This window comes from Specibacter sp. AOP5-B1-6 (assembly GCF_052376555.1).
In the GTDB taxonomy this organism is placed as follows: Bacteria; Actinomycetota; Actinomycetes; order Actinomycetales; family Micrococcaceae; genus Specibacter.
The window spans coordinates 1-54,231 of record NZ_JBQSVT010000029.1; the positions used below are offsets into that span (position 1 = coordinate 1).

General features: G+C 62.4%; 44 protein-coding genes and 1 pseudogene. 16 read left to right on the forward strand and 29 right to left on the reverse strand.

The features are described 5' to 3' along the window. The 10 genes and pseudogenes from ACT3TS_RS14020 to ACT3TS_RS14065 all read right to left on the reverse strand — a co-directional run. A pseudogene (locus ACT3TS_RS14020) lies at positions 1 to 884 on the reverse strand (ISL3 family transposase); the annotation flags it as partial. A gap of 211 nt (positions 885 to 1,095) precedes the next feature. Then, a complete protein-coding gene (locus ACT3TS_RS14025; RefSeq protein ID WP_444532128.1) occupies positions 1,096 to 4,119 on the reverse strand; it encodes a bifunctional glycosyltransferase/CDP-glycerol:glycerophosphate glycerophosphotransferase in 3,024 nt (1,007 codons plus the stop codon). A gap of 134 nt (positions 4,120 to 4,253) precedes the next feature. After that, a complete protein-coding gene (gene wecC, locus ACT3TS_RS14030; RefSeq protein WP_444532129.1) occupies positions 4,254 to 5,555 on the reverse strand; it encodes a UDP-N-acetyl-D-mannosamine dehydrogenase in 1,302 nt (433 codons plus the stop codon). Further along, positions 5,536 to 7,437 (reverse strand): glycosyltransferase family protein, encoded by a 1,902-nt coding sequence (locus ACT3TS_RS14035; protein WP_444532130.1) that lies wholly within the window; start codon positions 7,435 to 7,437, stop codon positions 5,536 to 5,538. Before ACT3TS_RS14035 ends, wecC (ACT3TS_RS14030) begins: the two co-directional genes overlap by 20 nt. Then, positions 7,437 to 8,333, reverse strand: a complete 897-nt coding sequence (locus tag ACT3TS_RS14040; RefSeq protein ID WP_444532131.1) for an ABC transporter ATP-binding protein — start codon at positions 8,331 to 8,333, stop codon at positions 7,437 to 7,439. The genes ACT3TS_RS14035 and ACT3TS_RS14040 overlap by 1 nt, the downstream gene beginning before the upstream one ends. Continuing rightward, the gene (locus tag ACT3TS_RS14045; protein WP_444532132.1) at positions 8,320 to 9,207 is read right to left on the reverse strand and encodes an ABC transporter permease; all 888 of its coding nucleotides are present in this window, start codon (positions 9,205 to 9,207) and stop codon (positions 8,320 to 8,322) included. The genes ACT3TS_RS14040 and ACT3TS_RS14045 overlap by 14 nt, the downstream gene beginning before the upstream one ends. Then, the gene (locus ACT3TS_RS14050) at positions 9,200 to 10,960 is read right to left on the reverse strand and encodes a glycosyltransferase family 4 protein (protein ID WP_444532133.1); all 1,761 of its coding nucleotides are present in this window, start codon (positions 10,958 to 10,960) and stop codon (positions 9,200 to 9,202) included. The genes ACT3TS_RS14045 and ACT3TS_RS14050 overlap by 8 nt, the downstream gene beginning before the upstream one ends. Then, positions 10,960 to 12,255 (reverse strand): glycosyltransferase family 4 protein, encoded by a 1,296-nt coding sequence (locus ACT3TS_RS14055; protein WP_444532134.1) that lies wholly within the window; start codon positions 12,253 to 12,255, stop codon positions 10,960 to 10,962. The genes ACT3TS_RS14050 and ACT3TS_RS14055 overlap by 1 nt, the downstream gene beginning before the upstream one ends. Then, on the reverse strand, positions 12,248 to 12,670 hold the full coding sequence (locus tag ACT3TS_RS14060; RefSeq protein WP_444532135.1) for a hypothetical protein: 423 nt from the start codon (positions 12,668 to 12,670) through the stop codon (positions 12,248 to 12,250). The genes ACT3TS_RS14055 and ACT3TS_RS14060 overlap by 8 nt, the downstream gene beginning before the upstream one ends. Before the next feature lie 147 nt (positions 12,671 to 12,817). Next, positions 12,818 to 13,858, reverse strand: coding sequence for an LCP family protein (locus tag ACT3TS_RS14065; RefSeq protein WP_444532136.1), 1,041 nt, complete (start codon positions 13,856 to 13,858; stop codon positions 12,818 to 12,820). Between the two features lie 197 nt (positions 13,859 to 14,055). Between ACT3TS_RS14065 and ACT3TS_RS14070 the strand changes: the two genes are divergently transcribed. Beyond that, on the forward strand, positions 14,056 to 14,511 hold the full coding sequence (locus ACT3TS_RS14070; RefSeq protein ID WP_444532137.1) for a DUF3515 domain-containing protein: 456 nt from the start codon (positions 14,056 to 14,058) through the stop codon (positions 14,509 to 14,511). Between the two features lie 28 nt (positions 14,512 to 14,539). On the opposite strand, the gene ACT3TS_RS14075 is transcribed toward ACT3TS_RS14070, so the two are convergent. Next, a complete protein-coding gene (locus ACT3TS_RS14075; protein ID WP_444532138.1) occupies positions 14,540 to 15,625 on the reverse strand; it encodes an SDR family oxidoreductase in 1,086 nt (361 codons plus the stop codon). A 276-nt stretch (positions 15,626 to 15,901) separates the two neighbouring features. Here ACT3TS_RS14075 and ACT3TS_RS14080 point away from each other — a divergent pair, with 276 nt between their 5' ends. After that, positions 15,902 to 16,126, forward strand: a complete 225-nt coding sequence (locus ACT3TS_RS14080; RefSeq protein ID WP_444532139.1) for a hypothetical protein — start codon at positions 15,902 to 15,904, stop codon at positions 16,124 to 16,126. A 13-nt stretch (positions 16,127 to 16,139) separates the two neighbouring features. Here ACT3TS_RS14080 and ACT3TS_RS14085 read toward each other — a convergent pair whose 3' ends face one another. The 6 genes from ACT3TS_RS14085 to ACT3TS_RS14110 form a co-directional block, all read right to left on the reverse strand. Beyond that, positions 16,140 to 17,318 (reverse strand): M23 family metallopeptidase, encoded by a 1,179-nt coding sequence (locus ACT3TS_RS14085; protein WP_444532140.1) that lies wholly within the window; start codon positions 17,316 to 17,318, stop codon positions 16,140 to 16,142. A 259-nt stretch (positions 17,319 to 17,577) separates the two neighbouring features. After that, the gene (locus ACT3TS_RS14090) at positions 17,578 to 18,726 is read right to left on the reverse strand and encodes a hypothetical protein (RefSeq protein ID WP_444532141.1); all 1,149 of its coding nucleotides are present in this window, start codon (positions 18,724 to 18,726) and stop codon (positions 17,578 to 17,580) included. Continuing rightward, positions 18,727 to 20,961 carry a glycosyltransferase gene (locus ACT3TS_RS14095; protein ID WP_444532142.1) on the reverse strand — a complete coding sequence of 745 codons (2,235 nt, stop codon included), beginning with the start codon at positions 20,959 to 20,961 and terminating at the stop codon, positions 18,727 to 18,729. It lies immediately after the preceding gene. A gap of 33 nt (positions 20,962 to 20,994) precedes the next feature. Continuing rightward, a complete protein-coding gene (locus tag ACT3TS_RS14100; protein ID WP_444532143.1) occupies positions 20,995 to 21,822 on the reverse strand; it encodes a hypothetical protein in 828 nt (275 codons plus the stop codon). Further along, the gene (gene wecC, locus ACT3TS_RS14105; protein ID WP_444532144.1) at positions 21,819 to 23,072 is read right to left on the reverse strand and encodes a UDP-N-acetyl-D-mannosamine dehydrogenase; all 1,254 of its coding nucleotides are present in this window, start codon (positions 23,070 to 23,072) and stop codon (positions 21,819 to 21,821) included. The genes ACT3TS_RS14100 and wecC (ACT3TS_RS14105) overlap by 4 nt, the downstream gene beginning before the upstream one ends. A gap of 12 nt (positions 23,073 to 23,084) precedes the next feature. After that, a complete protein-coding gene (locus tag ACT3TS_RS14110) occupies positions 23,085 to 25,034 on the reverse strand; it encodes a glycosyltransferase family protein (protein ID WP_444532145.1) in 1,950 nt (649 codons plus the stop codon). 317 nt (positions 25,035 to 25,351) lie between these two features. Between ACT3TS_RS14110 and wecB the strand changes: the two genes are divergently transcribed. Beyond that, on the forward strand, positions 25,352 to 26,494 hold the full coding sequence (wecB, locus tag ACT3TS_RS14115) for a non-hydrolyzing UDP-N-acetylglucosamine 2-epimerase (protein ID WP_444532146.1): 1,143 nt from the start codon (positions 25,352 to 25,354) through the stop codon (positions 26,492 to 26,494). 105 nt (positions 26,495 to 26,599) lie between these two features. Continuing rightward, complete coding sequence (locus tag ACT3TS_RS14120) at positions 26,600 to 28,168, forward strand: heparinase II/III domain-containing protein (protein ID WP_444532147.1); 1,569 nt, start codon at positions 26,600 to 26,602, stop codon at positions 28,166 to 28,168. A gap of 501 nt (positions 28,169 to 28,669) precedes the next feature. Here the strand turns inward: ACT3TS_RS14120 and ACT3TS_RS14125 are convergent. Both ACT3TS_RS14125 and ACT3TS_RS14130 read right to left on the reverse strand, forming a co-directional pair. Then, positions 28,670 to 29,086, reverse strand: a complete 417-nt coding sequence (locus ACT3TS_RS14125) for a hypothetical protein (RefSeq protein ID WP_444532148.1) — start codon at positions 29,084 to 29,086, stop codon at positions 28,670 to 28,672. A 376-nt stretch (positions 29,087 to 29,462) separates the two neighbouring features. Beyond that, on the reverse strand, positions 29,463 to 30,602 hold the full coding sequence (locus ACT3TS_RS14130; protein WP_444532149.1) for a methyltransferase: 1,140 nt from the start codon (positions 30,600 to 30,602) through the stop codon (positions 29,463 to 29,465). Between the two features lie 179 nt (positions 30,603 to 30,781). Here ACT3TS_RS14130 and ACT3TS_RS14135 point away from each other — a divergent pair, with 179 nt between their 5' ends. The 3 genes from ACT3TS_RS14135 (at position 30,782) to ACT3TS_RS14145 (ending at position 32,202) form a co-directional block, all read left to right on the forward strand. Then, on the forward strand, positions 30,782 to 31,222 hold the full coding sequence (locus ACT3TS_RS14135) for a MarR family winged helix-turn-helix transcriptional regulator (RefSeq protein ID WP_444532150.1): 441 nt from the start codon (positions 30,782 to 30,784) through the stop codon (positions 31,220 to 31,222). Positions 31,223 to 31,304: 82 nt separating this feature from the next. Beyond that, positions 31,305 to 31,727, forward strand: a complete 423-nt coding sequence (locus tag ACT3TS_RS14140; protein ID WP_444532151.1) for an organic hydroperoxide resistance protein — start codon at positions 31,305 to 31,307, stop codon at positions 31,725 to 31,727. Between the two features lie 28 nt (positions 31,728 to 31,755). Beyond that, positions 31,756 to 32,202, forward strand: coding sequence for a DoxX family protein (locus ACT3TS_RS14145; RefSeq protein WP_444532168.1), 447 nt, complete (start codon positions 31,756 to 31,758; stop codon positions 32,200 to 32,202). 290 nt (positions 32,203 to 32,492) lie between these two features. Here the strand turns inward: ACT3TS_RS14145 and ACT3TS_RS14150 are convergent, their stop codons facing one another. After that, entirely contained in the window at positions 32,493 to 33,062 is a 570-nt protein-coding gene (locus ACT3TS_RS14150; protein WP_444532152.1) for a DUF11 domain-containing protein, read from the reverse strand. Between the two features lie 224 nt (positions 33,063 to 33,286). Here ACT3TS_RS14150 and zapE point away from each other — a divergent pair, with 224 nt between their 5' ends. Further along, entirely contained in the window at positions 33,287 to 34,354 is a 1,068-nt protein-coding gene (gene zapE, locus ACT3TS_RS14155) for a cell division protein ZapE (protein WP_444532153.1), read from the forward strand. Positions 34,355 to 34,424: 70 nt separating this feature from the next. On the opposite strand, the gene ACT3TS_RS14160 is transcribed toward zapE, so the two are convergent. The 4 genes from ACT3TS_RS14160 to murA all read right to left on the reverse strand — a co-directional run bounded on the left by ACT3TS_RS14160 (position 34,425) and on the right by murA (position 38,821). Continuing rightward, on the reverse strand, positions 34,425 to 35,561 hold the full coding sequence (locus tag ACT3TS_RS14160) for a D-alanine--D-alanine ligase family protein (RefSeq protein WP_444532154.1): 1,137 nt from the start codon (positions 35,559 to 35,561) through the stop codon (positions 34,425 to 34,427). Between the two features lie 3 nt (positions 35,562 to 35,564). Then, positions 35,565 to 36,602: an NAD(P)H-dependent glycerol-3-phosphate dehydrogenase gene (locus tag ACT3TS_RS14165; protein WP_444532155.1), complete on the reverse strand. Its 1,038-nt coding sequence runs from the start codon at positions 36,600 to 36,602 to the stop codon at positions 35,565 to 35,567. Beyond that, positions 36,599 to 37,405, reverse strand: a complete 807-nt coding sequence (locus ACT3TS_RS14170) for a lysophospholipid acyltransferase family protein (protein WP_444532169.1) — start codon at positions 37,403 to 37,405, stop codon at positions 36,599 to 36,601. The genes ACT3TS_RS14165 and ACT3TS_RS14170 overlap by 4 nt, the downstream gene beginning before the upstream one ends. A gap of 69 nt (positions 37,406 to 37,474) precedes the next feature. Then, positions 37,475 to 38,821 carry a UDP-N-acetylglucosamine 1-carboxyvinyltransferase gene (gene murA, locus ACT3TS_RS14175; protein WP_444532156.1) on the reverse strand — a complete coding sequence of 449 codons (1,347 nt, stop codon included), beginning with the start codon at positions 38,819 to 38,821 and terminating at the stop codon, positions 37,475 to 37,477. Positions 38,822 to 39,213: 392 nt separating this feature from the next. Between murA and ACT3TS_RS14180 the strand changes: the two genes are divergently transcribed. Further along, positions 39,214 to 39,903, forward strand: a complete 690-nt coding sequence (locus ACT3TS_RS14180) for a helix-turn-helix domain-containing protein (RefSeq protein WP_444532157.1) — start codon at positions 39,214 to 39,216, stop codon at positions 39,901 to 39,903. A 35-nt stretch (positions 39,904 to 39,938) separates the two neighbouring features. Here the strand turns inward: ACT3TS_RS14180 and ACT3TS_RS14185 are convergent, their stop codons facing one another. Continuing rightward, entirely contained in the window at positions 39,939 to 41,138 is a 1,200-nt protein-coding gene (locus tag ACT3TS_RS14185) for an ROK family protein (protein WP_444532158.1), read from the reverse strand. Between the two features lie 123 nt (positions 41,139 to 41,261). Here ACT3TS_RS14185 and ACT3TS_RS14190 point away from each other — a divergent pair, with 123 nt between their 5' ends. From ACT3TS_RS14190 to ACT3TS_RS14205, 4 genes are read left to right on the forward strand one after another with little or no spacing between them, the layout of a single operon-like run. After that, on the forward strand, positions 41,262 to 42,575 hold the full coding sequence (locus tag ACT3TS_RS14190; protein WP_444532159.1) for an ABC transporter substrate-binding protein: 1,314 nt from the start codon (positions 41,262 to 41,264) through the stop codon (positions 42,573 to 42,575). A gap of 4 nt (positions 42,576 to 42,579) precedes the next feature. Then, on the forward strand, positions 42,580 to 43,470 hold the full coding sequence (locus ACT3TS_RS14195; RefSeq protein ID WP_444532160.1) for a carbohydrate ABC transporter permease: 891 nt from the start codon (positions 42,580 to 42,582) through the stop codon (positions 43,468 to 43,470). Then, positions 43,471 to 44,367, forward strand: a complete 897-nt coding sequence (locus ACT3TS_RS14200) for a carbohydrate ABC transporter permease (RefSeq protein ID WP_444532161.1) — start codon at positions 43,471 to 43,473, stop codon at positions 44,365 to 44,367. It begins immediately after the preceding gene. 34 nt (positions 44,368 to 44,401) lie between these two features. Next, the gene (locus ACT3TS_RS14205; RefSeq protein WP_444532162.1) at positions 44,402 to 46,066 is read left to right on the forward strand and encodes a glycoside hydrolase family 13 protein; all 1,665 of its coding nucleotides are present in this window, start codon (positions 44,402 to 44,404) and stop codon (positions 46,064 to 46,066) included. Positions 46,067 to 46,195: 129 nt separating this feature from the next. Here the strand turns inward: ACT3TS_RS14205 and leuD are convergent, their stop codons facing one another. After that, on the reverse strand, positions 46,196 to 46,795 hold the full coding sequence (gene leuD, locus ACT3TS_RS14210) for a 3-isopropylmalate dehydratase small subunit (RefSeq protein WP_444532163.1): 600 nt from the start codon (positions 46,793 to 46,795) through the stop codon (positions 46,196 to 46,198). A gap of 12 nt (positions 46,796 to 46,807) precedes the next feature. Then, positions 46,808 to 48,277, reverse strand: coding sequence for a 3-isopropylmalate dehydratase large subunit (leuC, locus tag ACT3TS_RS14215; RefSeq protein WP_444532170.1), 1,470 nt, complete (start codon positions 48,275 to 48,277; stop codon positions 46,808 to 46,810). A gap of 281 nt (positions 48,278 to 48,558) precedes the next feature. On the opposite strand from leuC, the gene ACT3TS_RS14220 reads away from it, so the two are divergent. The 3 genes from ACT3TS_RS14220 (at position 48,559) to ACT3TS_RS14230 (ending at position 50,554) form a co-directional block, all read left to right on the forward strand. Continuing rightward, on the forward strand, positions 48,559 to 49,278 hold the full coding sequence (locus ACT3TS_RS14220; protein WP_444532164.1) for an IclR family transcriptional regulator: 720 nt from the start codon (positions 48,559 to 48,561) through the stop codon (positions 49,276 to 49,278). 78 nt (positions 49,279 to 49,356) lie between these two features. Beyond that, complete coding sequence (locus tag ACT3TS_RS14225) at positions 49,357 to 49,986, forward strand: hypothetical protein (protein ID WP_444532165.1); 630 nt, start codon at positions 49,357 to 49,359, stop codon at positions 49,984 to 49,986. A gap of 34 nt (positions 49,987 to 50,020) precedes the next feature. Continuing rightward, a complete protein-coding gene (locus ACT3TS_RS14230; protein ID WP_444532166.1) occupies positions 50,021 to 50,554 on the forward strand; it encodes a DUF1697 domain-containing protein in 534 nt (177 codons plus the stop codon). An 18-nt stretch (positions 50,555 to 50,572) separates the two neighbouring features. Here the strand turns inward: ACT3TS_RS14230 and ACT3TS_RS14235 are convergent, their stop codons facing one another. Both ACT3TS_RS14235 and ACT3TS_RS14240 read right to left on the reverse strand, forming a co-directional pair. Then, positions 50,573 to 52,183, reverse strand: coding sequence for a GTPase (locus tag ACT3TS_RS14235; protein WP_444532167.1), 1,611 nt, complete (start codon positions 52,181 to 52,183; stop codon positions 50,573 to 50,575). After that, positions 52,180 to 54,114, reverse strand: a complete 1,935-nt coding sequence (locus tag ACT3TS_RS14240; protein WP_444532171.1) for a dynamin family protein — start codon at positions 54,112 to 54,114, stop codon at positions 52,180 to 52,182. The genes ACT3TS_RS14235 and ACT3TS_RS14240 overlap by 4 nt, the downstream gene beginning before the upstream one ends. Between the last annotated feature and the right edge of the window lie 117 nt (positions 54,115 to 54,231).

The window sequence follows — 54,231 nt, forward strand, 5'->3', positions numbered from 1 at the left end:
AGCAGTCCCTCACCGCCCTGCAAAGTACGCCAGGCCCTGTTGAGAGGGTCGCCGGGACGGCCACGGTGCCTGACATGGTTTGTTGAACCCGGCGCCGGCAGTTGTCCAGCGCGTCCCCAGCCATGACGAACAACGTGGAAAGGCTCCATGACCGGGACAGCTGCAGGCAGTTCCTCGGCGGCAGCGCCTTTGAAGCCGGAGAAGCCATCCATGGCGACAATCTCTGTCCCGTCCCGTCCCGCCACGCTTGCGGGCGTGCCTTCAACCAGGTAGCGAAGACCCGCTTGGAACGGCCCTCGACCATGTCCAGAAGGCGGGACCGGCCCGTCCTGTCGCGGGCCGGAGTCAGGTCGATGATCACAGTGACGTACTTGTCCCCGCGGCGGGTATGCCGCCAGACATGTTCATCAGCACCGATGATTTTCACCCCGTTGAAACGGACCCGGTCAACGATGAGCACACGCCACCCCTCGGCCAAAACTGCTTGGTTCGCCGTGTTCCATGAAGCGCCCAGTCCCTCGGCAACCCGGGCCACGGTGAGGTGTTGGCCGACGATGCCTTCCAGCGCCCAACGAAGTCCGCGGCGGGAGAATTTCGTTCTTGGGCAGGCAGCCTTCGACGTGTTTTGCCGCCACACATGCCCGCACACTGATCAGCAATGTGGTGGGCCGCCAACCGAAGGGTTCATGGACAAGCTGCCAGGTCACCGTGTCCCGCGGAATGCCCTCGCTGCCGCACTCCGAACCCCAAGGATCCGGTTCCGCAACACGGCAGGCAACCTCAGCACGATCACGAGTCAGGAACTGCCCCGTCGTTTCAAGACCAAGATCATTAAGGCGGCAGAAAGTAGTCAGGTCAGGGAGATGGAAGGTAGCGTTGTTCACGAGGGCCCTGCGGTAGAAAGATCAAGATCTAGACAGTCTGATTCTCGCGCAGGGCCCTCATCTCGAGCCAAACAGCGTGCCCGCTCCGGAATCAGAACGCCACCGCACCAACTACACCCTGGATTCTGAAGAGCCGGATACCGAGCAGTGACTCATATTAACCGAATCGAAGCCTGGCGCCGTAATAACTTTTTGTGACTGGATATCCTAATCATTCCATGACGAATAAATCTATTACTCTTTTCGAGGCGCCCCCATCATCTCTCGACCACAGCTCTTGCCGCGAGCTCATTGACCTAGTGGAGGACCGTGTCAGATGACTGAGTGACTCAACAACGCATTGACTATCGAGAAATGTCTCACCTAATCCGACCTGAGAGTGCGTTACATATAGACCACGTACATCCGACTGATAATCTTCCAAATCTGTCACAAGAAAAAATATCGGCTTATCAATTACCCCGTAATCAAACATTATTGATGAGTAGTCGGTAATGAGTGCATCCGACGCCAATATTAAATCATTTATTTCGGGATATTCACTTACGTCAATTGCATTTCCCCTTGGGAGAAATGCATTACTCCCAGAAACATTATGGTGCCCCCGTATCAGAAACACCGTACTGTCGTCTAGCACTTTCTTTGCGTCTTCAAAATCGACATAGCCAACCCATTGATGTGTGCCAGTCATATCCTTGGCGCTATCCCTCCACGTGGGAGCATATAGAACAGCCACCTGGTCATCTCTAATGCCCAGAAGTTTGCGGGTGGAGAGGGAAATTTGTTCCGCCCTATGGCTTGACAAGACATCGTTGCGAGGATAACCTTCAGTCAGTACGGGACCCTGGTACCCAAAAGCCTTAGGCAATATTTTACGCGAGTATTCATTCTGCGCCAAGAGCAAGTCCCAATAGTTTGCTTCTCGTTGCATGAGACGTCGATATGACGGTGATAGGTAACGCGTGGGGGCATCAAGGCCAATCTTCTTCATCGGCGTGCCGTGCCACGTCTGGAGGTAAAACTGACCCTCCGCTTTCCGGAAATAATAGGGAAAGTTGTTATTGTTAATCAAATAATGGGCACCGGAAACCATCTCGAACCAGTCTCTTGTGCCACGGATCAGCGGTTTCGCGTAGGATGGATAACTGACGGAAAAATCCTGAATTGACCAGTAAATCTCTTTGTCAGCATTCTGAGCATGCATTGCATCGGAAAGTGCCCTTGGGCTGTCCGTGCAAGATTTTCCTCCAAATGACTCGAACACAAGGTGATTCTGTATCTCTCGCTCACCGCGTGAAAATATCTCCTGTTGATGCCTTTGCCAGTATCGTCCGCGTTCCTTTTCATCAAGAGGTGCGGAAAAAACGATTGCAAAGCTTCCACTATTTAACCGGACTCGCACATGAGCATGTTGAAGCTGGTAGTCGAGAGGCATCGTCCACAGCAAGGCCTGAGACGCTCCCATGGGCTTCCCGATCGGAGTTGGGGAGACATTGTCATCCATTCGATGCCGCAGGGTATAGGCACCAGAGTGTGGTGCGTACACTTCTCGCCCCCAGAACGGCTGTGCGAGAGTGAATTCGTATCTAACTACGGTTCCACCAAGATCCCTAGTACTGATGGGATTTAGACGGTGGGTCTGGGTAGCAAGGTATAGCTGCGTCGCTGGCTGTCCATTGCCCCAATCTATACTCACGTAGAACTTCTCGGCCTCAAGATTGACGCTAAAGTCACAGACCCGTGGCACGTCAAGATCGCCGCAGGTGCCGTTTTTTGGGACAACAATCGTATGCTGCTCTTCAAATTCGTGTCCTGAAACAGACAGGCCAATGCTCACTTGGAGGATGTCACTTGATGCGGAATTGAGAAACGAGACTGGTACCGCAGAAGTGAACGCGGAGTTCGTGTGCGTTGCAAATGGGTCATTGGTATTCGCATCAATATTTTCATTGACCACGGGATCGACGGCCAACATTGTCCAGGGCCCTCCCGTCGTCTTGACGGAAACCCTCGTTGTACCAATCAGTTCTTGATCTCGGAGTCCCCGTATGAAACCGTAGCCCGACAGTTTTAGTTCGCCACTGGACGTCCAGCCCCGGACTGAAACATGTGTGTCAGTCTGCAGCAGGGCTGGATCACACTCCAGCACAGTGGCCTTGGAACATTCCGGCAGCAGGTTCCAGTAGTTCGGAATCGCATAGAATCGACCGTCATCCACCTCAAGCTGGTAGCCAGTCCCAACTTCCATGCGGTCAACAATGACTCTTTCCAACTCGTCCTTCATCCCGGATGCAGCCAAGCGCAGCATCACGCGCGCGTGGGGATCCAGTCTCTTGGAAAGTTTGGCCATACTGCTAACGTTCTCAACCATGAGCTCGCACAGTGAATTCACACCAACGCTCAGAACAGACCAATACGCATCATCGGCGTACGGGACCTCGCCGTAGTAAGGGACGAGGTCACTTCCAAAGAGCCGCACAAACCATTTCTCAATGACTTGTGGTGTTGACTCAGAAACCAGCAAAGTAGTCATGCGATTGGCCACCGACATGCGGTCGTCAATGTCCTTTTGCGCACGTTTGCCTTGGGTAATGGAACTTCCGTCGCTGCGCTGCCGCCAAAAATAGACGATCTCTTCGAGAACGTCAAAACTGCGCGCGCGAACGAATGCGCGCGCAGTAGTTTCCTGGTCCTCATACAATACGCCCTCGGGAATGGGGGCAACTTGGGCATCCCAGAAGCTCTTCTTGAATACCTTGTTCCACAGAAAAACATCATCCAGGATGTCCGGGAAGTCGTTGATGGATATGCCAGTACGCTCCTTGGCATGCATGTGTGACGAAATCTTGGTGCTCTGTAGCTTCTTTCCAATGAGTCGCATGGAAGAGCCTACGACGAAGTCCGAACCGGACGTTTTGATAGCCGTCATCATTAGCGCATACGCCCCAGGAGCAACAACATCGTCAGAGTCAGCGAAGGTCAGATACTCCCCCTTGGCCACATTTATACCAATGTTCCGGGCCCTACCGTTGCCACCATTTTCAAGCTGGATGACGGAGATTCGTTTATCGTACTTGGCAAAGCCGGCGACGATTTGCATCGACGCGTCTGTGGAACCATCATCAACGACGATGATTTCCAGATTCGTGTAGCTCTGCGAAATAACGCTAGTAAGGCATTCAGCAATGTATTCAGCCACGTTGTAGGCAGGAATGACGACGCTGAGTAAGCCCACATCGGACTCACCTCTGGACAGCATCCGAGCTAGGGCTAGGCGCTGGGCAGGGTGAACCGCGTTGCGTAGCTTGTTCTTGTATTTCCGAGGCAGGGCCCTGGCTGCCGCCTTGCGTAGCTTCGACATGGCCCGGGCTAGCTTGCCTGGCCGGCCACGTCCGTACGCCAAAAACCACGGGTGTCGACAACGTGCTTGCCAGCCAGTGACGCGGTATCAATTTTGCGGAATTTGTCGTGGTCCACCAGCAGGGCAACCACGTCAGCTGCAGCGATGGCGTCATTCGCCGTCACTGACGTGACGTTAGGGAATCCTTCAAGCTTCTTGGGCAGCACATTTGAATGCGGAGTCACAACCAAGATCTTGGCGTCCGGACGCTGAGTTGCGAGTTTGTGAACAATATCCACGGCTGGAGACTCACGCATGTCGTCGATGTTTGGCTTGAACGCAAGTCCGAGTGCGGCAATGGTTGGTGAATCCTGATCCGCTACGGGAGCAAGAATATCGTCCACAACATACTGCGGCTTCGAGTCATTGACTTCACGCGCTGCGCGAATCAAGCGGGCGTTCTCAGGATCGGCGGCAACGATAAACCATGGATCCACGGCGATGCAGTGGCCTCCGACGCCCGGGCCGGGCTGAAGGATGTTGACCCTGGGGTGGTGGTTGGCCAGTTCGATCAGTTCCCAGACGTCCACTCCAACATTCTTGCTGACAATGGAGAGCTCGTTGGCAAAGGCGATGTTGACGTCCCGGTAGGCGTTTTCCACCAGTTTGGACAGCTCGGCCGTGGTGGCGTCTGTTTCCAGGATTTCGCCCAGGCAAAAGACCTTGTACAGTGCAGTGGCCGCGGTGGCCGCACCTGGGTTCAGCCCACCAACGATGCGATCATTTGTCACTAGTTCGATCATGACCCGGCCGGGCAGCACACGCTCGGGGCAGTGGGCGAACAGGACGGCGGGGCGCCCTTCTGAACCATCCAGGCTCAGATCAGGACGTGCGTCCAGGATGACTTGGGCCATGCGGGCCGTGGTTTGCGGCGGGGAGGTGGATTCAAGGATGACGAGCTCGCCGCCGCGCAGCTGCGGCGCGATGGCGCGGGCGGCATCTTCGATGTAGCTCAGATCGGCAGTCTTGTCCGCGAGGAAAGGTGTGGGGACGGCAACGATGTACGCGTCAGCCTGGGGTGTTTCCTTCTGCGCGTGCAGGAAGCCCTGCGCCACTGCGCCGGCGACGTTGATGCCAAGATCGGGCTCAACGAATGGTACTTCGCCGCGGTTGACCGCATCAACGGTGGTTGCTGAAACATCAACGCCAATGACCTTGACGCCGTTGCCTGCCAAGATGGCGGCAGTGGGCAGGCCGATGTAGCCCAAGCCAATGACGGCCACAGTTTCAATGCCAACTGCGGCTGCTGCTTTAAATGTCGGTGTGTTCATTGGGATCCCCATAGAATTTTAGGTCGCCGGATGCCAGCAACTCGGCGTCTTCCACTTGCCAGGTGTGGCCGTCACCGGCACGCACCTGGTAAAAATTGAACCGGTCGGCAGAATAGATCTGCATGCCGGATGTTCCTGCATTGCGCAAAAATCCCGTGTCCTCCCCCAGTCCGAGAGCCGGGAAGGGATTGGCAACAAATACTTCCTTGCGGGCCATGATGGTGGGCCCCATGACAAAGTCCGTGTATCTGTGTTCCTTGTGACCGAAACGCAGGATCGTGGCCTTGGACGCCGCAAGGTGCATGTAATGCGCCTGCTTGCCCACAACCTCAGCACGCGAATACTCCATGGCAAACAGCTGGTCCGAGAGGTACTCGCTCCCGTAATGGTCGTCGTCGTCCATCTTTGCCAGGACGTCACCGTCAGCGGCGGCCACGCAGCGGTTCAGGCACTCCCCCAGGGAAATGTCCCTGCCGGCAGTCAACAAAGCCACGTCAGCGACTCCGTAGCGCTCTTGCAAGCGGTGCAGTTCCTCCAAAGCCAGTTCAAAGCCGTGCGTCAGCAGCACGAGCTGGGTGGAAATTCCCTTTTGTGCTGCGACGGTGCGAAACACGTTTTCCACCTGCTGCGGCCGGATGGTGGGGACGAGCGCAGATGCCGTGGGCCGTCGCATGCCTGAGGTCCTGCCGGGGAGTGCCCGTGCCAGCACGGAGTCCACACGGTGGGCGTAGGTGTGTTCCGCCCAGATCCGGCGCTGGGCCAGGTGGGCCGTCCTGTCGTTGAGTTCGGCATTCTTCACCAGCGCCCGGCTCAGGTTGGCCGCGGCAGTGCGGGTGTCGGCAACCGGGACTTCGTTCTCGGTGAAGAAGTTCCTGATGGCCGCGCTGGGCGCACTGATGACGGGCGTCCCGGCTGCTGAGATCTCAAAGATGCGCCGGGCACACATGCTGGCGGAGTCCACGACCGAGTTCACGTTCAGGAAGACTTTGTAGGCCTTGTACGCGGAGAGCATCTGCGGATACGTCAGTGACCCGACTACGCGGGTGTCCAGCGGCGCCGGGAATTGGTAGTCCGGGTTGCCGCCAAGCTGCCGGGAGAAAATCTCCAGCCCAGTGTCCATCTTGCTGGAGGCGTCCATGACAGCGTTGAGCAGGAGGTCCATTTGTTCGCGGCGTTCGGGGTACTTGTGTGCGAAGTACATGCCGCCAAAGGCCACGTCGCGCTTGTGCCAGCCTTTCGCTGGGCGGACGGGATTGTGGACAGCCGGCTGGGCCGCGAAGGGCAGCACGCCGATGCGGTCGTGGCCAAGATCGGCGCGGTAGCTTTCGATGCGTCCCTCGTCGGAGGTGAAGACAACATCGAAAAGCCGCGCGGCGGGCAGGAAATCGTCGTAGTGCGGTGGGTCTTCCTTGTTCCAGAAAACGGAGGGGATGGCTTTGGCTTTGCAGGCGGCGAGCATGTCGGTGAACTGTTGCGCCGGACCGCCGTCGCCGCCAATCTTGCCGCGCCACAGCCTATCATTGCCCGCCCAGGCGGATTCAATGAATACCAGGTCCAGGCCGTCCAATTGCTGGGACCAGGACTCCGGGTCCAGTGCCACTGCGTTCCATTCGAAGCGGAAGGCCATGGCTGAAAAATCGTCCAGAATGACGCCGACCTTGAGGTCGCTTCGGCGTGCTTCACCGGCAGGCAGGTTTGCCGGCGTGAAGGAGAGGTGGCGTTTCCGGCCTCTGCCGACCCAGCCGGCTTCGACTCCCTGGACACTGGTGGGTGCGGCAAAACCTAGGTCCACGCGGCGGCGGTTCTGCCACTCTTTCAGCTGGTCCGGTCCTCCGGATCGCAAATGCCACAGGGCGGTCTTGGCCTCGTCGACTGAATACATCAGGACATCACCGTATTTTGGCGCCCGAGATCTCCGGACTTGATGATGTTGGACATCTCAAGGGACGTCCGCACCTCTGACAGGAGTTTGTGTGCCGAAATATTGTTGCCCTTGGCGAGCAACTTGGTGAACTCCATGTACTTCTTCGTGACTTCCTTGGGGTCGCCATCCATGATGAGGTCCCCCTTGTCCAGCCACACCACGCGCCCGGTCATGTCCTTGATGGTGGTCAGGCTGTGGCTGACCAGCAGCACGCAACCGGCCTTGTCACGCAGCTCGTCCATGCGACGCTTGCTGCGGGCGGCGAATTGCGCGTCACCGGTGTTCAAGGCCTCATCAACGAGCAGGATCTCCGGGTTGCCGCAGGCGGCAATGGCGAATCGGAGCCGGGATCCCATGCCTGATGAATAGGACTTCATGGGCAGGTGGATGGACTTTTCAAGGCCCGAGACTTCAACGATTTCATCGAAGCGTTCGTCGATCTCATCCCGGTCCAATCCCATGGCCAGGCAGCCCAGGACAATGTTTTGGTCGCCTGAGAGTTCAGGCACCAGCGCAGCATTGACGCCGAGCATGATGGGCGTGCTTGAGGCGTGGATGGCCCCGCTGGTGGGCCGAACCTGGCCACTGACCAGCTTCATCAGGGTGCTCTTGCCCGATCCATTGCGGCCAATGACGCCGACCGACTCGCCGCGTCGGACCACCAGTGACAGCTCGTTGAGGGCGTTGACCGTGACGGTGTTGGGATTGGGTTTGAGGCGCCGCAGGAACTTCCAGCCAAGGCTGGGCGTCTTGGCCTTCTCTTCGGTGGAGATGACGCGGTACTTCATGGCCACACTGTTTGCAACCACACAGGGGTCAGCCAACAGTGCTTCGAGAAACTTATCCCCGGACATATGATTCCTCTGCTCGCCAGAAAAAGAGCATGCCCACGACAAGCGCAATGGACGCCCAGGCCGTGAGCGTGGCCCACGACTCCCACGTGGGAGTGACCCCGTACAGAACCGAATCACGAGTGATATCAATGATGATGAACATGGGGTTGAGTTCCATGACCTTCAGAATGACCGGGTGGTCCTTGAACCGGTCAAGTGAATAAAAAACAGCTGATAAGTACATGACAAACCGCAGCATAAACGGCAGCAGGTGCGTGACATCGTTAACTTTGGATATCATTCTTGCCAGTATCAGCCCCACACCCAGGTTGAATGAAAACTGCAGAGCAAGAACCGGAAACAGCAACAACCACCGCCAGCTAATGGGCTCGACTGGCGGGACCAACAAAATAATCAACAGCATGGCGATGAACATGGGAATCTTGGCGAGCAATTCGCGCAGATTGACGCCGATGGGAAGGGCCGCACGAGGGAAACTGAACCCTTGTACCAGTGACTTGTTTTGCTGCAGCGAACGGGCACCGCTCATGATGGCGCCCGACGTTATTTGGAACATGAAGACACCGATGACCAGGTATCCGATGAAGTTGGGGATCCCCTTGCTGGTGTTGAGCAGCAGGCCGAACACCAAGAAGTAGGTCAGTCCATTGAAGACGGGGTTCAGGATGAGCCATGCGCTGCCAAGTTTGTCGCGGTGTGTGCTGCTCTGCACCCTGGCACGGGCGTCATAGTAGATGAACTGGCGAAAATCCCACAGCTGGACAAGGTAATCCAGGAACGGCGGGCGTGCCCCCACCCTCTTGAGCTTGCTGAGATCAACAGGCACGTCATGAACGGCGGCAGGCTTGGGCAGCTCCGCAACAGCTTCAGTCATGCGTGCCACTCCGGCTATCCAACGACAATTCAACAACTTTCTTGTATGCCGCGCTGTAGGCGGCAGCATTGGCCGCCCAGGTGCGCGTTTCCAAAACACGGTTGCGGCCGGCCAGGCCGAGTTGGTTCCTTAACTCTTGATCCAACAACAGCCCAGACAAAACCTTGGCCAAGTCCGCCGGATTGTCCGCCGCACTTAGCCTCCCGTTAACATTTTCTTCTATGATCTCACGGAGCGCGGGCAGATTGCTCGCCACAACGGGCCGCGCACTGGCCAATGCTTCCACCGGCTTCAACGGCGTGACGGCCCGGGTGACGGCCAAATCCTTCCGGGGTACCACAAAAATATCAAGCGCTGCATGGTAAAGAGGGGTGGACTCGCGGGGAACCCGGCCGGTAAAAATGACCTTCCCGTCCAGCGCCAACCGCTTCACCTGCTCCTGCAGTGCGGGCCGCGATGTGCCGTTTCCCACAATCAAGAGGCGTAACTTGGGAAAGCCCGGCGCCAAGATGGCAAAGGCGTCCACCAGGTGGTCCATGCCTTCATAAGCCACCAATGAGCTGACGGTGCCGATGTAGTTGAGTTCCGGGTCCAAGCCGAGTGCAGTCCTGGCACGCTCATGGGTCGGGGGAGCCTCGAGGAACTCTCCGCCCACGGCGTTTGGTGCGAGCAGCACCTTGTCGGCAGGAATCCCGGCCGCAACGATGCTGTCCTTCATGGTCTCGCCCAGTGTGAACACCTGGTCCGCGGAGTTCATGACACTGGCCTCGCATGCCTGGAACGCGAGGTAACGCTGGCTTTCCTTGGCTTCCTCGCCACGGGTGGATGCCCAGGTGTCGGCCAGCTGGCCGCGGACCTCGTAAACCCAGGGGATGCCGAGCGCCCGGGCCACGGCGCCAACAACGAGTCCGTTGGCGAAGTGGGTGGTGGTGTGCAGTACCTGGGGCCGGAATTCCAGCGCCACGCGCAGCAATTCTTCAGCTTCCTGCTGCATTCTCGCATCGGCGGTGGCATCCATGCGGGACGGCAGCAGCCGCTCATAGGTGATTCCGTCAACAACGTCCTGCCCGGCGGCGAGGACCTTGCCCACCTGGACCGGGTAGCCGAGCCGTGTCACGGCAAGCACGTCCCAGCCGGCATCCCGCTGCGCCGCCAGGATGGAGTGGCTCCGCTGGGCGTAGCCGCTGCTGGTGTGCGGCAGGGAATTCGTCAGAAAGTGCAGCACCCGTCCAGGGACCGGGGTCATGGGTGTCGGAGGGAGCCCCGGGGTCCAGCCGCTGAACGTGCGCAGTTCCCCTGCCAGCCGGTCGTGATGCCTGCCCAGGGCTCCCCGCTGGGAGGAGAGGGCGACCACGGCAGCCGACATGTCGCCGTCGTACCAGTTGCGCCGGGCCAGGGTGGCAGGCAGGCGCGTGCTGCCGGCAGCGGCGGGCAGGAACGCGTCAGCCCACTCCGGCTGCCCGGCAGCCAACGCGACATCGGCGGCTAGCCGTGCCTGGTTGCCGGCCACTCCGTCAGTCCGGGCCTTGTCAAAGCGCCGTTCGAGGCCGGCGGTATCGCCGGCAACGTAGGAAGCAATCAGGGCCGCCGGGGCTGCCGATGCGGGCATGGCCCGGCACACGGCCTTGGCCGCAGGCTGCACGAAGCGGGCAGGCAGGCGCCGGGAAAGTTGCAGGACCAGCACCACGGGATCATCTGAGATGTGCCGGGCTGCCGTGGAGGCAGCCAGCACGACATTTTTCAACAACCGCACTAAACAGCACTCTTTTCCCGGACAAGCGCGGCAATGGTGTCCATGTATTTTTGTGCCAGCATCGGGTAGTTGGCGTGTTCGCGCACCCAGTCGCGGCCCGTGGTGCCGGTGTGCAGGCGTGTCCTGTCGGCAGCCAGTTCTCGCCACAGAGCGGCAACGGCCTCGGGGTTCCATGCCACGACGTCGCCGCATTCGGCGTCCTTGACGATGCGTGCGGCCTCGCCTCGGACTACTGCCGTCACGTGCCGGCCGATTGACATGACCTCATAGGTTTTCGACGGCACGGTGGCCTCAAAGGATTTCCAGTCGTCACGCAGGGAGACGATGCACGTGTCCGCCTGCTTGTAGCGGTCAAGCACGTCCGAGCCCTGCAGGGACGGGTGGAAGGTGACGGGTGCGTTGAGCTCCTGCGCCAGTTCCATCAGGCCGGGGCGCTGGCTGCCGTGGCCCACCATATGCAGGCGCATGGAATCCCCCACCAGGGCGCTGGCACGAATGACAACATCGAGGCGCTGGCTTTCGCCGTGGTTGCCCAGGTACAGGGCTTCGAAGGTGTCGGAGTCCACGGCGGGCGGGTCAAACACAGGCACGGAGTCCAGGTCCAGGCCATTGCTAACCGTGACCACGTTCTTCACGCCGCGGGCCCGCAGGGTTTCCGCAAAGCCTTCGGTGACGGACACGACCAGGTCGGCGCGCTTCTGGATGGCTTCCACCACGCGTTCCACAATGCTTTTGACGCTGCCCTTGACAATGCGGGCGTCGCGGGCCAGATCCGGCCAGGCGTCGCGCATTTCAACGATCAAAGGCACGCGCCGCAGCTTCGCCACGACGTAGCCGGCCACCATGATGGGCAGGCTGGGCGCGGTGACAATGACGACGTCGGCCTTGCGCCACATCAGGCCGGCCGGGATGGACATGGCGGCGGAGATCAGCTGGTCCAGGAGTCGGGCCACATGGGAGTTTCCGCTGTGCGGGATGTAGGGGACGCGTTTGATGCGCTCCCCCAGCGGGCCTTTTTGGCCGCGGAACGGCCTGCCTGCCTCGCTGACGGGAAGGCTGCGCCGGCCTTCAGGGAAGTGGGCGACGGGGGTGACAACATCCACGTCCCACCCCGACTTCCGGAATTCACGGATGAGTGTTGTCCAGCGGCGCTGTGGCGGACTGTTCTCCGGCCAGTACGAGTGGATCATGAGCATGATGCGCAGTTGCTTACCGGGGGCACCGGAGCTGCCGCCGTGATCGTGCGCCCGTGGTCCCGTCAGACTGCTCTTGAGCGACTGAAACTTTTCAAGCACCGTCTGGCTGCTTCCCGTTCCCTGCAGCGGCAGTTGCCGCGGGTTCCTCGGCAGGCTTTTTGGCGGGTGCCCGTCGGCCGGAGTGACTCATCAGCCGGAAATATCCGACGCCGAGAATCACCAGCACCGCGATGGTGGCCAGCTGCACGCCCAGGGGGCTGCCCTTCGGCGCCTTGGGCGTGGCTGCGACCTTCTTGGCTGCCACCGTGCCCTCCTGTGCCACGTTCTGATTGACCGTTGGCGCGGGCTTTGGCGCGGGCTGAACTTGTTGCGTCGTCTGGACCACGGCCGTGTCGCCGACGCCGTGTGCGGGCTGCGCTTGGGCGGCGCCGCCCAAGAGAATGCTCCACAGGGCAGCCAGCATGACAGCGGCAATGGCCGCCGCAATCCATCGGCGGGTGAGCGTGTGGCCCAATATTTCCCCTTAAGTACAACCATCCCGGCCGTGAGAAAGCCAAGAGAAGTGCGAGTGTATGACCGCTGGAACCCGGCGAGACACAAACCGAATAGTCCAAACACGTTATTATCTCATATTCCGGCGCGCCCCCGGCCGGAGAGCCGATCAGCCCGGCTCGTGGTCCGCAAGGTATGACGCAAGCGAATCGTTGGTGAGCGCCTCCGAGATAGCCGAGATGGCGGCGTCGTCCTTCACCACGATCGACTGGCCGTCGGCACTGGTTCCGGTGCCGAGGTTAGGCAGCGTAAAGGACTTTACATCCGAACCGCGGACGTCCCGCAGGCTGACAGCGAGACTGCCGAGCACGCCCGCGTCCAGGTCCTCATCGACCGTAAGATACGGGGAAACCTTGCCGACAAGATCGTTGATTTTGACCGGATTGGCCAGCGTGGCGGGAGTGAGTGCGGTGTTCATGACCGACTTCAGGAAGATCTGCTGATTGCGCACGCGCTGGTAGTCCCCGTCCGCGAAGGCGTAGCGCTCACGCACAAAGCCAAGGGCCTGATCGCCGTTCAACATTTGGGGGCCGGCGGCAAAGTTGAACTCGTCGTCGGCAGTGGTGAACGCCACAGGAACGTCGACGTTTACGCCGCCCAGCGAATCGGTAATGGCCTTGAATCCCTCAAAGTCCACAATCGCCACATGGTCGAGGCGGTTGTGGAAGAGCCCCTCAAGGGTTTCCACCACCAGCGGGACGCCTCCGTTGGCCATGGCGGCGTTGATCTTGGCTTCGCCGACGCCGGGGATGTCCACCCAGGTGTCACGCATGATCGACATCATGACGATGTTCTTGCGGTCCCCGGGGATGTGCACCCACATCATGGTGTCCGAGCGCTGGTCCGACGCCTGGCCCTCGCCGGCCATGTCCACGGAGTCTCCGCGGCTGTCGCTGCCCAGCAGCAGGATGTTCATGGCTCCCGAGTCCGACTTGGCCGGCCGGGATGCATCGTCCGGGAACGCGTCGGCGATCTTTTCCGTCTTGCTGTCGTAGCTGTGGGCAAGGTTGGCCACGAAGACGGTGCCAACAATCGCGGCGACCACGACGAGCCCGAGGAGCACCAACAAAACGTTGCGCCCGGTCTTGCGCTTTCGCCGGGTTCCGGCGGGCGGGGCGGCAGGCCGGTCTGGATCGAGTTCATGAATCATGGACGTTATCCTTGCATGCGATGCTGGGTGCTTGCGGGACCAGTGGGTGTTTGCGCGGCTTTTGGCTTGGTTCGGTGATGGAGATCACCAGCTCTTCCGGGCGCTGCCTCGGGCGGTGTCTGCCCTTCAAGGTTGGGCGTTCTGTGGCCCGGCCCACCCAACGGCTCCTTCACAGTTTCAGCCGATAAGCTGTGGACATGCCTTTGATTTCTCGTTCCTGGCGGATCGCTGTGCCCTGTGCTGCCGCTGCCCTATTAGTTCTGACCGCCTGTGCACCATCGGTGACCGTTACCGAGGCTGACGACGCCAACAATCCGGCCTGCGCCCCGATGATGGTGGCCCTGCCGGACTCCCTTGCCGGTTCCCAACGCCGAACCACCACCAGCCAGGCCACCGCCGCCTGGGGCGATCCCTCCCTTGTGGTCCTGCGTTGCGGCGTTGTGGTGCCCGGCCCCACCACCGACAAATGCGTGACCGTCAATGGTGTGGACTGGGTCCTCAAGGACAACGATTCCACCTGGACCATCACCACCTATGGCCGCACCCCCGCCACCGAGCTGGTGCTGGAAACAAACAAGATCCCGTCCGACACCGTATTGACGGAAATCTCCGCCGCCGTGGCCAAGATCCCGGCGACCGGCGGTTGCTTGTAATCCGAGCGAGCTACTCCTTCGGTCGCGGTCAGGCGGGAATGATCCGTTCCGCGCGAAGTGTGTCGAATAAAGCTGCGAACGAGGCGAGCGTGTCGGCGTAGCCGGTGAACCCGGCATTGCGGCTGCGGCTCATGTCGGTGAAGCACTCAACGGGGCGGTTGAGGTCGCTGTCGGTGTGCCACCAGGACGCCACTCGGGAGAGGTCAGCTTCGGCGAGGCCCTCGCGTTCCACCAGCTGGCGCCATGCATCTGCCTTGCCGGCCATCTGCTCTTCCAGGGGACGCGCCCGTTCGCTGAAGCCCTCGGGTTCCACGCCGAGAAGTTCCGCAATCCGTGGCCACATCCAGCGCCACCGGAAGACATCGCCGTTCGCTGTGTTGTAAGCCTGGCTCGGCAAGCCCGGGGTGGTGGCCGCCCAGACCATCTGGCGGGCCAACAGGCCACTGTCGGTCACGTCCGTGACGCCATTCCACTGCACCTCATTGCCGGGGAAGACAAAGGGCGTGCCCTCCGCGCGGGACAGTGCTGCCTGGGCTGCGAGGGTCTGGCCAAGATTCATGGCGTTGCCGATGGCATGTCCGATCATGGTGTGCGAACGGTGCACGCTCCACCCGAAATTGTAGAGATCGGCGGCCCGCCACAGCTCGTCTTCCTGGGCATAGTAGAAATTCGGTGCATCCAGCCGGGGCTCGTCCTCGTGGAACGGGGTGTCCCGTGTTGAGCCCGTGCCGTACGCCTCGAATGGTCCGAGGTAGTGCTTGAGTCCGGTCACCAGGGCCACATGCTCCAGCTTCCCGGACGGACCGACGGCGTCCAGGACATTGCGGACCATGCCGGCGTTGACGGAGATGTTTTCGGCTTCGGTGGGCATCCGGCTCCAGGCCGTGAAGTACACGTGGGTGGGATTCAGTCCTGCCAGTGCGGTCTGCACGGACTGCAGGTCGGTCAAGTCCGCCCGCACCGACTCGATGCCGGCTTGGGGAGAAGCCTCACGCCGGGACAGGCTGATGGTCCGCCATCCCTGGGCAACGAGTTCCCTGGTGAGCGCACTGCCTGAGATTCCTGTCCCGCCGACGACCAGCGCTATTCCCTGAGGGTCAATTGGTGCCTTCATCGAAGATCTCCTTGCTAATCCACCCGCCTGTCTGGTGTGCGGGTTGTTGTCCTGGCCAAGCGGGCGTCCGGCCGGGTCTTCAAAGAATAAACGTTGACGTTGACGTTAAGGTCAAAACCGAGGCTTCCTGCCCGACAACCATGAGCGCCCTCACACCGTTTTCCGCACGCGGCGGGCACTCGGTAAACTTTGACGAGCACGTCAATGTTGTTCTCTATCGGGTGGTGGATCTGGGCATGAAAATTGGTGAATTGGCGTCCCGTTCAGGTGGAGCAGGTGCGCGATCTTCTTGCGGCCGGGCTGTCCACACGCGTCATCCGCGTCGTGGTGCCTTGCTTTGACGGTTCCGGGCCGGCGCTGCGGCCTCAGGTGGACAAGGAGCTTGCGGACAATCTGGCACGTGAGGTGGATCAGATGGGAGCCCGCATCGATGCCCTGACCCGCAACCGTGATGCCGTCCGCAGCTTCCTTCGAACCGCGACCCCCGCCGCGCCGGACTGAGTGCCCGCCTCAACTACGGGAAGTCCACAATCGCCAGGTTGAGCGGCAGTTCATTGGTCCGTGATTCCGGGCTCGGCAGCTTGCCCTGCAGGAACGTCCCACTCAGGTAGTCGTCCGCATCCGCGATCTGCTGCGGGGCGACCTGTCCGTCGTAGTGAAAGCTTTTCAGCGCATAAGGCAACGAATCCGCCTCGAGCAGGCTCGGTCCGTCCATCAGCTGAAAATGCAGATGTGAAGCATTGGCATTGCCGGTGTTTCCGAGTTTTCCGATCACCTGGCCTTCGGTCACCTTGTCGCCGGGCTTAACCGCGACCGAACCGGAGATCATGTGGGCGTACATTGCGAACACACCGCCTCCCAGATCTAGCACAACGTGATTGCCATCGACATTCTTGACAGTCAATTTCGCTGCCAATGCCGGGTTGCTGGCGGGCAGGACGCCCGGCGCATTCGCCTCCATGCCGTCGAGGATCGACACCACCGTCGCGTCGCCCACGGCGAGGATCTCCGAGCCGTAGTCGGCGTAGCTCTCATTGCTTGTCTTGTCGCCGGTGTAGAACTCGCCTTGGTCATTGGTCCGCTTCCAATCGATTGCGAAGCGCTGACTGTTGTTTAGTTTGCCGTTGACCGACATCACCGAACTGCGATGCGGGAAACCAGGCTCGCAGCAACCGTTGAGGGCAATCCAGTTGTCACCCTTCACGGGCGGCGAGATGACCGGCAAGGTCTGGGTGGAGAGAGCGAGCGGTGTGCTCAGATAGTCGACCGGACCCGGCGTGCCGAACGCCGGGGAGGCAGCACCGGCCCCGGAGACGTGGTGGAGCAGAACTTTCGGGGCCTGCTCCAGCGAATCCAGGGTGAAGTCAATGAACAGCACCCGGCTCTCCTGCGGCGGGATCTCTGCATTGTCGATGACGCTCGCTGGCAAGCCACGCAGTCGATTGCAGTTGCCGAAAGTGCACGTCGGGTCGATGAGCGCCGTTCCGGTGAAGCTGGCGAGAATCTTTTTCGGATCCGTCCCGTCGACGACGTCGATCTTGCCCAAAGTGGCCGGCACCTTCGTGGCGTTGGTCAGCTGCAGATCATAGACAACGTGGTACTTGCCGTCCGTGCCGCGGAACGGCAGCGGAGGCTCCCCGATCGGGTTGATCGTGATCGCGGTGAACGCATCCGGAACCGTCACGTCGGCCACGGAACTGGCTGGAGGCGACGCAGTTGTGGTGGGTGGCGAGTCTGTGTCAGAGTCCGACGTGCACCCGGTCGCAACAAGGGCGATTGCGGCTGCGAGCGAAACAAAAAGAATGGGCACACGGCGACTTCTCACCTGGGGCTCGCTTTCGTCAGTTGGAAGAAACGTACCACGTGGCACCGCACCTTCGCACCCATTTTTCGCACCAAGATAACTTCCTTGCACCCTGCCGAAAAGCAGGGGTCAACCCGGTCGCCGGGGATCAGCCCAAAAGCGCTGCCACCTGCGCAAACTCGCGGAAGTCGTGGGAGCCGTACGGTTCAACACCGGCCAGGAGCAGCTTCCGGTACATTCCGGATTGCAGGCTGCGGTCATGGCCCTGATAGAAATTGGCATTGACCCTGCCGAAGAAGTTCAACGTCAGCTTGTCCACCAACTGCCTTGCGGCGTCCGGGATGGGCTCCGTGTACAGCTTCTGGACGATCCCGGCGCCGAGGTGCTTCATGAGGTACAGGGACAGGAAGTCCGCAGCGAGGCTCGAGCCCCAGTTGAGAATCGGCCGGGCGGGAAGACTCGCGGCTGCGGGGGCCACGGCGTTTCCTGCGTGGGCGCCGGCGGCCAGAAGCAGCAGCTGCTTGCGATAGGCCTTTTCCTCGCCCGGATTCGCCACGGATTTCAGGATGTCCGCCACCAGTGTTGGGTGGTGGTTGAGGGCGTATTGTGCCGTGGCCACTTCCGTCAGGCCCAGCACCGGATTGAAAATGGGCATTTCCGTGACGGCTTCGAGGGTGGAGCCGACGGGTTGCGTTTGCCCGTCAAAACGGAAGTATTTGGGCCGGGCCTCCGTCACGGTGCCAAACGACAGGGTGCCAAGTCCCAGGGAATCCCGCAACAGCACGTTCGCGGCAGCCATGAAGCTCCAGGACTTTCGGTTCAAGCCAATGTCCACCAGGTTGGTGCCGACCACATGCGAATCAAAAGTGTTGAACATGGCCCGTTCCCGGGCGAATCGTCCGCCGAAGTCCAGGGACAGCAGCGCCGTGTCCGCCGGCAGCAAGTCCCGGGCCATGAGCGAATCAAATCCGCCGGAAAAGGCCAGCCCGACCCGTGACGCGGCCGGATGGCGGGCTTCCTTCCCCACCCTGGCTGAGTTCACCGCACAGCGGCAGTGTGCCGCCAGTGCCTCCAGCGTCCGTGCCGAGACGGGAAAGTCAAAGTCCACGCCCGCAGTGCCCCGTCCCAGCAGCAGCCCAACAGTGGCGGCGATGGAATCGAAACTGGGGATCCCGGCGTCGTGCATGTCAAAGAAGAGGTTCTTCACGCCGTGGGAGGTGCCGATGTCCAGGCTCAGCCGGCCGCCGGCGGAAAAGCCCGGTTCACTGACGGAAACCACAGCGGCTGCCCCTGCCATCTATGCCGAACCCTGGTCGCGGACGGCCGCCCATTCCCGGTGGATGCTGCTGACGGTCTTCAGCGCCGCCGAGCCGTTGCCGACGGGAGATTTGTAGGCAAGCTCGCGTTGGCTCAGCGAACTGCCCTCATCCACCAGCCCCCAAATCTTGGAGCCGGACCCCACGTAGTCCGAATACTTCGACGGCAGGAACGGGTTGATGGGCAGCTCCGCGCCGCGCTCAACGTCGTTGACGACCAGCACGTCGAAGCGGGTGGAGATGTTCAGGAACTCCAGGTACGGCAGATACCTCTGGAACAGCACGTTGCCGGCCAGGCCCATCCGCTTCACCTTGGCGCCAAACTCCTTCTTCCGGTCCGTGAACACATGCAGGCGCACCTGCCGGCGGACGTCCATGGGGGCGTTGACCAATGCCGTCAGGACGTCGTCGAGACCGCGGTTGTCGTAAAAGGCGCCGAAGTAGCCGATGTTCAGCACATGCGGTGAGAGCTGGTAGCCCGACGGAACCACGGTGTAGCTGCGCTGGGGCGGGACGGGGTGAAAGCGGACCGTGGCCTTGTCCAGGACGCGGCGGCGCAGCTTCTTGCTGGCGATCCTCGACACCATGTAGTCGCGCTGGTTGTGGTTGGTGAAAATGATCTCGTCGGCGAGGACATACGTGACGTACTCACACCATTCAAAGAGGTTGTCCGTCGCCGGCACCGGGAACCCGGCGGCACGGACGCCGCGGGCAAACTCCTGGAACAGCTCGTCCCGCACCAGGTTGCCCTTGCGCGGGCGGCCTTCGGCATCAGCGCTGACGGGGTCGGAGAACTCCGCCGTCCACACCACTGCCGGGTGGCTGAGCTTGAAATTGGCGGCCAGGAAATGCGAGCCGGTCCACAGCACCCGGCTGTACAGGGTGCGGTACCCGCCAACCCGGGCGTCCTGGCGGTTGGCCGCCGCCGATCCCTTGGTGACGAATTCCGAGATCTTTTCCCAGCCGGCGAACGACGGGGGCGCATCGATGACGACGGAGTTTTCCACGTAGCGTCCGGCGATCGTGGTCAGGCTGGAGTCCTTGCGGCGCACGCCGTCCATGTCGTTGGAGATGACGTCCACAATGTTGCCGCGTTCCACAATGGCCTTGGCCGCAACCACGGCGCTGGTGTCCGAGTAGGGGGCGAAGCAGTAACTGACCACCAGGTCGCGGGCCTTGCCCTTGTTGATTTGCTGCCAGGGGAAGTCCCGAACCGGGGAGGACTCGACGGCTGCGTGGATGGCGTCCAGCTGTTCCGGGTGGGCGTCCAGGTACCGGCCGATGAAGCCTGCCTGCGAGCGCATGAGCCCCTGCAGGAGCTGGTCATTGGCGGACAGGTCCCACGGCCTGCCCTGTTCCAGGACGGCCATGACCTCCAAGCGCTGGGTGACGGCGAAATCAAAGGTGAGGTCCTGGCGGGAGATGGAATCGTCCCGGAGCACGCGGAAGTAGGCTCCATCCGTGTCTGTGGTTCCGACCCGGGCCTTGAACTCCTGGGACACGGCAACGGAGGCCATGAAGCAGATGTCTTCGCCGCTGCGGAGTCCGCCGTCGTAGCGGATCCGGGACAGCGCTGCGGTGGGGATGAGCTTGCAGGCGTTGAATCCGAGCAGCGGCGGCAGCGTGGTGAGCGGGAAGTCTCCCCCGGCCTTGGCGGTGATGTATCCGTTCAGGGGGTTCTGCTCGGCCCAGGTGCCGTCCGCTTCGACGTTGATGATGGGGCTGATGCCAATGGTGTCCGGTCCGGCAACGGCCAGCATGCGTTCCAGGAATTCGGGGCCAACATAGTCGTCGTCGTCCACGAAGGTGGTGAAGGCGTGGGCCGCCAGCGAGATGCCGAGGTTGCGGGCGGCTCCGGCACTGGGTGTGGCTTGGTGGATGATGCGCAGCTGGTGTTGGGGATGTTTTTTCTTCCAGACCTTCAGTACTTCCAGGGAACCGTCCTTCACGCCGTTAACCACAACGATGACCTCGAAGAGGTGTGGCGGCAGTGTCTGCGCGCCCAGGGAGTTCAGGCAGGCGGGCAGGTGGTCTTCGCCCTTGTAGGACGGGACGATGACGGAGACCCCGGGCAGGCAGCCGCCGTGTTCCGCCGGCACCCCGCGTCCGGCAAGGCTTTCCCTCAGCTTGGCCATTTCTGCATGTCTGGCGTCGCTGTCCATGAGCATGCGGGCACCAAAGTCAGCATCCTGTTGGTGGGCTGTGCGGCTCTTCATTGCGGTGTCCTTCATGGGTGTCTGCATGGGTGTCTACCCGACCTTCGCGGCGAGGGCTTGGGCACGGCCTGCAGTTCCGGGCGTGCTGCCGGTTGCTGGCTTGCCTCGGGGCGTGCTGCCGCGCTTGCGTGCCCACAGGCGAAGCGTCAGCTTCCCCAACTGTGAAGCCGCCAATGAGTTGTACCTGCGCTCCAGTGCACTGTATTTGCGCTTGAGCAGGATGAGCTGGCTCTCCGCGTCGCCGTCGTGCGGATGGCCGCAGGGCGGCACGGCGTCGATGAGCGGTTCAATAGTTTGCAGTGTGTGCAGCAGCTTTTCCTGCAACAGCCTTCCCGTGTCCGGTGCAGTCCCCTGCCCCGTTGCCGGATGCACCACTCCCGGATGCACGGGCCGGTGCGCACTTCCTGCCTGCACCCCGCGGCGGTAGCTGTCGGTGTCCAGCATCCCGCCGGTGGTCAGCGCGGTGGTGACAACTGTTCCCGCCTCGGAGTGGTTGACGCTTTCCACCCGCACACCAAACGGCAGTTGCAGCTGTGCCAGGGTTTCCAGGACCTCCATCAGATCCAGGCCCAGTTGCCAGTGGATCCTGCAGGTGCCGTCGAGGGCATTGAGCTGCAGGAGCTCGCGGGCCAGTTCCAGCCCGGCGGCGAAAACCACCACGGCAGCGTAGCTGGCTTCTGCCACGGCCGGCGCTTCGTCGATGGACTTGATGAACTGGGCATCCCCCGCCACCAGGCGGAGTTCCTGCCGCGTCAATTCATGCGGCGCAAGGCACAGCACCGATTCATGGATGCGGGCATTGTTCAGGACTTCCGCCCCATCCCAGACTTCCATGGTGCGCTCCCGTTGTTGAATGCTCATCCCCGGAAGATCCCCTTCGTATCAACAAGCACTTTTCCGCCAAGGCTCTCCCGGGGAATGCCGCGGACCTCCCGGTGGTCCACCAGCACCACCAGGAGCTGCGAACGGTTGACTGCCTCAGTGGTGTCCAGCAGCCGCACATGGTCCATGCCGGCAAAGTCCTTCGGCAGCACCTCGATGTTGGGCTCCACAATGTTGATGCGCCGGCTGTCCAGCTTGCGGGCGAGTTCCACGGCAATGTCCAGGGCCGGCGACTGGCGAAGGTCGTCGATGTTGGCCTTGAAGGCCAGCCCCAAAAGCGCAATTTCCGCGTCCGCGGGCAGTGCTTCCAGTTCGGTGAGGACCTTGTCCACCACCCAGCGCGGCTTGGCGTCGTTGACCTCCCGGGCGGTGCGGATCAGCCTGGCTTCCTCCGGCGCGCCGGCCACAATGAACCATGGGTCCACGGCAATGCAGTGCCCGCCCACTCCGGGGCCCGGCTGCAGGATGTTCACCCGGGGGTGGTGGTTGGCCAGTTCGATGAGTTCCCAGACGTTCACGCCGAACTTCTCCGCAAGGACCGACAACTCGTTGGCAAAGGCAATGTTGACGTCTCGGAAGGAATTTTCCACCAGCTTGGCCATCTCCGCCGTGGCGGCATCGGTCACGAGCAGCTCGCCACAGCAGAACACCGCGTACAGATCGCGGGCCAGTTCCGCAGCCTCCGTGGTCAGTCCGCCGATAATCCGGTCATTGCTGACCATTTCCTCCATGATCTTCCCCGGCAGCACCCGCTCCGGGCAGTGGGCAACATGAATGACTGGTTTCCCTTCTTCCTGGCGCAGCCCCAGGTCGGGGCGCAGTTCCACCAGGTACTCCCCCATGCGGGCGGAGGTGCCGGGCGGCGAGGTGGATTCGAGGATGACCAGTTCCCCGCCGGCCAACTGAGGGGCGATGCTTTCGGCTGCGGCGCGGATGAACCGCTCATCCACGGAGCGGTCCGCAAGGAACGGGGTGGGCACTGCCACAATGTAGGCGTCTGCGGCAGGAGTCGCGGACCCGGCCGTCAGGAACCCGTCCCTGACGGCGTCGTGCACGAATGCGCCAAGGCCGGGCTCCACAAAGGGGACCTCGCCGGCGTTGACAGCCGTGACAGTGCCGTCGTTGGTGTCCACGCCGCTGACCCGAAGTCCGTTGCTGGCAAGGATGGCCGCCGTGGGCAGCCCGATGTAGCCCAAGCCGATGACGGCCACATGCTCGATGGTTTTCATGCGTCAATGCTCCTAAAGGGAAACTTCGTGTTTGTGGGTGGCAAGGGCTGCGTCGCGTTCGCCTGCGGATGTGACTGCGAGCTGGGCCGTGCCGCCCTTAACCATGCGCAGGTAGTTGAACCTGTCTGCGGAGTAGATGTTGGCCCCGCCCTGGTGGAGGTGGGCAAGGAACCCGGACTCGGCTTCCTTGTCGCTGTCCGAAAACGGCTGCCCGCGGAAGACGTCCGCACGGGCCGTCAGGGTGGCTGCCTGCAGCGCAGTGGTCCAGTGGTGTTCGGTTTGGCGTGCCTTCAAATACGCCTTCCCGGTGTCCAGGCGCAGCGAGTAGTGCGCCTGCTTGCCAACCACATCCGCCTCCGAATACTCCAATGCATGCAGCTGGTCGCTGAGGTAGTTGGGCCCGTAGTGGTCGGCGGGGTTCATGATGGCCAGCACCTCGCCGGAGGCCGCCTCGATCCCCCGATTCAGGCAGGCCCCGCGGGTATCTGTTGCTCCCGCGTAGATCCAGGCCGCTGCCCGGATATTGTGCTCGTCCTGCAGTTCCAGCAACGCAGTACCGGCCAGGTCGAACCCCCGCACCACCAGGACCAGTTCCGCGTCCACACCAACCTGGCTGCCCATGGTTTGAAAGATTCGGTCCACCTGGGCTTCGCTCTCCACCACGACGACGCCGGTCACCCGGGGCCGCTTTGTCCCCAACCCCAGGTGCGGGGCCGCGGCGGAAAGGACAGTCTCACAGCGGTGCCGGTACGTGTGCTGCTGCCAGATCCGGCGCTGGGCCAGGTGCAGGCTGCGTTCGGCAGCGAAGGGGTCACGCACCAGGGAAGTCACGGCATGCTCGACGTCCTGTTCCGTGGCGCAGATGTACACCTCGCCCGGGCCGAACAATGCCGCCAGCGCCTTGCTGGGCGTGGAGATGACGTTGGTGCCGCTTGCCAGGATTTCAAAGACCCGCCGTGCACACATGGTGGACGATTCCGTCACCGTGTTCACGTTGAGCATGGCTTTGTACGCCTTGTAGGCGGTCAGCATCTGCGCGTAGTCCAGACTGCCGACCACGTGCGGGGACAGGGCTGCCGGAAACTGGTATTTTGCGGCCCCGCCCAGCTGCCGCGAGAAGATCTCCAGTCCGTGTTCCATGGTGTTGGAGAGCCTGGCTGCGGTTCCCAACAGCAGGTCCATCTGTCCGCGGCGTGCATCGTATTTCTCACTGAAGTACATGCCGCCAAAGGCAATGTCACGGTCGTGCCAGCCGGCTGCCGGACGGATGGGGTTGTGCAGCCGCGGCTGGGCGGCAAAGGCCAGCAGACCCACACGGTCATGTCCCAGGTCGCGCCGGTAGTCCGGGATCCGGTCGGCATCCGTGGTGAAGACCTGGTCAAAGAGTTGGGCTGCGGCCAGGAAGTCGTCGTAGTGGACGGGGTCTTCCTTGTTCCAAAAAACAGTCGGGATGCCGCGCTCCCGGAAGTGGGCCACAATGTCCGCAAGTTCGGAGCCCTGGTGGGTGGCGCCGTCGACCTTCCCAAACCATTCCTTCTTGAAGCCGGCCCAGGCGGACTCCACAAACAAGATGTTGAAGTCCTGCGCCTGGACCTGCTCGCGCCATGACTTCCGGGACAGTTGGGTGCAGTCCCATTCGCTGCCAAGGGCCAGTGCGGAAAAGTCGTCCAGGATGACGGCGGCACGGACCTGCGGGTTTCGAGGTGCGAGCCCGGGGCCGTTTTCCGTGGGGGCAAATTGCAGGCGGCGCTGCGATCCCGTGCCAACCCAGGTGCCGGTGGCGCCCAGGACCGGTTCGGCGGCGGCGGCCTCCTTGGGTGCTGTCTTGGACTGCGCCCAGGAACGCACCTGGGGAAGCCCGCCCTTGCGCAGGTGCCACAAGGCAGTGCGGACGGTGGTGGCCATATCCTCGCGGGTGCCTGCCGCGGGCGCAGCATTCCCGGCGGCTGCTGGATTTACCATCTGACGCCCTTCATGTGAAGTGTTCATGGTGTGGACAGCGGTTGCCGTCCATCGCTGAAATCCAGTTAGCCAGTCAATTGTTAACGGCGGGTGAACGCCTCGATACGCTCAGGGGCTTTTGAAAAGAACTTAGGTGAACACTGGTGCCAGCCCCTTGATTTGGTGCGTTTCTGCATTAGGAAATCACGTAGCGTAAGGGTGAATCATTGCTGTTCAATTACTGCGGCTTAATCACCGCACCGGCGCGCCCACAGTCAGGGCCCGCGGGGTTTTAGGGCTGGAGCCCACGAGCTCGCTGCCATCCACAAAGGGGAACCATGACCGTTGTTATGCCGATTTACGGCACCCGTCCGGAAGCCATCAAGATGGCCCCGATCGTCGCCGCGCTCAAGGCGGACGACACTTTTGAGTGCGTGGTCACCGTCACGGGCCAGCACCGGGAAATGCTCGACCAGGTCAACGCCCTCTTTGGCATCACCCCCGACCATGACTTGAACATTCACCAGCCCGGCCAGTCGCTCGCCGGCATCCTGACACGCACCATCAACGGTCTCGACTCGCTGTTCGCGACTGTCCGTCCCGACGTCGTCATCGTCCAGGGCGACACGACCACCTCCACGGCCGGGGCCATCGCCGCGTTCTACGCCGGCATTCCCGTGGTCCACGCCGAAGCCGGCCTGCGCTCCCACAACCTCTTCTCGCCCTTCCCCGAAGAAGCGAACCGCAAGATCACCACGCAAATCGCCTCCCTGCATCTGGCCCCCACCAGCACCTCCAAGGCCAACCTGCTCGCCGAGGGCGTCGACTCTTTGGACATCGCCGTCACGGGAAACACCGTCATCGATGCGCTGCTGACCACGGTCAACAAGAACATCCCCTTCACAGATCCTTTGCTGGAAGAGCTCGCGGCCTCCGGCAAGCGCATCCTGCTGGTCACCACCCACCGCCGCGAAAATCAGGGCGACACCATGCGCGGCGTCGGCCGCGCACTCGCCAGCCTCGCCGACGCGCACCCGGACGTGGTGATTGTCCTGCCCGTCCACAAGAACCCCCTCGTCCGCGAGGCCGTCCTGCCCGCGCTCTCCGGAAAAGCGAACGTCCTCGTGACTGAGCCCTTGCCTTACGGTGAATTCACCCGGCTCATCTCCCTGGCCACTGTTGTCCTCACCGACTCCGGCGGCGTCCAGGAAGAAGCCCCTTCGCTGGGCAAGCCCGTCCTGGTCATGCGGGACAACACCGAACGCCCCGAGGCCGTCACCGCCGGCACCGTCAAGCTCATCGGCACCGACCCCGCCACCATCATCGAGTCGGTTACCTCCCTGCTCACCGATCCGTCCGCATACAGCGCCATGGCCAACGCCACCAACCCCTACGGCGACGGCCGTGCCGCCGCACGGACCGTTGCCGCCATCCATCAGCTTTTGGGCAGCGGAGCACGCGCTGAGGACTTCGCAGGGTAGCCCGCAGGTTCCCTGAGCCGCCGCCTGACATGAATTCATGGATATTTTGAACTTCGGTAAGAGGATATGTTGACACCGATAGCTACGCTCTCTTGGACCTCCGCAATGTCGCCGGAGGACTACCTCGCGAACCATTCGGATTCGATGATCCGGATTGGTTCTCCACTTTGGAAGTTGCGAGGGGATTTTCAAACCCACTTTGAGGTTTCATTGCCAAATCAGGTTGAGGTGAATTTCCCCCTGGCGGCGCCAAACTACGGACGATCAGATTACGAGCAACGGCAAAGCACGCTCCTATGGATACATTCGCTGGGGCATCTTCCCCAATTGCTCTCGGCCACGCAAAATTTCACGACGGTCACAGCACTATTGGAGAGTTACTCAAAGTTCATTGACAGTGATGCTTGGGCGGACCTCAGCTCACAAATGACATCTCTGGATCACGCAGTTGCAATGCGAATCCGTTCGCTGTGCATGCTTGCGGCACAGTTCACCATCATGGACCGTCCATTTCCCAAAGCTGTCGAGTCAATCTTGAAGCATGACCTGACTTGGGCTGGCGATGTCGGAAACTATGTCCAGAACAATCATGGAATGATGCTGGCCGCCGCAGTCCTCCACGCCCGCTACATGTTTCCAGCCTTTGTGTCCCAAAAAATCGAACTTCTGGCAGAAGCCCAACTACAGACGATCGTTTTGAACGCCTTCGATTCGCAGTGGATATGCCGAGAGAATACAGCCAGCTATCAGGCTTTCTACATCAATTTCTGCAAAGAAATACTGAAGTTCGCCAACGCCTCGAGGCGCTCGACAACATTCGCCTCAACACTGTCGGCCATGATTGAACCGGCAGCCAGCACCCTTCGACAGCTTGTCCTTCCAAACGGACACTACCCGGCCATGGGTGACTCCGGGAGCAGTCCCTCAGGTTACGTTTCCACCGATGGAGTGCTACTGACGGAAGAAAGCGGGCTCTTTGTCGACAAGCACGACGGTGTCTACAGAACCTTTAAATGCGGCTATTCAAGCCACGTGCACAAACATGTTGATGACACGTCACTGACATTGTCGGTTGACGCAGACGAGTTAATTCTGGACGGCGGCCTTCATTCTTACGATTGGAAGAACCCTTTCACGCGGGCTGTGAAATCCCAGCGCGGACACAGTGGAGTCTTCTTTCCAAAGTTTGATCATCTCTACCCTGGAACCCTGTACGACCCGGCTGATTCGCGTGTGGACAGCACACTTAAACAGCTCGGGTCAACACCTGCTGTGGCGGAACTCAGAGGCAAATCGCTGATTGACGGGACCCATTTCGTGCGCCGCACTGCGACATTTCAAGAGGGTTCAATATCCGTCCAGGACTGTTTCTCCACCCACGACGAGTCCAACGACCTCGCCGTCCAGAGATTTCTGTTGCCAGCGAACGCCGAAATGATCATGACCAAGGGTGCGATCCGCATCGATACATCCAAATCGTGGATGACTATTAAGTACGATCCGTTGAGGGAGGCAAGCATCCTGACCGGAACCACCGAGCCATTACCTTACGGTTGGATTTCCCGAAGCTGGGGTCATAAAACGCCCTGTGTGTCAGTTGACATCGCTCCCCGTAGCGGCTGGACAACCATGAGTGCTCTTATCCAGTACGGCCGAGTCGCATCACGTGCCTGAAGGCGGCAGACGGCCGAAGACGCGCGCCCTTTGAGATATTGAAACGCGACGTCAGCTGAAACGGCCTCCGCTGAGAGCCTTCGGCGACTTAAAGTCCGCACTCGAAGCCATGCGCTGCAACATGGCGTACGTCGGCTCGACCGCGCCCGATTGAATCCTGGTAATTGTTGAAGCTGTCAGCCCAATCAGTTCAGCAAAGGCCGTCTTGTTTAGCTGCCTTGAGGCACCTTCGAGTAACGATCTGCCTGCGCAAACAATGGATCTAACTGGCAACAATTCGAGAGACGAGATAGCCCCGTAGATCGTTCCCCTTGCTGACGCGAAATCGCAGTGGAGAGAACTTCGTACACTCAGTGCAGTCAAATTAGAGGAAAATGGCATCAGTTTTGAAAGACATTTCTGAAACAACAAGACCCAGCATGTTGCCCGGGTCTTGTTAAGTTTGTGGGCCATATCAAAAAACGACCGTTCCTGATCAGTTCGATGTTAAAGCCAAAAAGTTCAAATCAGCCGCCGTTTCTCCACGTAATCTAACGACGCAAATTGAATCACGAACATAAGACCGTATGCCAGAAGCATCAGCCCCAGTAAAAGACCACGGTCAATCAGCAATTGACTGGCAACATCCCAGAACCCCTCAACGCCTGCTCGCTTCGCTTCACCGATGCCCAATGCCAATTGGGCTGTTATCAAACCACCGACAAACGTCGTCATAAGTTGCGAGATGACTTCAATAACCGTCAAAGCTAGGGGTCGGTTCTTCCCATACTTCCCCACCATGCAGAGGACGATGATTGAAGCTACTACGAACATGAGCCACCAGTAACTTTCCTGCACTGGGATGGTAAGGCCCAGTACAACACCCACCACAAACACCATCACGGCGATAACAACAGTTGCGTACCTAACTCTCGTCATTCAGGCTTCCTTTCCACTGTAATTTCTTAGGTTGCGACTGATCCTCAGGCTGAAGCACCGTGAGAAGAATTATTTTGCCCATGAATGCGATAAGAGCGGCATAGGTAGCAATCACGCCGGGGGCAACAATCTAGCCATGCGGCATGACATCGTGTCTCCAATAGTTATTGAATTAACCCTTGGTGACCTCAATCGGGCTTATTCGGCGTTATGCAACTAGTTTTTGAAGGCTGCGTGCGTCATTGACATTTTACACATCTTATTGTGAATAGTCGTTCCTATCTGCGCCCTTATAGGAGTAACCAAGGAATCACTTCTATGACGGCCTTTGCATATAGGCGATGGACCGAAGGGTGGGCCCAGGCGCCCTTCGAAGCTAGGCCCTCGCGACCAGCTTCCACAGCGAGGTGACCTCGCGTGAACGTGCGGCAAAGAAGGGGTCGGCGCGGTCCATCGAGCGCGGGTGACGGGGCTCCGTGTCCAGCCTGTCCTTGATTTCGAGGCCGGACTTGTCGATCCACTGGAGAAGTTCTTCGCGTGAACGCAGGCCCAGGTGTTCAGCCAGGTCCGAGATGATCAGCCAGCCCTCTCCTCCGGTGTCCAGGTGCTCGGCCAAGCCGGCGATGAAGGCCTTCAGCATCCGGCTCTTGGGGTCATAGACGGCGTTGTCCAGCAAGGTGTTGGCGGTGCCCGGCAGCCACGGCGGGTTGCACACAACCAGCGGCGCCTTCCCGGCCGGGAACATGCTGACCAGCGTCGGCTCCACAATCGTGTCCAGGCCGAGGTTCGCCAGGTTTTCCTGTGCGCAGGCGATGGCCCTGGGCTCGGTGTCCGTGGCGATGACGCGCTGCATGCCGCGCTTGGCGAGAATCGCCGCCAGCACGCCGGTGCCGGTGCCGACGTCGAACGCCAGCTCCGTGGACGGCAGCTCCGCCTGCTCCACCAGCGCCAGATACTCGCTGCGGATGGGCGCAAACGTGCCGTAGTGCGGGTAGATGACGGCGTCGAGTTCCTGCACAAAGACGCCGTTGCGGCGCCATTCAAACGCACCCACGGCACCGAGCACATCCTGCAACGGGGTGACAGTTGCCTCGGCGACGTCCCCGGCCGCGGCCGTCCATGCCTCGGCGACATCCGGGGCCCGGCGCAGCGCCACCGCGGGGCCGGGCTCCAGCGGAACCAACAACAAGCCAAGCATCCTTGCCCGCTGCGTACGCCCCTGGCGGTAGCGGTAGAACGCCTTGGCGACGTCCTCGCCGTCGTGCCTGGAAAAGATGGGCAGGCGGCGGGCTATGGCCGAGAGCAGTTGGCGGGCATTGTGGTAGTCGCCCTGCCACAACATGGCCGTGCCCTGGGCAGCGAGGCGATAGGCGTCGTCGGCGGTGAGGGAATCATCCACCGCCTGCAAGGTCTTGGGCGGGAGGGCGCCGCTGGCGGAAAACCAGCGGGCCGAATGCTCGGCATCCCCCTGCGTCCAGCTCAGGGTGGGGGCTGGCTGCAATGGCACAGTGCTCATGGGTGAAGGGGCTCCTCGGGGGAATGCCGGCGGCCTGGAATTGCCCGGCCCCGCGGCAGAATACGTAAGGCCCCAGTTTAGCGCTTGCAGGTGGTTTTTTTGGGGTTGGGGTGTGTGGATCTCTCAAGCCCGGACAAATGCACATTGTGCAAAACTAAGTTGTGTGCCATGATGTTGCTATGGCAATTGTCGATGAAATGGTGTGCTTTTCCCTCTACTCCGCGACCCGGGCAACCACGAGGGCCTATACGGAGTTGCTGGAACCGTGGGGCCTGACCTACACCCAGTATCTGGTGCTGGTGGTGCTCTGGGCAGAAGGGGACAAATCAGTCCATGAGCTCGGCGAGATGCTGCAGCTCGACTCCGGCACGCTCTCGCCCCTCCTGCGCCGCATGGAGACTAAAGACCTGATCGAGCGAAAGCGAATCCACGACGACAACCGGATAGTCACGATTTCCCCAAGTGACAAGGCGGCAGAACTCCGCGGGGAGCTGTCCCACATCCCGGCTGCCATTGCCCACGCCACCGGGTTGCCGGATGTTGCGGCGGCCCGCGAACTCATTGGCACCCTGCAGCGACTCACCGTCGCCATGCGCAGCATAACGGCAAGCACCAACTGACGCTGAAGGAATTCAGCTCCACCCCAGTCTCCGAACAGCGATGCTGTTTGGCTCCAACCAAAAACGTCGAAAGGCACCCATCATGAACGCTCTCTACACCGCAGAAGCACTGTCCACCGGCCAGGGACGCGAGGGCCGCGTCGCCACCTCGGACGGGTCATTTGATGTGTCCATGACTCCACCCAAGGAACTCGGCGGTTCCGGTGCCGGGACCAACCCTGAACAGCTCTTCGCCGCAGGATTCGCCGCATGTTTTCACTCGGCCCTTCACGCCGTGGCGCGCGGCAGGAAGATCAAGATTGAGAACTCAACCGTGGGCGGGCGGGTGCAGATCGGAAACAATGACGAGGGTGGATTCAAGCTGGCAGTGGAGCTGGAGGTCGTCATTCCCGAGCTGGAGCAAGGTCTGGCCCAAGAACTCGCCGACGCCGCCCACCTCGTGTGCCCCTACTCCAACGCCACCCGAGGCAACATCGACGTCACTGTGACTGTCTCCGATGACTGAGACCCGCAAGGGGTTTCTTGCCCGGCTCATGGAAGGGAAAACGGCAACCTCCAAGCCGCGGACCGGGTTGCGCGTGGTGTTGGGTGCCATGCTCGCCTACGCGGGCGTCAGCCACGTGACGGTTGCCCGCCAGGAGTTTCAGGCCCAGGTTCCAAAGTTCGTGCCGCTCGATCCGGACTTTGTGGTCGTGGCCTCAGGCATTGCCGAAATGACGCTTGGGGCCTCCCTGGTCTTCCTGGCCCGACGGCGCGTCCCGGTCGGCTGGCTCGTGGCGCTGTTCTTTGTGGCAGTGTTCCCGGGCAATCTGGCCCAGTGGCTGCATGCACGCGACGGTTTTGGGCTCGACACAGATTCCAAACGCTTTGTCCGGCTGTTCTTCCAGCCGGCCCTGATTGCGGCCGTTCTGTGGTCCACGGGAGCGTGGCGGGACCGGCCACGCACCCTTGCACAACAGACCGCGGCGACGTCGAAATAGGAAACCTGGGGCCAGCCTCAGTCGGATCCTCGTAATCCTTCGAGGTGGCCTTCAGTATTGGCGCGTGACACTGCCATGGCTTCGCATGACTGAAGTTCGCTGATTGCCTCGTAGCCTCTGTACCGGCTGAAACAGGAATGCTCGATGGAGTCACCGGTGGACGCCGCATGATCGAGGATGCAAGTTGGAAACTGGAGGCGTCCCGGAAGCTCGAATCCTTAGTCAAATAAGAACCACCCAGACTTGGATCTGGGTGGTTCTTATTGCCTATGGGCCCTCCAACGCTCCAGTCAGTGCCTGGAACTGCGTCGACGTCGAGCCGTCAGCATAATTCCAGCCCCCAATAGTGCGATCAGGAGTGCCAAGACTCCGAGCATTTTTGCATCGAAACCAGTGGAAGCCAGCTCGTCCTTTGTGGGGTTGGCCGAAGCAGTTGTCGCGTCAGCCGAGGGAACTAATGCCGTCGGTGCCGGCGGTTCGCTTGCAGCCGGAGACACCGGCGGCGTCGCGCATTGCTCCAGTTCGACGGTGGACGTGACCCCTTCGCTGTCTGAACTGGAGTGTTGGTCGGCGGCGGCAATGGTGGCGGTGTTGGTTATGCTTCCACCCTCGCATCCTCGAGTGTCGAAAGTGAGTGTGAGCACCGCCGAGGTGCCCGGGGCCAGCGCATCAGCCAGCTTCCACTTCCCGGTGGCTTCATCGCAGGCTCCATTGTTGGAACTTGCATTGGCGAATGGGAACTCCTCGGACAAGTACTGCTGCACGACGACGCCACTCGCCGTCGCTGGGCCGTCATTCTTTACCGTGATGGTGTACTTGACGACGCCTCCCTCCAACAGACACACGCCTGCTCGAATCATGACGCCAAACCTCAAACGAGTTTCTGAAGCGTCCCACCATCCGGGGATGTTGTCCCGGCACTGGGTGTCCCGCCATGCACGGGCTCGAGTGAAACCGCCAGCGCGATGTGGCCCCGACTGCACCAAGATTGATTGCATTCCATGTCGACCGTCCTTGCCACCATGACGGATGAAGCGGAGGGAGGGGTCATCAGCTCGAAGTGAATCAGTGAGATACTGGCCGCGTGGTGAAAAACCGGGAACTGCGAAAATGGCTGACGGCTGCCATTGATGAATCGGCGGTTGATTCAGGTTTCGGTCTCAATGCTTCCCAAATTGCCGTCCGATCCCAACTTTTGGACCTGGCCGAAGACTTGCTGGCTCCTCGCCGACGTCGGCCGCGGGTCAGGAGCCTCTACGTATGGGGCGAAGCGGGCAGGGGAAAGTCCTGGCTTCTTGACGCCTATTTCCGAGCACTCCCCCTTGAAGCGAAACGCCGCGTTCACTTCCATGGGTTCTTCGACCAGCTGCATCGGCAGATCCACGAGCGCCGAGGCGCGGCAACTGCTGTCGAGGAGGCTGTGCGTGACTTAACCTCGGGTGCCAAGGTGCTTTACTTCGATGAGTTTCATGTCCATGACTCGGGTGATGCAGCCCTTCTCACACGATTGTTGCGGCAGCTCTTTGCAGAAGACGTGGTGCTGCTCGCAAGCTCCAATTACGCTCCCTCCTCGTTGCTGCCCAACCCCGTCTGGCACCATTTGATGGAGCCGGGGATCGACTTGATTTTGGACAACATGGACGTCATGGAACTGGACGGAGACGTTGACTTCAGGAGCCGGGTGCAGGGCTCGCCTGCCGGATTCCAGGCGGGCCATTGGATCACGCCCGACAGCGACGACATCCAGTTGAATGCCGTGGGCTTGCAGCGGCCCCAGCCAGACGAAGCTGGCGAGCTCACCGTCGGCAGCAGGAACTTTCCCATCACCGCCCAGCGTGGACGTGAACTGTGGATCACTTTTGACCAACTCTGCAGTGCCCCGACGTCGGCAATCGAATATCTGCAGTGGGTGCAGCGATTCGATCATTGGGTGGTGCTGGACGTGCCGACTTTCGACATAGCTGATCCGGAAGCGCAACAGCGACTCATCAATGTCATTGACATTCTTTGCGACTCAGATGTCCAAACGACGATTGTCTCTTCTGCGTCAGTAAGCGAATTCCGGGACGGTGCCAAGAACCGCCCCGATGCCTTCCGAATGTTGAGCCGGCTGCAACTGCTGCATAACGTGCCCGCCGCCGTCTCATTGTAGAAGTGCGCGAGCGTTCCGGAAAAACCGACCATTGCTGCGAGAGCGTTGAGAGGGGCGTTGGCAGTTGGGGCTAGCGGAGGCCTACTTTTCTTTGCAGGGCCAGCTGGAGCAGTTCGTCGATCAGCTCCGCGTACGGCAGGCCCGAGGCTTCCCACATTTGCGGGTACATGGAGCTTGGCGTGAAGCCGGGCATCGTGTTGATCTCGTTGATGATCAGCTCCCCGGCGGCCGTGTAGAAGAAGTCGACGCGGGACAGCCCCTCGGCCCCCACGGCGTCAAACGCCAGAGCCGCCTGCTCGCGGACACGGGCAATATCGGCCTCGGGCATGTCCGCCGGGCAGCTGAGGTTCACGGCGTCGCCCTGGACGTACTTGGCCTCAAAGTCGTAAAAGTCGTGGTGGGCGCCGTCGGCCATGGCGATTTCACCGGGCAGGGACACACGCGGGGCGTCGCTCCCCCGGCCCTCAAGGACGGCAATCTCAATCTCGCGGCCCACGATCCCGGCCTCGATGACGAGTTTCAGGTCATGCTCACGGGCTTCGGCAATGGCCGCATCGAGCGTGTCCAGCGAGTCAACCTTGGAAATGCCCATGGAGGAGCCGGCGCGGGCCGGCTTGACGAACACGGGGAAGCCCAGCGCCGCCACGCGTGCGCGCACCTTGGCCGGATCCAATGTCCACTCGCGGTCGGTTACGGAAACGTAGGGGCCCACGGCCAGCCCGGCAGCCTCAAACACCACCTTCATGAAGTGCTTGTCCATGCCAATGGCCGATGCCAGCACGCCCGCACCCACATAGCGGGTGTCGGACAGCTCAAGCAGGCCCTGGATGGTGCCGTCCTCGCCCCACGGACCGTGCAGCAGCGGGAACACGACATCCACGGCACCCAATTCCTCGGGAACCTTGGCCGCCTCGGACACCACCAGCTGGTGGCCACCACCCAGGTGCGACAGCGAAACAGTCGCCTCCCCCGCAGCAACCTCCGGCAGGGCACCCTCCTTCAGGGACCATGCTGCGATGTCTTCTCCGGCCAACACCCACTGGCCGTTCTTCGCAATGCCGATGGGGACGACGTCGTACTTGGTCCTGTCAATGGCGCCCAGCACCCCGGCGGCCGTCACACAGCTGACGGCATGCTCGCTGGAGCGCCCCCCAAAGAGAATGGCAACGCGGATGGGCGCAGTTGTGGCAGGGGAATCGGTAGTCACGCGTCAGTCGCCTTCGGATTTCAGTTCGCGGGCCAGCAGCAGCGGGCCCAGGTCGTCGACAGTCAGTTTACCTTCGAGGACGCCCACGACCGCGTTGGTGATGGGCATGTCAACGCCCACCTTGGCGGCCAGGTCCGAGACGGCGCGGCCGGACTTGATGCCCTCGGCGGTCTGGGTCATGCGGTTGTTGACTTCGTCGAGCGTGAGCCCCTCGCCCAGCATGCGCCCGGCGGTGTGGTTGCGGCTCAGCGACGATGAGCAGGTGGCCACGAGGTCGCCGAGCCCGGCGAGCCCGGACATGGTTTCGGCCTTGCCGCCAAGGGCCAGCGCCAGCCGGGTGGTCTCGGCCAGCCCGCGGGTGATGACGGAGGCCTTCGTGTTGTCGCCAACCTTCTGCCCCTCGCAGATGCCCACGCACAGCGCGATGACGTTCTTCACGATCCCGCCAATCTCCACACCCACCACGTCATCGATGGTGTAGGGCCGGAAATACGGCGGCTTGCACACGTTCGCAACCCACTTGGCCGTGTTCTCGTCCGCGCAGGCAACCACCGAGGCGGTCGGTTCCTGGCGCGCAATTTCCATGGCAAGGTTCGGTCCGGACACGACCACGATGCGGTCTTCCGTGATGTTCAGTTCCTGGGCGATGACCTGGGACATGCGCTGGTCCGTGCCCAGTTCCAGCCCCTTCATCAAACTGACGACGACGGCGTCCCTGCCCAGGTGCCCGGCCCACCCCCGGAGCTGCTCGCGCAGGGTTTGGGCGGGCACGGCCAGGACCACCAGCTCGGCGCCCTGCAGGACCTCATTGACGTCGGTGGAGGCGCTGATGTTGGTGGGCAGCTCCGTGGTGGAGAGGTAGCGCGGGTTGCGGTGGTGGTCGTTGATCTGGTCAACGACTTCCTGGCGCCGGCCCCAGAGGACGATCTTGCGGTCGGTGCCCGCTGCGGCGTCACCGAGGATCTTCGCGAAGGTGGTCCCCCAGCTGCCGGCACCCAAAACTGCTGTCTTGGCCGGCGCATTGCCATCCACGTAACTCACTGGAGGTCCCCTGTTTCTGTTGTTTCGACGTCGTTCTTGGTCTTCTTGGCACTGCCGCCACCGGTGAATCCACGCTCAACGAACCGGCCGTGGGCGGACTGCTGGTGGGCGGACGGGTCCCAGCGCAGCGCCGGTGCCTGCTCCCCGCGGAGGTCCTCGACCATGGCGGTGATGTCGTTCATGATGACCTCGGTCATGGCTTCGAGGGTGGCCTTGTCGCCGTGCTTGCCGGCAAACGCGCTGAGGTCCACGGGCCGGCCGACGACGACCTTCACCTTTTTGCGGGGGAAGATCTTGAAGCGTTTGGCGTAGCGGGGAAACACCTCTTGGGCGCCCCAGTGGACGACCGGGATGACCTTGGCGCCGGTGCCCAGGGCGAGCCTTGCGGCACCGGTGCGCCCCTTCATGGGCCAGAGCTCGGGGTCGCGGGTGAGCGTTCCCTCGGGGTAGATGACGACGGCGCCGCCGGCATCCAACACTCCCCGGGCGCCGACGAGCGACTTGCCGGCTCCGGCGCCGCTGCGTTCGACCGGGATCTGGTTGGCGCCGCGCAGGACGGCCCCGAGGACCGGGGTCCTGAACAAGCCGTCCTTGGCCAGGAAGTGCGGCATGATGTTTTGGTTGTAGAGCATGTGGCCCACCACGATCGGATCAATTTCCGTGTAGTGGTTGGGCACCACAATGAAGCCCTCGTCCTGCGGCAGCCGGTCCAGGCCGTACCATTCCTTGCCGATGAGCACGTTCATGATGGGACGGGCCACGCCGGCCAGGATCCCGAAAAACACCCGGGTCCTCAGCTTCATGCCCTTGGGCTTGTAGGGGCGCTTGTGTGTTGCCTTGCCCGGCTGGGGTAGGTCAGTGCTCACGGTTTCCTATCCTGCGTTCCGTGCGGCCATGGTTGTTTCATGCACGTCGAAGTCGGCGCCCAGGCCGTCGAGCTTGGCGGTGAAGTGCTCGTAGCCGCGGCTGATGACGTCGATGCCTGTCACCGTTGAGGTTCCCTGTGCGGCCAGGGCGGCGATCATGTGGCTGAAGCCGCCGCGCAGGTCTGGCACGTTGATGTTGGCGCCCTTGAGCGGGGTGGCTCCGGAAATGACGGCCGAGTGGACAAAGTTGCGCTGGCCGAAGCGGCAGGGGATGCTGCCCAGGCACTCGCGGTGAAGCTGGATGTTGGCGCCCATCCGGGTCAGTGCCTGGGTGAAGCCAAAGCGGTTTTCGTACACCGTCTCGTGCACGATCGAGACGCCTTCGGCCTGGGTCAGGGCCACGACCAGGGGCTGCTGCCAGTCCGTCATGAAGCCCGGGTGGACATCTGTTTCCAGCACCAGCGGCTTCAGGGCGCCGCCCTTGTGGTAGAACCGGATGCCGTCGTCGTGGATGTCCATGCCGCCGCCGATCTTGCGGAACGTGTTCACGAACGTCATCATGTCCCGCTGGCTGGCGCCTTCAACATAGATGTCGCCGCCGGTGACCAGGGCGGCCGAGGCCCAGGACGCGGATTCGTTGCGGTCGGGCAGGGCGGTGTGGTCGTAGCCTGAAAGTTCGCGGACGCCTTCGATGCGGATGGTCCTGTCCGTCTGCACCGAAATAATGGCGCCCATCTTTTGCAGGATCGCGATCAAGTCGATGATTTCCGGCTCGGTGGCGGCACCGCTCAGCTCGGTGATGCCCTCCGCGCGGGTTGCCGACAGCAGGACCTGCTCGGTGGCCCCGACGCTGGGGTACGGCAGGCTGATCTTGGTGCCTTTCAAGCCCATGGGGGCCGTGATGGAGATCCCGTCGCCGGTCTTCTCCACGACGGCGCCGAACTTGCGCAGCACGTCCAGGTGGTAGTCGATGGGGCGGTCGCCGATCTTGCAGCCGCCCAGATCGGGGATGAAGGCATGACCGATGGAATGGATCAACGGCCCGCACAGCAAAATGGGGATGCGGGAGTCACCGGCGTGGGTGTTGATCTCCGCGGTGTTGGCCTTCTTGGCGTTGGCCGGGTCCATGGTGAGGTCGCCCGTGACGGGGTCCTTCACCACTGTGATGCCGTGCAGCTGCAGCAGCGAGGTCACAACCTCGACGTCCTTGATCTCCGGGACATTGTGCAAAGTGGAGGGCGTGTTTCCGAGCAGGGCCGCCACCATTGCCTTGGGGACAAGGTTTTTGGCGCCGCGCACCTGGACGCGTCCCTTGAGTGGAACTCCGCCACGGACTGTCAGAATCCTGCTCATTGTCACCTAATCCTCTGCTGCATGCTGTGTGCCCGTAGCCGTCCGGGGTTGTCCCGGTGCCTGCGGGCGCCTCCCGGTGAATGCAAGTGCATGCCGGGGCCTCCCCGGTATGTTCCGGGGCTCCGACTCAAGCATAGTTTCTCCGGCTGCGTAACCCGAAACGTGGGGGAATCGGGAGGGGTCCAGTTTTGGAACGTTGCCCATTTGCAAGCCAGATGAGTCTCTGGGCGACGGCGGGGATCATGGTGCGGACTCCGGCCTTCATGTTCAGAGGCGGCTGGTCGGCTGTCTCGCCCAGCGATCATAGGCATATCGGTAGATCACCGTTCATCACTATGCCTATGCAGAATGGTTGACCAAGACGTACCGTTGTGCCTATGAGTCAGAGCTGGATGACCACATTGGAAGCCGCCGAAGAGCTGGAAACCACCCGGGCCATGGTCCATAAGCTCCTGAACAATGGAAGCCTGCTTGCCGTCGGCCGTGCTGGTCGCTTGATCCTCATCGACAGCGCATCAGTCCAGCGGTACAAGAACCGGCGCTCCCTGATGGGGCGAAGGTGGAATGCCGAAACGGCTTGGGCCGCGCTCAAGATCATCGAAGGCGGCATCCCTCGTTTTATGGACTCGACGGCCCGCTACCGCCTCAAGCAGCGGCTGAAAATCATGGACCCAGCCGAACTGGCGGCTGTCGTGGGCACCAAAGATCAGGTGCAGCGCTACCGCATTGCACCCGCCGACATCCCCCGTGCCGCAGGCTGCCTCCTGCCAACCGGAACAACCGCCCTGAACGATTCAGCAGTTGCGGATCGCTTTGGGCTGGCCGGCGCACGGACCGATGTCCTGGAAGGCTACCTCGATACATTCAGGGCGGCGAAGCTTGTCAACGAACTGTCCCTGGTGGAAGACCCTGCGGGGAATATCATCATGCACATCGTCGATGACGCCTTCGAGGGCCCCTGCTCGCCGGATGCTGCCATTGCCGTCGACCTCATGGAATCACTCAACTCCCGGGAACGGGCCGCCGGCGAAAATATGCTCGAAGAGATCTTCACGCGGTGGAAAGAAGCCAATGGTGGCTGAACGCGAAACTTGGGCCATTGACCCTCCAGGGCGGGTCAGTTCCGCGGCGTGAATTTCAGTGGCGCTTCCCGCAGGAGCGAGAGCCCGCACGTCAAGGCACCCAGCACCACACCCTCTGCACCCAGCTCGGAGGCTGCCAGCTCCGGCACCGGGGCCGCGAAGTCTGCTTTCAGGATGGCGGACGCCTTTTCAATGACCGGCTGCACCCCGAGCGCGATGGCACCGCCCACCACCACCTTTTCCACATCAAGCAAACTGGACAACACGATGGACACCCTGGCCAGGCGGTCGGCAAGCCGGTCCACGATCCCTTCGGCCGCCGAATCGCCCGACACTGCCGCGGAAAAAACGGCTTCGGCGGAGATCTCCGATCGCGGAACCTTGCCCCGCATCGAGCCGGCCGGCAGGGCGCCGTCGTCCCGGGCGGCCAGGGCCCATTCGCGGGCCAGGGAGCCTAGACCTTCCGCGGATCCGACCCCCTCAACCAGGTCCAGGAACCGCATCTCCCCTGCTCCGCCGTGACTGCCCCTGATCAAGGCATCGTCAACGACCAGCCCGGACCCGAGCCGTTCGCCGGACAGCAGTGTTGCAAATGACCTGACGCCCCGGCCTGATCCGCGGGCCCGTTCCGCCAGCGCCGCCAGATTTGCGTCGTTTTCCACGATTGCGTGGGCGGAATCGTCAAAACTGTCCGGAAATCCGGGGTTCATCTTGTGCCAAAACTCGTCCCCCGCCGGTGACCGTCCGTGTTCATCGACCGGCGCGGGGACACCGACCACGACGATGAAAACATGGTCCGGGTGCACGCCGGCAGCAGCCATTGCCGCCTCCGCAATTTTGCGAACCGTCACTACACGGGCAACTGGTTCCTCCGTGGTCATGACAGCCGCTGTGCGGGCCAACGTCTTTCCGCGCAGGTCGGCCACCATGACGGTGGCGGTGTGCTGTCCGGCGTCGATGCCAAGTATGTATCCGGCCGTTTCACGCAGCCGGTATCTGCGGGCGGGCCTTCCCATGCTGTACTGCCCGGCCGCCCTGGCGTCACCAAGTTCGTCAATCCAGCCCAGCTCGGCGAGCTCGTCGCACAGTCCAAGAACTGTGGCCCTGGTCAGTCCTGTTGCTTCCATGGCCTCGGTGGCGTTGAAGGTTTCCGACTCCAGGGCATACCCCAGCACGGCTGCCGAATTCATCCGGCGCAGCAACTGGGTCGACGTTGCCCCACTGTTTTTCTTCACCCCTTGACCTTATAGCCAAGTCCGTGCGATATTTCTATACGTACTAGATTTAGTATCTATATTTACTGACAGGCCTAACGCATCGGCCTCCTGTGATGCAGCGTGGGACGAGGAGACAATGACGTGCATGCAGTTCCAACGACGACACAACAAGGCCTGAGCAGGCGATCCTTTTTGCTGGGCGCAGGCGTTGCGGCCACCGGTCTTGCCTTGGCAGGTTGCGGCCAGGACAAGACCTCCGCAGGTGCCGCGACGACCATTACGTTCTACCTGTCAAAACCGGAAGTGATCGGATACTTTGACGGCATCATCGAACAGTTCCACAAGAGCCAGGACAAGGTGTGGGTCATCCGCGACTCCACCTCCAATCTTTCAGCGGACTTTGTCCGCAACCAGCCGCCGGACATTGGCTGCCTGAACTACAACCTGGAGATCTCCGCCTTCGTGGAGCACGGTGCACTGAGCGACCTCTCCGACACCGACGCCGCCAAGTCCATCGACCCCAAGTTGTGGCCGTTGATGAAACAATCCGCCGAATATCCGGGCCGCACCAGCGCCATCCCCTACTCCGTCATGGCAGCATCCGTCATTTACAACAAGGACATCTTCGAGAAGCACGGACTTGCGGTGCCGACCACGTGGGATGAACTGGTCGCCATCTGTGAAGCCCTTCAAAACTCGGGCATTGCACCGTTCTTCACCACCATCAAGGACAACTGGACCATCGCCCAGGGCATGTTCGACTACAGCGTTGGCGGCATGCTCGACGTCCCCCATTTCTTCAACGAGCTGCAGCGTGAAGGCACCTCGGTTTCAGCGGACTCCGCCACGTCCTTTCAAAAGGATTTTGCGGTTCCCATGGAACGCATGGTGCAACTGCGGAACTATTCAAACAAGAACGCCGCAAGCCGCGGCTACGGTGACGGCAACCTCGCGTTCAGCCAGGGCAAGAGCGCCATGTACCTGCAAGGCCCGTGGGTCCTGAACGAAATCGCCAAAACAAACCCCTCGATGAACCTGGCCACGTTCCCCCTGCCTGTCACCAATGACCCCGACGACCTCAAGGTGCGTGTCAATGTTGACCTGGCCCTGTGGATCCCCGAGGCGTCCAAAAAGAAGGACGCCGCCCGCGAGTTCCTGGCCTTTTTGATGAAGCCGGACATCATCAACAAGTACAACGCCGACAACAATGGTTTTGGCGTGACCGTCGATGCGCCGCCGGCGACCAACCCCGTGCTGGCCGGAATGCAGCAGTACTACGACGACGCCGCCTTTTATTTGGGCCCGTCGCAGCTGGTTCCCAGGGCCATACCAATCGCGAACTACGCACAGGCCATTGCCTACGGCTCAACCCCCAAATCACAGTTGCAGGCTCTGGACGCCGGCTGGTCCCGGCTGGCCCTGCGCAACACACGCCCTACCCAAGGAATCGAGTAACGCCATGGCCCTTCCCACCAAGGTCCGGGTACGGACCCGGCGCCGCGTCGAACCGGTTTTCTATGCCATGCTGCTGCCAACGGTGTTGCTGTTCACCCTGGCCATCACACTGCCGGCCGTCATGGGCATCACGCTCAGCTTCACCAATTCGGTGGGCTTCGGCGAGTTTGAGTTCATCGGGCTGACCAACTATGTGGCAATTTTCTCGGACCCGGAGATTCTGCAGGCCTACCTGTTCACACTCGGGTTCGCGGTGGTGGCGGTGGTTGTTGTCAACGCCATCGCGTTCCTGCTCGCCATGGCCTTGACGGCCAAGATCCGGGCGAAGGTGGGGCTGCGCGCCGTTTTCGTCCTGCCCATGGTGATTTCCAGCCTTGTCATCGCTTATGTCTTCAACTATTTGTTTTCCAATTCACTGCCCGCCGTGGCGTCGGCAGTTGGCTTTGGGCCGCTGCAGGAAAGCGTGCTTGCCAACCCCGACCTCGCCTGGCTCGCCGTCGTTGCGGTCACGGCGTGGCAGTCCATTCCGGCGACCCTGCTGATCTACATTGCCGGGGTTCTCTCCATCCCCTCGGACGTGTACGAGGCTGCAGCACTTGACGGCGCATCGGCCGGCCGCCAGCTTTTCGCCATCACCGTGCCACTGACCGCCGGCTACATCCTCATCAACGTCATCATCAGCTTCAAGAACTTCATGAACGCCTACGACGTGATCGTCGGCCTCACCGACGGCGGCCCCGGAACAGCGACCACAAGCGTGGCCATGTCCATCTTCAAGGGCTTCACCAACGGCGACTATTCCTACCAGATGGCCAATGCAACCATCTTCTTCCTCATCGCGATCGTCATCGCACTCCTGCAGCTGCGCACCACCCGCGGAAAGGCAACACTTTAGATGGCAACCCAGGTCATGCTCAAACCAGCCCCCGCCCCAGTCTCCGAGACCGGTGAACGCAAGCCCCGGCGTCGTCGCCTGCGCGGCGGAAACTGGCCCGTCACCATTATCCTGGCGGTCTGTTCCCTCTCGGTGTTCATCCCGCTCTACGTCACCTTGGCCATGGCGTTTAAGACAACCAGCCAGGCGGTGGACGGCAACGCCTTCTCCCTCCCGGCCCCCTTCAGCATTGACAGCTTTGTCCAGGCCTGGACGCTGACCAACTTCCCGCGAAGCTTCACGATTTCCGTGCTCATCGCCGCCATCACCGTCATCGGCACGATCGCGCTGGGCTCGTTTGCGGCCTACGCCATTTCCCACAACTGGGAGAACAAGATGTTCCGCTGGTCGTTCTTTTACCTGCTGGCCGCCATGTTCCTGCCGTTCCCGGTGGTGGCACTGTCCCAGGTGAAGCTCACCGCCATGGTGCACCTGGACAACCCCCTGGGTGTGGCCATCCTGCACATCATGTTCCAGCTGTCGTTCAGCGTCATGCTGTTCACCGCGTTCCTGCGTTCCATCCCCAGCGAGCTGGAGGAAAGCGCCCGGATTGACGGGGCAGGAACGTGGCAGGTGTTTTGGCGGCTGGTGTTCCCGCTGCTGGCCCCGATGAGCGCCACGGTGGGCATCTTCGCCTTCCTGGCATCGTGGAATGACTACATGATGCCGGTGCTGATCACCGCCGACCCTGCATTGCAGACCCTGCCGGTGCTGCAAAACATGTTCCAAACACAGTTCAGCAACAACTACAACGTCTCGTTCGCTTCCTACCTTATGGCCATGGCGCCGGCCATCATCGTCTACCTGCTCTCGCAGCGCTGGGTGATGTCCGGGCTGACCCAGGGCGCCATCAAATAATTTCAACACCCCCATTACAGGAGTTCACCCCATCATGACCGAAGTTCTTGAAACAGTCACAGCAGTTCCCACCGCCGAGGAGAGCTGGTGGCGGCAGGCCGCCGTCTACCAGATTTACCCGCGCTCCTTCGCCGATTCCAACGGTGACGGCATGGGCGACCTGCCCGGCATCACCTCCCGCATCCCGTACCTCAAACAGCTCGGCGTGGACGCGGTCTGGCTCAGCCCCTTCTATCCCTCAGCGCTGGCTGACGGCGGATACGACGTCGATGACTACCGTGACGTCGATCCCCGGCTGGGCACGCTGGATGACTTTGCCGAGATGGCCGCGGCGCTGCATGTGGCAGGCCTGCGCCTGATTGTCGACGTCGTCCCCAACCACACCTCGGACCGGCACGAATGGTTCAAGGAGGCATTGGCTTCCCCGAAGGGCTCGGCCGCCCGCGAACGCTACATTTTCCGCGATGGCACCGGCCCCGACGGCGCGCAGGCACCGGCGGACTGGGAATCCATCTTCGGCGGCCCCGCCTGGACACGGACCGCCGACGGCCAGTGGTACCTCCACTCCTTTGCCTCCGAGCAGCCGGACCTGAACTGGCACAACCCGGAGGTCCGTGCCGACTTCTTGGAAACCTTGCGTTTCTGGTCCGACCGCGGCGTGGACGGATTCCGGATCGACGTGGCCCACGGGCTCGCGAAGGACCTGGGCGACACCCTGCCCAGTTTGGCCGAGCTGGAGACCCTGGCCAAGGATGACGGCAACCACCCGCTGTGGGACCGTGACGAGGTGCATGAGATCTACGCGGAATGGCGCACGGTCTTCAACTCCTACACCCCCGCCCGCACCGCCGTCGCCGAGGCCTGGGTTGCCGCCAGCCGGCGCGCCAAGTATGCCAGTGCCGAAGGGCTCGGCCAGGCCTTCAACTTCGACCTGCTGGAAGCGGACTTTGACGCCGCCCAGTTCAAGGACATCATCACGTTCAACCTGGCCCTGGCCACAGAGTCCGGATCCTCAACCACCTGGGTGTTTTCCAACCATGACGTGGTGCGCCATGCCACCCGGTACGGCCTGCCCGCCCGCAATGGCAACGCAACCAAGCAAGGTGCCGACTGGCTGCTCAGCGGCGGCACCGCCCCGGTGCTGGACGCCGAACTGGGCCTGCGCCGGGCCCGCGCGGCCACCCTGCTGGAACTGGCACTGCCCGGCTCCGCCTACCTGTACCAGGGTGAAGAACTCGGCCTCCACGAGGTGGCCGGGATCCCGGCCGAACAGCGCCAGGATCCGGCGTTCTTCCGCAACCCCGGGATCGACATTGGCCGGGACGGCTGCCGCGTTCCGCTGCCCTGGAGCCGCGGCGGATCGTCCCACGGTTTTGGCACGGGCGGCTCACACCTGCCGCAGCCTGACTGGTTTGCCGACAGCTCCGTTGAAGCAGAGGACGGCGCGGCCGGCTCAACGCTCGAACTCTACCGGGACGCCCTGGCCCTGCGCGCAAGCCTCCAGTCGGGCGAGGAACTGGAATGGATTGACGGCAGCCGCCCCGACATGCTCGCGTTCCGCCGCCCCAACGGCTGGACGAGCGTGACGAACTTCGGGACCGAACCGGCGGAACTGCCCGCCGGGGAAGTCCTCATCGCCAGTGCCCCGCTCGAGGGCGGGCTGCTGCCCGGCGCCACGACAGTCTGGCTGCGCAGCTAGCCACAACCGGCGGTGCCCCGGCCGCACCAGCCGGGCACCGCCGTCGAACTTAACAAAGTTGAACTTAACATAAAGGAAGCCGGCCCGCCCCAATGGGTGGACCGGCTTCCTGCACGTCAGCTGCAAAAACTAGACTTTTGCCGGCAGCGTGGTGGGCTTGATGGCCGGGCGGGTGGCTTCAAACGCCGTGATGGCGGGTTCGTCGCGCAGTGTCAGGCCAATGTCGTCGAGGCCCTCGAGCAGGCGCCAGCGGGTGTAGTCGTCGATCTGGAACGGGGCAACGACGGTGCCGGCGGTGACCATCTTGGCCACCAGGTCAACGGTGATCTCGGTGCCCGGGGCATTTTCCAGGACCTTCCAGATCAGCTCGATGTCATCCTGCGCCAGCTCGGCGGCAACCAGGCCCTGCTTGCCCGAGTTGCCGCGGAAAATGTCGGCGAAGCGGCTGGAGAGGACGGCCTTGAAGCCGTAGTCCTTCAGCGCCCAGACAGCGTGCTCGCGTGAGGACCCCGTGGCGAAGTCGGCGCCGGCAACCAGCACCGACCCGGACGTGTACGGCTCACGGTTCAAGATGAATTCCGGGTCCTTGCGCCAGCTCGCGAACAGCGCGTCCTCGAAGCCGGTGCGGGTGATCCGCTTCAGGTAGACGGCCGGGATGATCTGGTCCGTGTCAACGTTGCTCTGGCGCAGCGGGACACCAATGCCGGTGTGGGTGGAGAACTTTTCCATGGTGTGAGCTCCTTATGCTGCGTTGCCGGCGGGGACGGCGGCTGTTTCAAGGTCCGACGGCGAACTGAGGGTTCCGCGGACGGCGGTGGCGGCTGCCACAACGGGAGAGACGAGGTGGGTGCGTCCACCCTTGCCCTGGCGGCCCTCAAAGTTGCGGTTGGACGTGGATGCGCAGCGTTCGCCCGGTTCGAGCTGGTCCGGGTTCATGCCCAGGCACATGGAGCAGCCGGCAAAGCGCCACTCGGCACCAAAGTCCAGGAACACCTTGTCCAGGCCCTCGGCTTCGGCTTCGAGGCGGACGCGGGCGGAGCCGGGGACGACCAGCATGCGGATGTTGGGGTCCTTTTCGCGGCCGCGGACAATGTCGGCTGCTGCGCGCAGGTCCTCGATGCGGGAGTTGGTGCACGAGCCCAGGAACACCGTGTCAACACGGATGTCCTTCATGGGGGTGCCGGCTTCCAGGTCCATGTAGGCCAGTGCGCGTTCCGCGGCGGCCTTGGCGTTGTCATCGCCAAAGTCTTCGGGGAACGGCACGGTGTCGCTCAGGGACACGCCCTGGCCGGGGTTGGTTCCCCAGGTGACAAAGGGATCCAGGGTGTTGGCGTCGAGGAAGACCTCGGCGTCGAATTCGGCGTCGTCCTCTGTGGTCAGGGACTTCCAGTACTCGACGGCGGTGTCCCAGTCTGCGCCTTCCGGGGCATGGGCGCGGCCCTTGAGGTACTCGAAGGTGATCTCATCGGGGGCGATCATGCCGGCACGGGCGCCGGCCTCGATGGACATGTTGCACACCGTCATGCGCGCATCCATGGACAGCGCCCGGATGGCGGAGCCGCGGTACTCGAGCACGTAGCCCTGGCCGCCGCCGGTGCCGATCTTGGCGATGACGGCCAGGATGATGTCCTTGGAGGTCACGCCGGGGCGCAGGGTGCCTTCGACGTTGATGGCCATGGTCTTGAACGGCTTCAGCGGCAGCGTCTGGGTGGCCATGACGTGCTCGACCTCGGAGGTGCCGATGCCGAACGCCAGGGCGCCGACGGCTCCGTGGGTTGAGGTGTGCGAGTCGCCGCAAACGACCGTCATGCCGGGCTGGGTCAGGCCCAGCTGCGGGCCCACCACGTGCACGATGCCTTGTTCGGCGTCGCCCAGGGAGTGCAGGCGGACACCAAACTCGGCGCAGTTGTTGCGCAGCGTCTGGATCTGGGTGCGGCTGGTCAGATCGGCGATCGGCTTGTCGATGTCCAGCGTGGGAGTGTTGTGGTCCTCCGTGGCGATGGTCAGGTCGGGGCGGCGCAGCGGGCGGCCGGCCAGGCGGAGGCCCTCAAAGGCCTGCGGGGAGGTGACCTCGTGGATCAGGTGGAGGTCGATGTACAGGAGGTCGGGCTGGGCGGCGTCGCCCTCGCCGTCGCCCTGGCTGACGACGTGGTCACGCCACACTTTTTCAGCCAGCGTCTTCGCGGCCCTGCGCGGCGCCTTGCTCGGCACTGCTGCTGTCTCCGCTGCCGTTCCGTCCACTGCTGTTGTCTCCACTGCTGTTCCGTCCACTGCGTGGGGAGTGGTTGACTCGCTCACAGCAGCTCCCTTCCCTCGTTGATACCGCAGTTGATTCCACGGTTTAGTCCGCGCTTCCGGTCCCGCATTCACATAGAATTTGAGGGTCCGCAGGCGGAGTCGTTCATTTGTATGACTCCAATGTTCCAGCCAGTTCAGCGCGGAAGCCAATTCTTCGATTTGCATCTCACATGCTGAGACGGCAATATCATTACATGGACAATTCTAGTGGCGTTGGCGTCATCGACAAAGCGGCCCTTGTGCTTGATGCATTGGAAGCCGGCCCGACAACCTTGGCGCAGCTCGTGGCAGCCACCGGTTTGGCCCGGCCCACCGTGCACAGGTTGGCACTGGCCCTGGTACATCACAGGCTCGTCAGCCGGGACATGCAGGGCAGGTTTGTGCTGGGCAGCCGGCTCGTCGAGCTCGCCTCAGCCGCCGGCGAGGACCGGCTCATCGCCGCCGCCGGGCCCGTTTTGCTGCAATTGCGCGACTCCACCGGCGAGAGCGCCCAAATTTTCCGACGCCAGGGCGACTTCCGCGTCTGCGTGGCCTCGGCCGAACGCCCGATCGGTTTGCGCGACACCATCCCCGTGGGTACGCAGCTCACCATGAAGGCCGGCTCGGCGGCACAGGTCCTGCTGGCCTGGGAGGACCACGAACGGCTGCTTGAGGGTCTGCACAACGCACGCTTCACCCCCACGGTTCTGGCCGGAGTCCGACGGCGCGGGTGGGGCCAGTCGCTCGGGGAACGCGAGCCAGGGGTGGCCTCGGTGTCGGCTCCGGTGCGCGGTCCGTCCGGCCGCGTGATCGCTGCAGTGTCCATTTCCGGGCCCATCGAGCGCCTCACCCGCCAGCCCGGCCGCCTGCATGCTGAAATCGTGTGCAACGCCTCCCGCATTCTGACCGAGGCCCTGCGCAAGAGCACCCCGTAACCCCCGCCTCCCAGATCTGTGTGGCAGGCTCCCCTGCGGGCCATTGTCCCGACTGACGCCCGCAACTAGGCTGCTGTCATGGGACACATCGTTTGGGGTCCGCGCAGGGGAATGTTGACGACGGCAGCTGCAGCCGCCGCGGTCGTGCTGCTGGCAGGATGCACGGGTTCGACCCCTGCAGACGGCCCCGTTTCCACCCAAACGCCGACGGGCCCCGGAATCTCCGCATCCACCGGCCCCAACGACATCACCCCGCACGCCGTGGGATCCGACTTGAATTTCGAATGCGCCGACCCCATCGCCACCGGTCTGGCACTTGACGACGTGGCTGTCCCCGATTCCATCGGCATGCCGGACGTCATGGCCGTCAATGCCACGGCCGGCGGCAACGCCATCCATTGGGGCGGGGCAAACTACAAGGGTCTGAAATTTGCCAAGGTGGGCCTGATCCTCAAGATCGGACAAACGTTCACCCTGGAGGTCCCGGCGAACATGCGCGGGCATGTGAAGATCGGCTGGTCCAATTCCGGCTACACCGTGGCGGACTCGCTGGCCGTCCCCGGCTGCACCACCAACCTGCCCGACACCAAGTGGCTGGTCTACCCCGGCGGAATCTGGCTTGACGCCCCCGCCTGCGTCCCGCTGACCGTCACCCACGGCGGGGACACCGAGATCCTCCACATCCCGGTCGGCACCTCCTGTCCGTAAAGCCCCACCCGGATGGGCAGGGTAGGGTTTGCGCATGACCAAATACGCGGTGTTCCTTCGGGGGATCAACGTCGGCGGCATCAACGTCAAGATGGCCGATCTGCGCGCGGCCCTCGCCACACTCCCCCTGACCCGGGTGAAAACCCTGTTGGCCTCGGGCAATGTGGTCTGCACGGCGGAAGCCGACGCACCGGAACTCAAAACCATGGTGGAGAACCTGCTGCGTGAAAAGTTCGGCTACGACGCCTGGGTCGTAATCCTTGACCTGCCGCAGCTGGAGGCCGTCATCGCCGCGTCCCCTTGGCCGGCCGACGACCCCGCCCGCCACAGCTACGTGACCCTCTCCTCCGATCCAGCCGTCCTGGACGAGCTCGCCAGGCACGGCGGCGAGCTGCCCGGCGTCGAACTTGCCAGGCTCAGCCCCCACGCCCTCGCCTGGCCGGTGCCGGTGGGAGGCACCCCGGACAGCCCGTTCAGCAAGCTTTCGGCCAGGCCCCGCTACAAGAGCACGACGACGACCCGCAACCTGCGCACGCTGCTCAAGTGCCGCGACACGCTGGCTTCCTGACGTACATCCCAGACGTGCTCAGCGGGCGGCGGCCAGTGCTTCCTGGAAGTCGCGGTACCGGGCGATCTCGGTCTCGGTCGGGGCAACCACAAGCTCCCCGGACACCCCGGCGACACTCTCACGCAGCCGCCGTCGGGCCTGGGCTGCCCGGGCCTTGGCGCCGGCCAGGGCAAGGAATTTGCTGGTCACGGCAAGGAAAATGCCCAGCACGACGCCGGCAATCACCATCAGCGTGGGCAGTGGCCAGCCTTCGACCTCGGGCACCTCGGGAACGGGCAGCTGGAAGTAGCCCAGCCCGGCCAGCACACCCAGCCAAACGAGTCCGCCCACGGCCACCAGCAGCGCAAGCCACTGGATGACGGCGAACACCGGCCACCACCACGCACGGGTGTTGGCCTTCAGATCGGTGCCGGCCACGGCCTGGTCGAGGGCGTCCGGCAGCTCGTTCCGGTTGCTGCGCGCAGCGGACCGGATGGACGCCCGCCACGGCCCGGGCGAACCCGCACTCGTGGTGTCAGCAAAGTCGCGGACGGAGGAGTCCACCTGCGCCAGCTGGGCAGATCCGGCGGGCGGCAGCGACGTCCTGTTCACCTCTGACGCGCCTTCCCGCCGCAGGCTCAACCGGCGCAGCGGATCCTTGCGGAACCGGACCAGCCAGCGCGTGACCGGCCAGCCCGTCTGCTTCGTGGCCTCGAGCTTGTAGGAGGACTGCACGGCCGAGACGACAGTTTCAACATGCACGGCCCTGGCCAGCCCCGCCGCCAGTGTCTTCCTGTCCTGCTGGTGCACACCGGCAGCATCGCCGCCGCCGGAAGCGTCGGACAGGCGCTCCGCGGCGACTGCCGCATCCGCCGCGAGCCGCGCCGACTTGGCCGCCTTGGCCTTCACGACCGAGGAAATCCGGCGGCGCAGTTCGGGCACACCCTCGAGGGTCACGGCCGAGACGCCCGACACCGCGACCTGGCCCAAACCGTCACGGTCCAGAATCGCTTCCAGGGACTCCAGCACCGGCTTCACCTCGGCGATGGCCAGCCTGTCCACCTGGTTCAGCACCACCAGGGTCACCGAGGCGTGGGTTGAAAAGGGCCTGATGAAATCGTTGTGAATTGCGGCGTCGGCGTACTTTTGCGGGTCGACGACCCACACCAGCACATCGACCTGCCCGGCCAGGCGCTCCACCGTGCGGCGGTTGCTCAATTGGACCGAATCGAAATCCGGCAGGTCAAGCAACACCAGCCCCCCGCCGTCGTCCGTCAGGCCCGGAACGGTGTCACCCTCACGGCGGTCCGCGACCTCCAGCCAGTCCAGCAGCGGCGCGCTGCCGTCCATCCCCCACACCATGGCCAGGGGCTCGCTGGTGGTGGGCCGGCGCACGGCAACCCGCGCCGCGTCCGTGCCGGCCACGGCGTTGAACAGCGACGACTTTCCGCTGCCGGTGGCGCCGAAAAAACCGACCACGGTGTGCTCGGCGCTGAGTGAACGCCTGGCCGTGGCCCGTTCCAGCACCCCGTAAACATCGGCCAGGGCGGTGTCGTCGAGCCGGCCTTCCGCAAGTTCGCGGGCCTCGTTGAGGGCGATGAGCTGCCGGTCGAGCGTTGACTCGGCGCGTTTCTCGCGGTGCCGGCTCATGCGCCCTCCCCCGTCCCGGTTTGGCTTCGCCTGCCGCTGGGGTTGCTTCGACCGGTTTGCCCATTGTGGCCAAGGTCTGCGAGCTGCCCGGCGAGTCCGTCGAGGCGCTGTACGAGGGGTTCGGCGGCGTCTTCCACCGGGCCCAGCCTGCTGAGGAAGCGCTGCTGCTGGTGTTCGAGCAGCTTGGCGCAGCGCACATCCAGTGACTGTTTGGCTTCCTTGGCCAGGCGCCGCACGGCATCCTCGCCGAAGATGGCTTCCAAAAGTTTTTGACCCACGACGGCGGTGCCTCCTGCGATTCCCACTTCGGCTCCCGTCAGTCCCCCGGTGAAGGAGAACACCACGACCATCAAGATGACGCCAAGACCGTTGACGCCAAACGACAGCCATCGGGCCTGGGAACGCTTTGCCGCGCCCTCGGCCCGGATCAACGCCATGACTTCGCCCTGCCAGGCCCGGATTTCGGCGGCCACCTCGGCGGGGAACTCAGCACTGACGCCGGAGAGATCATCCAGGCCCAGTAGCTGGCGTCCGGCCGGATCGGCCCGCCACCGCTGGTCGGCGTCCTCGGCGGCCCGGGCACCCTGGTCAACAATGACTGCCTGCAGGCCGGTTTCAATGGCCACCTCAACCTTGACAGCCGGCGGCGGCTGGCCCTTGAAGAACGCACCGATCCTGTCGCGCACCCGGCCGATCCCGCTTTCCAGCGCCCGGAAGAATTCGCCCGTGCCAACAAAATCCTGCCAGCGGGCCAGGACCTCGCCACGCAGCAGCGTGCCGTCGCTGGTTGCCTTGTTGATGCGCGTCGCGGCGTCCGCAAACGCGGCCTGGACGTCGGCTTCGAGCTGCCGTCCGGCGTCGTGCTGGGCCTGAACGGCGAGGGACAGCTCGCTCAGGCGTCCGCCAAGGGAGCGGACGGTGCCGTTGAGGGTGCGCCGCACGATGTCGGCGCGGCCGGTGGCGTCGTTGCCGATGTCTGCCAGCCAGCTGTTGATCGGTGCGACCGCTTCGGCCGGCAGCATGCCCAGCCCGTCGAGGGTGGTTTCGGGGACCACGAACAGCTGCGCGCCCGGCAGGCCTTCGCGGGTCAGCATCTCCTGCAGGTCCGCGGCGATCTCCTGCTCGGCGCCGGGCGGCACCCGGTCCAGGATGACGGCAACGGTGATGTCGCGGGAGGCGGCGTTGAGCAGCAGTTTCCACGGCACGGCATCGGCGTACCTGTTGGCCGTTGTGACGAAGAGCCACAGGTCCGCGGCCGCCAGCAGCTGGCCGGCGAGCTGGCGGTTGTCATCGGAGATGGAATCCACGTCGGGGGCGTCAAGGAGCGCCACGCCGGCAGGAACCGCGGGATCTGCCACCAGCACCAGCGAGGTCATGGCGCCGGCGTCCGGGGCGGCCCCGGCACGGGAGGCGGGGGTGTTGTCCTTGACGGGGCTGCCCTGAACGCGGTGCAACGTCGGCAACACCCGTGAGGAGGTGAACCACGGGGCGTCGTCGGGGTGGTGGAGCAAAATGGGCTGGCGCGTGGTGGGCCGGATGGCACCTGATCTGGTCACCGGATGGCCCACCAAAGCGTTGACGAGCGTTGATTTTCCCGCGCCGGTGGAGCCGCCCACAACGGCCAGCAGCGGCGCATCGAGGCTCCGCCATCGCGGAAGGATGTAGTCGTCAAGCTGGCCCAACGCGGAGGACGCAGTGGCACGGGCTTCGTCGACACCTGGCAGCTCGAGGGGAAGGTCCAGCCTGGCCAGCTCGGCGCGCACCTCTTCCAGCAGGCCGACGGCTGCCTGTTGCTCGGCGGCCAATTGCGGCGTGGCCGGGTGTTCTGTGGCTCGTTGTACCAAGGCAGCGGCGTCGTTGTCGCCCGGTTGGCTCGATTCGGAGGTGTTCACAGCTTCATCATGCCAGTTCGCGGCAAAAGTGCGGCCCATTGCTGGACACAATTTGTGAACTCCCGTGGAACTGGCGCGAATATGCGGAGTGCCCACACCGCGGCGGGGGTCGTTGTTGCCATTCGCCCCCGCAAAGGACAACTTTTCAGGCCCAGG

What these genes read in the sequence shown, in the direction of transcription:
- wecC (WP_444532129.1), bottom strand. Translation starts at nt 5,555, where the DNA reads ATGAACACACCGACATTTAAAGCAGCAGCCGCAGTTGGCATTGAAACT.
- ACT3TS_RS14035 (WP_444532130.1), bottom strand. Translation starts at nt 7,437, where the DNA reads ATGTATTCAGTCGACGAGGCCAAGACCGCCCTGTGGCATTTGCGATCC.
- ACT3TS_RS14040 (WP_444532131.1), bottom strand. Translation starts at nt 8,333, where the DNA reads ATGTCCGGGGATAAGTTTCTCGAAGCACTGTTGGCTGACCCCTGTGTG.
- ACT3TS_RS14045 (WP_444532132.1), bottom strand. Translation starts at nt 9,207, where the DNA reads ATGACTGAAGCTGTTGCGGAGCTGCCCAAGCCTGCCGCCGTTCATGAC.
- ACT3TS_RS14065 (WP_444532136.1), bottom strand. Translation starts at nt 13,858, where the DNA reads ATGATTCATGAACTCGATCCAGACCGGCCTGCCGCCCCGCCCGCCGGA.
- ACT3TS_RS14070 (WP_444532137.1), top strand. Translation starts at nt 14,056, where the DNA reads ATGCCTTTGATTTCTCGTTCCTGGCGGATCGCTGTGCCCTGTGCTGCC.
- ACT3TS_RS14075 (WP_444532138.1), bottom strand. Translation starts at nt 15,625, where the DNA reads ATGAAGGCACCAATTGACCCTCAGGGAATAGCGCTGGTCGTCGGCGGG.
- ACT3TS_RS14090 (WP_444532141.1), bottom strand. Translation starts at nt 18,726, where the DNA reads ATGGCAGGGGCAGCCGCTGTGGTTTCCGTCAGTGAACCGGGCTTTTCC.
- ACT3TS_RS14095 (WP_444532142.1), bottom strand. Translation starts at nt 20,961, where the DNA reads ATGAAGAGCCGCACAGCCCACCAACAGGATGCTGACTTTGGTGCCCGC.
- ACT3TS_RS14100 (WP_444532143.1), bottom strand. Translation starts at nt 21,822, where the DNA reads ATGAGCATTCAACAACGGGAGCGCACCATGGAAGTCTGGGATGGGGCG.
- wecC (WP_444532144.1), bottom strand. Translation starts at nt 23,072, where the DNA reads ATGAAAACCATCGAGCATGTGGCCGTCATCGGCTTGGGCTACATCGGG.
- ACT3TS_RS14110 (WP_444532145.1), bottom strand. Translation starts at nt 25,034, where the DNA reads ATGGTAAATCCAGCAGCCGCCGGGAATGCTGCGCCCGCGGCAGGCACC.
- wecB (WP_444532146.1), top strand. Translation starts at nt 25,352, where the DNA reads ATGACCGTTGTTATGCCGATTTACGGCACCCGTCCGGAAGCCATCAAG.
- ACT3TS_RS14120 (WP_444532147.1), top strand. Translation starts at nt 26,600, where the DNA reads ATGTCGCCGGAGGACTACCTCGCGAACCATTCGGATTCGATGATCCGG.
- ACT3TS_RS14125 (WP_444532148.1), bottom strand. Translation starts at nt 29,086, where the DNA reads ATGACGAGAGTTAGGTACGCAACTGTTGTTATCGCCGTGATGGTGTTT.
- ACT3TS_RS14130 (WP_444532149.1), bottom strand. Translation starts at nt 30,602, where the DNA reads ATGAGCACTGTGCCATTGCAGCCAGCCCCCACCCTGAGCTGGACGCAG.
- ACT3TS_RS14135 (WP_444532150.1), top strand. Translation starts at nt 30,782, where the DNA reads ATGGCAATTGTCGATGAAATGGTGTGCTTTTCCCTCTACTCCGCGACC.
- ACT3TS_RS14140 (WP_444532151.1), top strand. Translation starts at nt 31,305, where the DNA reads ATGAACGCTCTCTACACCGCAGAAGCACTGTCCACCGGCCAGGGACGC.
- ACT3TS_RS14145 (WP_444532168.1), top strand. Translation starts at nt 31,756, where the DNA reads ATGGAAGGGAAAACGGCAACCTCCAAGCCGCGGACCGGGTTGCGCGTG.
- ACT3TS_RS14150 (WP_444532152.1), bottom strand. Translation starts at nt 33,062, where the DNA reads ATGATTCGAGCAGGCGTGTGTCTGTTGGAGGGAGGCGTCGTCAAGTAC.
- ACT3TS_RS14170 (WP_444532169.1), bottom strand. Translation starts at nt 37,405, where the DNA reads ATGAAGCTGAGGACCCGGGTGTTTTTCGGGATCCTGGCCGGCGTGGCC.
- murA (WP_444532156.1), bottom strand. Translation starts at nt 38,821, where the DNA reads ATGAGCAGGATTCTGACAGTCCGTGGCGGAGTTCCACTCAAGGGACGC.
- ACT3TS_RS14180 (WP_444532157.1), top strand. Translation starts at nt 39,214, where the DNA reads ATGACCACATTGGAAGCCGCCGAAGAGCTGGAAACCACCCGGGCCATG.
- ACT3TS_RS14195 (WP_444532160.1), top strand. Translation starts at nt 42,580, where the DNA reads ATGGCCCTTCCCACCAAGGTCCGGGTACGGACCCGGCGCCGCGTCGAA.
- ACT3TS_RS14200 (WP_444532161.1), top strand. Translation starts at nt 43,471, where the DNA reads ATGGCAACCCAGGTCATGCTCAAACCAGCCCCCGCCCCAGTCTCCGAG.
- ACT3TS_RS14205 (WP_444532162.1), top strand. Translation starts at nt 44,402, where the DNA reads ATGACCGAAGTTCTTGAAACAGTCACAGCAGTTCCCACCGCCGAGGAG.
- leuD (WP_444532163.1), bottom strand. Translation starts at nt 46,795, where the DNA reads ATGGAAAAGTTCTCCACCCACACCGGCATTGGTGTCCCGCTGCGCCAG.
- ACT3TS_RS14220 (WP_444532164.1), top strand. Translation starts at nt 48,559, where the DNA reads ATGGACAATTCTAGTGGCGTTGGCGTCATCGACAAAGCGGCCCTTGTG.
- ACT3TS_RS14225 (WP_444532165.1), top strand. Translation starts at nt 49,357, where the DNA reads ATGGGACACATCGTTTGGGGTCCGCGCAGGGGAATGTTGACGACGGCA.
- ACT3TS_RS14230 (WP_444532166.1), top strand. Translation starts at nt 50,021, where the DNA reads ATGACCAAATACGCGGTGTTCCTTCGGGGGATCAACGTCGGCGGCATC.
- ACT3TS_RS14235 (WP_444532167.1), bottom strand. Translation starts at nt 52,183, where the DNA reads ATGAGCCGGCACCGCGAGAAACGCGCCGAGTCAACGCTCGACCGGCAG.
- ACT3TS_RS14240 (WP_444532171.1), bottom strand. Translation starts at nt 54,114, where the DNA reads ATGGGCCGCACTTTTGCCGCGAACTGGCATGATGAAGCTGTGAACACC.